At 62.9% G+C, this 41,278-nt stretch carries 34 protein-coding genes and 1 pseudogene; 18 read left to right on the top strand and 17 right to left on the bottom strand.

Going from position 1 to position 41,278, the window contains the following annotated elements:
- Positions 1-107: 107 nt before the first annotated feature.
- Positions 108-440: a cupin domain-containing protein gene (locus tag BN1127_RS00260; protein ID WP_042648086.1), complete on the bottom strand. Its 333-nt coding sequence runs from the start codon at positions 438-440 to the stop codon at positions 108-110.
- A 201-nt stretch (positions 441-641) separates the two neighbouring features.
- Here BN1127_RS00260 and BN1127_RS00255 point away from each other — a divergent pair, with 201 nt between their 5' ends.
- The 5 genes from BN1127_RS00255 (at position 642) to BN1127_RS00235 (ending at position 5,914) form a co-directional block, all read left to right on the top strand.
- Positions 642-2,000 (top strand): NCS2 family permease, encoded by a 1,359-nt coding sequence (locus tag BN1127_RS00255; RefSeq protein ID WP_042648085.1) that lies wholly within the window; start codon positions 642-644, stop codon positions 1,998-2,000.
- A 238-nt stretch (positions 2,001-2,238) separates the two neighbouring features.
- Positions 2,239-3,309: a dihydroxyacetone kinase subunit DhaK gene (dhaK, locus tag BN1127_RS00250; protein ID WP_005316680.1), complete on the top strand. Its 1,071-nt coding sequence runs from the start codon at positions 2,239-2,241 to the stop codon at positions 3,307-3,309.
- 15 nt (positions 3,310-3,324) lie between these two features.
- Positions 3,325-3,954 (top strand): dihydroxyacetone kinase subunit DhaL, encoded by a 630-nt coding sequence (gene dhaL, locus BN1127_RS00245; protein ID WP_005330055.1) that lies wholly within the window; start codon positions 3,325-3,327, stop codon positions 3,952-3,954.
- Between the two features lies 1 nt (position 3,955).
- The gene (dhaM, locus tag BN1127_RS00240) at positions 3,956-4,672 is read left to right on the top strand and encodes a dihydroxyacetone kinase phosphoryl donor subunit DhaM (protein WP_041206536.1); all 717 of its coding nucleotides are present in this window, start codon (positions 3,956-3,958) and stop codon (positions 4,670-4,672) included.
- Between the two features lie 159 nt (positions 4,673-4,831).
- Positions 4,832-5,914, top strand: coding sequence for a glycerol dehydrogenase (locus tag BN1127_RS00235; protein WP_042648084.1), 1,083 nt, complete (start codon positions 4,832-4,834; stop codon positions 5,912-5,914).
- A 95-nt stretch (positions 5,915-6,009) separates the two neighbouring features.
- Here BN1127_RS00235 and dhaR read toward each other — a convergent pair whose 3' ends face one another.
- The 4 genes from dhaR to BN1127_RS00215 form a co-directional block, all read right to left on the bottom strand.
- Positions 6,010-7,911 carry a dihydroxyacetone kinase operon transcriptional regulator DhaR gene (gene dhaR, locus BN1127_RS00230; protein ID WP_042648090.1) on the bottom strand — a complete coding sequence of 634 codons (1,902 nt, stop codon included), beginning with the start codon at positions 7,909-7,911 and terminating at the stop codon, positions 6,010-6,012.
- A 103-nt stretch (positions 7,912-8,014) separates the two neighbouring features.
- Positions 8,015-8,719 carry an SDR family oxidoreductase gene (locus BN1127_RS00225; protein ID WP_005330060.1) on the bottom strand — a complete coding sequence of 235 codons (705 nt, stop codon included), beginning with the start codon at positions 8,717-8,719 and terminating at the stop codon, positions 8,015-8,017.
- A 201-nt stretch (positions 8,720-8,920) separates the two neighbouring features.
- Positions 8,921-10,009, bottom strand: coding sequence for an AI-2E family transporter YdiK (gene ydiK, locus BN1127_RS00220; RefSeq protein WP_041206533.1), 1,089 nt, complete (start codon positions 10,007-10,009; stop codon positions 8,921-8,923).
- A 10-nt stretch (positions 10,010-10,019) separates the two neighbouring features.
- Positions 10,020-11,399: a bifunctional NUDIX hydrolase/phosphatase PAP2 family protein gene (locus BN1127_RS00215; RefSeq protein WP_042648089.1), complete on the bottom strand. Its 1,380-nt coding sequence runs from the start codon at positions 11,397-11,399 to the stop codon at positions 10,020-10,022.
- 195 nt (positions 11,400-11,594) lie between these two features.
- Between BN1127_RS00215 and BN1127_RS00210 the strand changes: the two genes are divergently transcribed.
- Positions 11,595-11,972 carry a hypothetical protein gene (locus BN1127_RS00210; protein ID WP_005330064.1) on the top strand — a complete coding sequence of 126 codons (378 nt, stop codon included), beginning with the start codon at positions 11,595-11,597 and terminating at the stop codon, positions 11,970-11,972.
- Positions 11,973-12,049: 77 nt separating this feature from the next.
- On the opposite strand, the gene BN1127_RS00205 is transcribed toward BN1127_RS00210, so the two are convergent.
- Positions 12,050-13,102, bottom strand: a complete 1,053-nt coding sequence (locus BN1127_RS00205; protein WP_042648083.1) for a hypothetical protein — start codon at positions 13,100-13,102, stop codon at positions 12,050-12,052.
- Between the two features lie 222 nt (positions 13,103-13,324).
- Between BN1127_RS00205 and BN1127_RS00200 the strand changes: the two genes are divergently transcribed.
- On the top strand, positions 13,325-13,642 hold the full coding sequence (locus BN1127_RS00200) for a YnjH family protein (protein ID WP_156139731.1): 318 nt from the start codon (positions 13,325-13,327) through the stop codon (positions 13,640-13,642).
- A gap of 475 nt (positions 13,643-14,117) precedes the next feature.
- On the opposite strand, the gene BN1127_RS00195 is transcribed toward BN1127_RS00200, so the two are convergent.
- A complete protein-coding gene (locus BN1127_RS00195) occupies positions 14,118-15,566 on the bottom strand; it encodes a catalase (RefSeq protein WP_042648082.1) in 1,449 nt (482 codons plus the stop codon).
- 159 nt (positions 15,567-15,725) lie between these two features.
- Here BN1127_RS00195 and BN1127_RS00190 point away from each other — a divergent pair, with 159 nt between their 5' ends.
- Together BN1127_RS00190 and BN1127_RS00185 are read left to right on the top strand one after the other, a co-directional pair.
- Entirely contained in the window at positions 15,726-16,211 is a 486-nt protein-coding gene (locus BN1127_RS00190; protein WP_042648081.1) for a GNAT family N-acetyltransferase, read from the top strand.
- Positions 16,208-17,055: pseudogene (locus BN1127_RS00185) on the top strand (AraC family transcriptional regulator). The gene BN1127_RS00190 and the pseudogene BN1127_RS00185 overlap by 4 nt, the downstream one beginning before the upstream one ends.
- 107 nt (positions 17,056-17,162) lie before the next feature.
- Here BN1127_RS00185 and BN1127_RS00180 read toward each other — a convergent pair.
- Both BN1127_RS00180 and BN1127_RS00175 read right to left on the bottom strand, forming a co-directional pair.
- On the bottom strand, positions 17,163-18,074 hold the full coding sequence (locus BN1127_RS00180) for a DMT family transporter (protein WP_042648080.1): 912 nt from the start codon (positions 18,072-18,074) through the stop codon (positions 17,163-17,165).
- Positions 18,075-18,207: 133 nt separating this feature from the next.
- Positions 18,208-18,648, bottom strand: a complete 441-nt coding sequence (locus BN1127_RS00175) for a DUF2214 family protein (protein WP_042648087.1) — start codon at positions 18,646-18,648, stop codon at positions 18,208-18,210.
- Between the two features lie 109 nt (positions 18,649-18,757).
- Here BN1127_RS00175 and BN1127_RS00170 point away from each other — a divergent pair, with 109 nt between their 5' ends.
- A complete protein-coding gene (locus tag BN1127_RS00170; protein WP_042648079.1) occupies positions 18,758-20,368 on the top strand; it encodes a sensor domain-containing diguanylate cyclase in 1,611 nt (536 codons plus the stop codon).
- A 23-nt stretch (positions 20,369-20,391) separates the two neighbouring features.
- Here BN1127_RS00170 and BN1127_RS00165 read toward each other — a convergent pair whose 3' ends face one another.
- The 6 genes from BN1127_RS00165 to BN1127_RS00140 are packed head-to-tail and all read right to left on the bottom strand — an operon-like array spanning position 20,392 to position 25,662.
- Positions 20,392-21,051 carry an HAD family hydrolase gene (locus tag BN1127_RS00165; RefSeq protein ID WP_042648078.1) on the bottom strand — a complete coding sequence of 220 codons (660 nt, stop codon included), beginning with the start codon at positions 21,049-21,051 and terminating at the stop codon, positions 20,392-20,394.
- Positions 21,052-21,090: 39 nt separating this feature from the next.
- Positions 21,091-22,098, bottom strand: coding sequence for an ABC transporter ATP-binding protein (locus tag BN1127_RS00160; RefSeq protein WP_042648077.1), 1,008 nt, complete (start codon positions 22,096-22,098; stop codon positions 21,091-21,093).
- Between the two features lie 6 nt (positions 22,099-22,104).
- Complete coding sequence (locus BN1127_RS00155; protein ID WP_042648076.1) at positions 22,105-22,881, bottom strand: ABC transporter permease; 777 nt, start codon at positions 22,879-22,881, stop codon at positions 22,105-22,107.
- Positions 22,874-23,773, bottom strand: a complete 900-nt coding sequence (locus tag BN1127_RS00150) for an ABC transporter permease (protein ID WP_042648075.1) — start codon at positions 23,771-23,773, stop codon at positions 22,874-22,876. The genes BN1127_RS00155 and BN1127_RS00150 overlap by 8 nt, the downstream gene beginning before the upstream one ends.
- Complete coding sequence (locus tag BN1127_RS00145; RefSeq protein ID WP_042648074.1) at positions 23,773-24,606, bottom strand: alkaline phosphatase family protein; 834 nt, start codon at positions 24,604-24,606, stop codon at positions 23,773-23,775. Before BN1127_RS00145 ends, BN1127_RS00150 begins: the two co-directional genes overlap by 1 nt.
- A gap of 9 nt (positions 24,607-24,615) precedes the next feature.
- Positions 24,616-25,662, bottom strand: coding sequence for an ABC transporter substrate-binding protein (locus BN1127_RS00140; protein WP_042648073.1), 1,047 nt, complete (start codon positions 25,660-25,662; stop codon positions 24,616-24,618).
- A 182-nt stretch (positions 25,663-25,844) separates the two neighbouring features.
- Here BN1127_RS00140 and BN1127_RS00135 point away from each other — a divergent pair, with 182 nt between their 5' ends.
- Positions 25,845-26,657: a UTRA domain-containing protein gene (locus BN1127_RS00135; RefSeq protein WP_042648072.1), complete on the top strand. Its 813-nt coding sequence runs from the start codon at positions 25,845-25,847 to the stop codon at positions 26,655-26,657.
- A 119-nt stretch (positions 26,658-26,776) separates the two neighbouring features.
- Here the strand turns inward: BN1127_RS00135 and BN1127_RS00130 are convergent, their stop codons facing one another.
- A complete protein-coding gene (locus BN1127_RS00130) occupies positions 26,777-27,541 on the bottom strand; it encodes a helix-turn-helix domain-containing protein (RefSeq protein WP_005330085.1) in 765 nt (254 codons plus the stop codon).
- Between the two features lie 436 nt (positions 27,542-27,977).
- Positions 27,978-28,892: a LysR family transcriptional regulator gene (locus BN1127_RS00125; RefSeq protein ID WP_042648071.1), complete on the bottom strand. Its 915-nt coding sequence runs from the start codon at positions 28,890-28,892 to the stop codon at positions 27,978-27,980.
- Positions 28,893-29,148: 256 nt separating this feature from the next.
- Here BN1127_RS00125 and BN1127_RS00120 point away from each other — a divergent pair, with 256 nt between their 5' ends.
- The 7 genes from BN1127_RS00120 to BN1127_RS20960 all read left to right on the top strand — a co-directional run bounded on the left by BN1127_RS00120 (position 29,149) and on the right by BN1127_RS20960 (position 40,998).
- Entirely contained in the window at positions 29,149-29,481 is a 333-nt protein-coding gene (locus tag BN1127_RS00120; protein WP_042648070.1) for a hypothetical protein, read from the top strand.
- A gap of 30 nt (positions 29,482-29,511) precedes the next feature.
- The gene (locus BN1127_RS00115) at positions 29,512-30,198 is read left to right on the top strand and encodes a pirin family protein (protein WP_042648069.1); all 687 of its coding nucleotides are present in this window, start codon (positions 29,512-29,514) and stop codon (positions 30,196-30,198) included.
- An 84-nt stretch (positions 30,199-30,282) separates the two neighbouring features.
- On the top strand, positions 30,283-30,675 hold the full coding sequence (locus tag BN1127_RS00110) for a DoxX family protein (RefSeq protein ID WP_005330093.1): 393 nt from the start codon (positions 30,283-30,285) through the stop codon (positions 30,673-30,675).
- A gap of 231 nt (positions 30,676-30,906) precedes the next feature.
- Positions 30,907-34,278, top strand: a complete 3,372-nt coding sequence (gene recC, locus BN1127_RS00105) for an exodeoxyribonuclease V subunit gamma (protein ID WP_042648068.1) — start codon at positions 30,907-30,909, stop codon at positions 34,276-34,278.
- Positions 34,278-37,886, top strand: a complete 3,609-nt coding sequence (gene recB / locus BN1127_RS00100) for an exodeoxyribonuclease V subunit beta (RefSeq protein ID WP_042648067.1) — start codon at positions 34,278-34,280, stop codon at positions 37,884-37,886. Before recC ends, recB begins: the two co-directional genes overlap by 1 nt.
- The gene (gene recD, locus BN1127_RS00095; protein WP_042648066.1) at positions 37,883-39,970 is read left to right on the top strand and encodes an exodeoxyribonuclease V subunit alpha; all 2,088 of its coding nucleotides are present in this window, start codon (positions 37,883-37,885) and stop codon (positions 39,968-39,970) included. Before recB ends, recD begins: the two co-directional genes overlap by 4 nt.
- 29 nt (positions 39,971-39,999) lie before the next feature.
- Positions 40,000-40,998 carry a 5'-nucleotidase gene (locus tag BN1127_RS20960; RefSeq protein WP_082029899.1) on the top strand — a complete coding sequence of 333 codons (999 nt, stop codon included), beginning with the start codon at positions 40,000-40,002 and terminating at the stop codon, positions 40,996-40,998.
- The last annotated feature ends 280 nt before the right edge of the window (positions 40,999-41,278 follow it).

Genomic DNA, 41,278 nt, shown 5'->3' with positions numbered 1-41,278 from the left:
CCTCACGGGAAGGCCTTTTTTCTATGTGCATTCAGCATCCCAAGAAGCCCAATCTGTCGATTGGGCTTCTCTCGTTGTGCCTTAACACGGCGAAAAGTGGACTACTCCTAGTAGTAGATGCAGAGCCAGACGGTCGTCTCGGTAGGGTGGGTCCACTCCACCCTGTGCTGAAGGTGCGCCGGAATGTTGATGTAATCCCCAGGCCCAAGGTGGACGCGCTCCTGGAGCCCGGTATCCGGTGTGATGAAGACCAGGATGGCTTCGCCTTGCATCAGCGCTACCCACTCGTGTTCGTCCTGATCGAACCATTCCCCCGTGGGGGTTTGTTGTCCCTGGGAGAGGATGCGCTCGATGCGAAAGTGATTGGTGCTGACCAGGTCGGTAAACACCTCATTGGGCAGGGGGGAGGGGATTTGGCCAAGCAGGTTGCCTGTGTGCATGGGCTTGTCTCCGGCTGATGGGGGCTAGCTAAGAGTGTAGAAGCTGATGAGGTGCTTCCCATGTGGAAGTTGAGGCTTCCAATGAGGCTTTAAATGGAAAAGTTCGGGAAAATGGTGCCTGATCCGCTGCAATCTCGCCAAATTCTTGCTATTTTGCGCGCCATTACGCAAACGATTTCCTTCACACATTCAGGATGAGTTATGGCAACGCAAGAAATGACGGCCCGCACCGGCAATAGCGGGTTTCTGGACTCCTATTTCTCCATCACCCAGCGTGGCAGCACTGTCCGCCAGGAGTTGCTGGCCGGTTTGACCACCTTCCTGGCCATGGTCTACAGCATCATAGTGGTGCCGAACATGCTGGGTGCCGCTGGTTTTGAGCAGGGCCCCGTCTTCGTGGCAACCTGCCTGATCGCCGCCTTCGGCTCCCTGTTGATGGGTCTATGGGCCAAGCTGCCGATGGCCATAGGTTGCGCCATCTCCCTCACCGCCTTTACCGCATTCAGTCTGGTACTGGGTCAGGGACTGAGCATTCCGGTCGCGCTGGGCGCCATCTTCCTGATGGGTGTGCTGTTTACCCTGATCAGCGTCACCGGCGTACGCCAGTGGATCTTGGATAACCTCCCCTCCGGCATCGCCCACGGCACCGGCATCGGTATCGGTCTGTTCCTGCTGCTGATCGCCACCAACGGCGTCGGTATGGTGATCAAGAACGAAGGTGCCGGTCTGCCGGTTCAACTGGGTGAAGTGACCTCCTTCCCGGTTATCATGACGGTGCTGGGTCTGGCCGCCATCTTCGGTCTGGAGCGTCGCAAGGTGCCGGGCGGCATCCTGATGGTGATCATCGCCATCTCCATCCTCGGTCTCATCTTCGATCCGAAAGTGACCTGGCAGGGCTTCTTCGCCATGCCGAGCCTGACCGGTGAAAAAGGCTCGCTGGTAGGCAGCATGGATCTGCTGGGCTCCCTCAATCCGGTGGTGATTCCCACCGTGCTGGCGCTGGTAATGACCGCCGTGTTTGACGCCACCGGCACCATCCGTGCCGTAGCCGGTCAGGCGGGCCTTATCAACGAACGTGGCCACATCATCAGCGGCGGCAAGGCACTGACTGCCGACTCCGTTAGCAGCATGGTCGCTGGCGTGGTGGGTGGTGCTCCGGCGGCCGTCTACATCGAGTCTGCCGCAGGTACCGCAGCAGGTGGCAAGACCGGCCTGACCGCTGCGCTGGTCGGCGTGCTGTTCCTGCTGATGATCTTCCTCTCCCCGCTGAGCTATCTGGTACCGGCTTACGCCACCGCACCGGCCCTGATGTACGTCGGTCTTCTGATGCTGGGCAACGTCACCAAGCTGGACTTCAGCGATTCGGTCGATGCCCTCGCCGGCATGCTGTGCGCCGTCTTCATCGTACTGACCTGCAATATAGTCACCGGTATCATGCTGGGCTTCGTGGCACTGGTCGTTGGCCGCATCTTCGCTGCCGAGTGGAAGAAGCTGAACATCGGCACCGTCATCATCGCCCTGGCGCTGGTGATCTTCTATGCCGGTGGCTGGGCCATCTAACTCGTCCGTTTATTCCGGTTATAGTGAAGGGCCCCGCGGGGCCCTTTTTCATGGCTGTGAGACCGCTAACAGTTTCCCGCCCGTTTGCCCCGCATCGTTTCAGATTGAAACGCTGATACCCCCTCTGCTGTTTCAAATCCGAACCAAACCGACCGTCATTTTTATCCTTCTTTCTGTCGTTAGACTGGCTCCATCAACCATTTGCCCACCCGTGCGGTGGCAAGCCAAGGAGTGAGCCATGAAGAAACTGATCAATGCCGTCGATGCCGTGGTCCGTGAACAACTGATGGGGATGGCCGCCGCCCATCCCGAGCTCAAGGTACGTATCGAACCCCACTACATCACCCGCGCCGACTCCCCCGTGATGGGCAAGGTCGCGCTGGTCTCCGGCGGTGGCAGCGGCCACGAGCCGATGCACGGCGGTCTGGTGGGCAAAGGGATGCTGGATGGCGCCTGCCCCGGCGAGATTTTTACCTCGCCGACTCCGGATCAGATGTACGAGTGCGGTCAGGCCGTTGATGGCGGCGCGGGCGTGCTGTTCCTGGTGAAGAACTACACAGGCGACGTGCTCAACTTCGAGACCGCGGTCGAGCTGCTGCACGGCGATGGAGTCAAGGTGGGCTTCTCGTTGATCGATGACGACGTGGCGGTCAAAGACAGCCTCTATACCGCCGGTCGCCGTGGCGTTGCCACTACCGTGCTGTGCGAAAAACTGGTGGGGGCCGCAGCCGAAGCGGGCTATGACCTGGCCCATTGCGAGGCACTGGCCCGTCGCATCAACAACCAGAGCCGCACCATAGGCGTCGCCATGCACGCCTGTACCGTGCCTGCCGCCGGCAAGCCCTCCTTCACTCTGGCGGACAACGAGATGGAGTTTGGCGTGGGCATCCACGGCGAACCCGGTATAGCGCGCCGCCCCTTCACCGACCTCAATACCCTGGTGGATGACATGTTCAGCGAGCTGGCGGACAACACCCCCTATGGTCGCACCCTGCGCCATTGGGACAGAGCCTCCGGCAGCTGGCAGGAAGAGCACACCTTCATCGAACCGCTCAACCGGGGCGATCGTGTCATAGCCCTGGTCAACAGCCTGGGCGGCACCCCGATTTCAGAGCTGTATGGCGTCTATGGTCGCCTCGCGGCTCTGTGCGAAGAGGCGGGCATCCATCTGGTGCGCAACCTGATAGGTCCCTACTGCACCGCCCTCGACATGACAGGTATCTCCATCACATTGCTCAAGGTGGACGACGAGCTGATGACCCTGTGGGATGCCCCCGTTCACACCCCCGCCCTGCGTCGCGGCTGCTAAGGAGCCCTTACTCTCATGCTAAGCAAACATCACATCGTCAATTGGCTGCTCGATTGCGAACACATCTTCACCGAGCAGCGTGACTACCTCACTGCGCTGGATACCGACATCGGCGATGGCGACCACGGTCTCAACATGCAGCGCGGCTTTACCAAGGTGGCCGAGAAGCTGCCTGCGGTGGCAGACAAGGATATCGGCCAGGTGCTGAAAACCACCGGCATGACCCTGCTCTCCTCGGTCGGCGGCGCCAGCGGCCCGCTCTACGGCACCTTCTTCATTCGAGCGGCGGCCAGTACGGACGCCTGCCAAAGCCTGAGCCTGAGCCAGCTTGGCAAAATGCTGAGCGACGGAGTCGAGGGCATTGTTTCTCGCGGCCGCGCCGAGCCGGGCGACAAGACAATGTGCGACGCCTGGTGGCCGGCACTGGCCGCCCTGCAACAGGCGCAGCAGCAAGAGCTACCGCTCAATGATGCGCTGGACAAGGCTGTGGCAGCCGCCGCGGCCGGCACCGAGGCCACCATACAGATGCAGGCCCGCAAGGGACGCGCCAGCTATCTCGGCGAGCGCAGCATAGGCCATCAGGATGCCGGGGCTACCTCGACCCTGCTGCTGCTGACCGCCCTGCGTGACAGAGCGAGGTTGTGACATGATCGGAATCGTAGTTGTCTCTCACAGCGCCATGCTGGCGGCCGGCTTGAAAGCACTGGCCGACCAGCTGGGCAGCCCGGCCAGATTGCTGCTGGCGGCCGGGGTCGATGACCCCGACCACCCCATAGGCACAGATGCCATCGCCGTGATGAGTGCGATTGAAGAAGCGGATGACGGCAGCGGTGTGCTGGTGCTGATGGACTTGGGCAGTGCCCTCTTGAGCGCCGAGACCGCCCTCGAGCTGTTGCCCCCTGATTTGAGTTCTCGGGTGCGGCTCTGTCCTGCCCCGCTGGTCGAGGGCTCCCTGGCCGCCGTGGTGGCGGCAGGTTCAGGTATGAGCCTCGACGAGGTGGCCGCCGAAGCACTCGGCGCACTGGGCCCGAAACAGGCGATGCTGCCTGCCAGCGCTACGCAGGCCGCCACTGAGGCGGCCCCCGTTACCGACGATGGCTGGCTGCGCTGCGAGGTGGTGGTGGATAACCCCCACGGCCTGCATGTGCGCCCCGCCGCCCGACTGGTGGCCGCCCTCAAGCCCTTTGCCGCTGAACTCAAGCTGCAAAAGGGGGATAAAGAGGCCAATCCCCGCAGCCTGACCCGGCTCACCATGCTCAACGTGCGTCAGGGTGACATGCTCACCCTGCTGGCGCGCGGGGAGGATGCCAGCGCTGCATTGACCTGCTTCCAGCAGCTGGCCGCCGAGCGTTTCGGCGACTGACGCCGCACGCCAACCCGTTTCCAAGTGCGGCACCGACCGAATGGGCCAGCTGCCGCGCCACTGTAATGCAAGTAAAGACGAAGGACTCCCCGGCACAGCCGCCCCTTCGCCCCTGTTAGTTTCAAAAGAAGTCTTATGAACTAGAGAGAGGGGTAGAATATGGACCGCATCATCATCAGCCCCAGCAAATACGTGCAAGGCAACGGGGCCCTCGCCAATATCGGCAACTACGTCAAGGCACTCGGTGCCAAGCCGCTCATTCTGGCCGATGCCTTCGTCACCAAGCTGGTTGGCGACACGGTTGCCACCAGCTTCCACGGCGTGGGCATCAAGCCCGAGTTCGACTGCTTCAATGGCGAATGCTCCCGCCCCGAGATCGACCGTCTGCTGGCCCGCTGCAACCAGACGCCGTTCGACGTCATCATCGGTATCGGTGGCGGCAAGACGCTGGATACCGCCAAGTCGGTCGCCTTCTACCAGAAGGTACCGGTCGTCATAGTGCCGACCATCGCCTCCACCGATGCGCCGACCAGTGCGCTGGCGGTCATCTACACCCCACAAGGGCAGTTCAGCGAATACCTGATGATCCCGACCAACCCCAATATGGTCATCATGGATACCGGCGTCGTCTCCCGTGCCCCGGTGCGACTGCTGGTCTCCGGCATGGGGGATGCGCTCTCCACCTACTTCGAGGCGCGGGCCAACAAGGTCTCCGGTTGCCAGACCATGGCCGGTGGTGCCTCTACCCTGGCGGCCCAGGCTATCGCCGAGCTCTGCTACAAGACACTGCTGGCCGACGGCTACAAGACCAAGCTGGCGGTGGAACAGGGGCTCTGCACCAAGGCGGTGGAGAACATCATAGAGGCCAACACCTATCTGAGCGGTATCGGCTTCGAGAGCAGCGGGCTTGCCGCCGCCCACGCCATCCACAACGGCCTGACCCAGCTGGCCGAGTGTCACCACCTCTATCACGGTGAGAAGGTGGCGTTCGGTACGCTAGTGCAGCTGGTGCTGGAGAATGCGCCCATGGCGGAGATCGAGACAGTGCTGGCCTTCTGCCGCTCAATTGGCCTGCCGACCAACCTGCATATGATGGGGGTCAAGGAGCTGGATATGGCGCGCCTGATGGAGGTGGCCAAGGCCTCCACCGCCAAGGGTGAGACCATCCACAACATGCCGTTCAAGGTCACCGCCGAGGATGTGCTGGCGGCCATCGTCACCGCCCACCAGCTGGGGCTGTAACATCAGCCACTGCTGACCTTGCCATATAAAACGGCCCCGCAACTGCGGGGCCTTTTTATTTTCTGCGGGCCGGTTGGTAACGGCTCGGGTCGCCGTCAGTCGTGATAGTCGGCGGGATCGATCTCAAGCAGCTTGAATCGCCGCCAGAGGGTGGTGCGGCTGATGCCCAGGTGCTGGGCCATCTGGCTCACCTGCCCCTTGCAGGCGTGGGCGCAGCGCAAGATGGCTTGCCGCTCTAGCTCCGCCAGTGTGAGCAGCGGTTGCCCCACCACCTCATCCGCTACCAGTTGATAGCCGTGACGGATTGCGGCTGGCAGTGCCTCCGGCGGGATCAGCCCCTGACCGGAATGAAGCAGCGCATACTCGACCGCGCTGCGCAGCTCCCCCAGATTGCCGGGCCAGGGATAGGCGAGCAGACAATCGAGTGCCGCCGGACTGAACTGGCGCACCGGCTCGCGCCCCTGCGCCGCCAACTGCTGGCTGATCAGGCCCGGCAGATCCGCCGCTCGCTCCCGCAGCCCCGGCAGCCACAGCTCGCACGCCTGCAAGGCATAGAGCAGCTGGCGGCCAAACAGCCCCTCCTGCACCAGCTGCTCCAGCGGGGCGCTGCTGGTGGCAATAATCCGCACTTTGAGCGGCAGGATACGGGCCGAATCGAAGCGCTGGATGCGGCCGGTCTTAAGCAGTTGCAGCAGCGCCGCCTGCATGGGAGCAGAGAGGCACTCCACCTGCTCCAGCACCAGGGTGCCGCCGTGGGCCAGCTCGAACTTGCCCGCCCGCTCCTGCCCCGCCTCGTCGGACCCCATCAGCTCCAGCGCCATCCGCTCGCTCGGCAGCGCCTGGCAGTTAAGGGTAATGAGCGGCCCGGCGGCCCGTTCGCTGCCAAAGTGGATCGCCTCCGCCAGCTGGGCTTTGCCCACCTCCTCCTCGCCGCGCAGCAGGATGGGGCCCGTGCTCTGGGCCGCCTGCCGGGCATAGCGCAGCAGCTTGCGCATGGCGCTCGACTCCCCCACCAGCGCCGACAGCTCGGGCACCGTCTGGCGCAGCTGGTGGATGGCCCGCAGCCGATCGACCGGGTGCAACAGGGCGATAAAGCTGACCCCCTCCGGCCCCGGCAGCGGCTTGAGGCTCACCAGCGCGTTGATAAACTCCCCCTCCTGCGCGCCGAGCCGCTCCAGCGTCACCTCCACATGACTCAGTGGCGTCTGCCCCTTGATGGCCAACTGCAACCGCTGGGGCAACAGCAGGTGCTGCTCCAGCGGCTGGCCGAGACAGAGCGCCGGATCGAGCCGCAGCCGGTGGGCCGCCAGCGCGTTGAGGTAGCGCAGCCGCCCCTGCGGGTCCCAGGCCAGCACGCCGTCATCCATGCCATCGAGCAGGGCGTAAAGCTCGCTCAGGTGGTGCTGGGACTCCTGCATCAGGGTCTCCATCTGCAGCAGATGGGCCAGCTCGCGCCCGGCGCTGACGGTGAGCGCCAGATCCCCGGCGCTCGCCTCCTCCACCTTGCAGATCAAGGCGATGATAGCGACCTGACGGCCGTTGCTGTTGTAGACCGGGCTGGCACAGCTGTGCCACGGGTGGAGGGTCTGGTTGAAGTGCTGGGGGCCGCTGACGCAGAGCGGCACTCCCTCCAGCGCCGCCAGATTGATGGCATTGGTGCCGATGCGCCCCTCGCTGAAGAAGGCGCCGGGGCCAAACCCCAGCGCCGCCAGCTCGCGCAGGGTGTCGGGATGACCGGTCTGAGCCAGCAGGCAGCCGCTCTCGTCGGTGAGCAGCAGGGCGCAGGGGCGCCCCTCCATAAATTCGTAGAGATCTTCGAGGGCCATCTCGCCGGTGGTGAGCAGGTCGCGCTTGCGCTGACGCAGGCTCTGCAAGGTCTGCCCCTTGGCGCTGTGAGGCGGATGCCAGAGGGTGGCACTGGTCTGGTGGGCGCAGCGCAGCCAGGAGGCCTGCAGATAGTCAGGCCAAGGCTGCAGTGGCTGAAGGTCAGATGGCATGGTCACAGCAATATCCGGCAAGATGTGAGCCGACCATTTAACCACGCCAGCGCCCCCGATTCAGTGACCTGTCTCAGAGGGCTGTGATGCCATTGGCCCCCTCTCAGATCCCCGTCATGCCGATCTCGTCGAGCTGGACGTGAGCGGGTTGGCGCAGGGTGTAGAGCACGGCCTCTGCCAGATCCTCCACCTGCAACCAGCCGGGCTTGCGCTCCCCGGGGCAGGCCGGGGGCGGCACCTGGACCAGACCGGGGCAGAGGGTATGAACCCGGATGCCCTGATGCTGCACCTCTTCCCGCAGCGCTTTGGCGAACCCCAGCACGGCAAACTTGGCGGCGCAATAGACGCTGGCCCTGGCATAGCCGTTCTTGGCGGCCTGGGAGGCGATGTTGATGATGGTGCCGTGACGATGGGCCAGCATGTCCGGCAGGCAGGCCTGGGTCAGCAGGAAGGTCCCCTTGGCGCAGGTGTCCATGACCCTGTCCCACTCCGACTCCGGCAAGTCCTGCACCAGGTAGTCGCTGCCGACCCCGCTGTTGTTGACCAGCAGATCGATGGGGCCGAGCCGCTCCCGAGTCTCGGTATACCGGGCGCGGACCTGGGCGCCGTCGCAGAGATCCAGCGTGAGCGGCAGTACCCTCACCCCGTATCTGCCCTGAAGCCGCGCCGCCTCCTGTTCCAGCAGCCCCAGGCGGCGCGAGACCAGGACCAGCTCCACCCCCTGGCTGGCCAGGGCCTCGGCGATGGCCAGCCCGATACCACTGGCGCCACCGCTGATCAGGGCGCGTGTTGCTCTCAGTTCGTTCATCTTGTCTCCTCCTTCAATAGAGCAACCATTGTGTCGGCAGGGGCTAGGGAAGCCTAGGGGAGGGAGGGGGTGGATTCGAACCCAGGTTCGTGTTTTGACGCGCTGATTCGAACTTTGGTTCTATGTTGGCGCAACCGGGCCCAAGCTGTGCGAAAAAAGACGCCGCCCAGTGGGCGGCGTCTTGCTTCTCTTGCGGGTGGGTCACTCCACCGGGGGGGATGCGGGCGCTTCTGCGGCGGGCGTTTGCTCCCCCTCTTTTATCCAGGCATCCAGCAGGGTGTAACCCACCGCCAGCACCACGGGGCCGATGAAGAGCCCGATAATCCCCAGCGCCAGCAGGCCGCCGATGACGCCCACCAGGATCAGGATCAGCGGCAGGTCGGCGCCGCGCTTGATGAGGAAGGGGCGCAGGAAGTTGTCCATGGTGCCCGCCAGCAGGGACCAGACCAGCAGGAAGGTGCCCCAGGTGGTATCCCCGCTCCAGTAGAGGTAGCCCACGCTGGCCAGCAGCACCGGGAAGGGGCCTATCTGGGCGACGATCAGCAGGAACATCAGCACCACCAGGATCATGACGTAGGGAATGCCCGCAATCAGCAGGCCGATTCCGGCCACCGAGGATTGCACCAGGGCGGTCACCACCACCCCCATGGCGACGGCGCGGATGGCCTGGGAGGCGAGCACCACGGCGTTGTCGCCGCGCTGGCCCGCCAGTCGGTGGGCGAAGCGGCGAATGCCGTCGGCGGCTTTTTCCCCGGAGTGGTAGAGCAGGCCGCAGATGGCCACCGTCAGCAGGAAGTGGACGAACAGCAGGCCGAGGTTGCCCGCCTGGGCCGCCAGCCAGCGGGCTGTCTGGCCGAAGTAGGGGGCCAGCTTGGCGAACAGCACCTGACCGCCGCTCGCGAGGATCTGCTGCCAGAACTCGAACAGCTTGTCGCCGACCAGAGGCACCTGTTGCAGCCAGAGCAGCTCGGGGGGCGGGGAGTGGCTCAGCTCGGTGCCGAGATCGATCAGCATGGGGGCCTTCTCCGCCACGTTTGCCAGGGCCATGAACAGCGGAATGACGAACATCAGCAGCAGGATGCAGCTCATCAGCAGCGCCGCGAGGGTGCGTTTGCCCCACAGCAGGCGCTGGGCCATCTGCATCAGCGGCCAGGTGGCGATGGTGATCATGGTGGCCCACACCAGAGCGGGCAGGAAGGGGCGCAGCACCATGAAGCACGAGATGATGAGCAGGCTGAGAAACAGCAAGCCCAGGGTGATCTTGGCCAAATCCACTTTTTTCATATGCATTGCGTTCCCTTTAGCGAGGGGGAGAGCTCCGTGGTCCGGAGCCCGTATTGATAAAAGACAGCAACCACCAGAGCGCGGCACTCAGCCAGAATCCCAGGCAGCCATAGAGTAACCCTTTTCCCACCAGGATCAGCACTGAGCTGTCGGTGAGCATCGGGAGCGCCAACAGCAGTCCCCCGATGAGCAGGCCGCCCGCCAGGGCCAGCAGGGCGGCGTGGAGGGCGGGGGCTGGGTGTCGTTCGAGTTGTAGCAGATTACCCGATACCAGTCCCAGGGTGAACATGGCGAGCCCCGCCAGGGCGGTGGATTGGGTCAGCCAGCCCGCCAGGGCACAGGCCAGCAGCAGTAGCAACCAGGGTGCTTGGCGCTGCGCCAGCGTCGCCAGAGGGGCGCGCAGCGCCAGCAGCAGGGCGCCGAGACCCAGGCCGGCCGCCACATCCGAGAGGAAGTGCACGCCGAGCCAGATGCGGGCCAGCCCGGCCAGGACTGCCAGCAGCAAGGCCAGCCCCATGCCCTGCCAGGCTCTGAGGGAGGTCAGGGCGCCGAGCAGCAGTCCCCAGAACAGCAGGGTCGATGCGGCGTGGCCGCTCGGCATGCCAAGGCCCTGGGCACTCCTTTGCCCCAGCGTGGGGTCGAGGTGGAAGGGCCTGGGCCAGGCGATCCCCTCCTTGAGCAGCTGCACCAGCAGGGTGAGCAGCACCATGGCAAACAGCAGGTTGCGCAGCCTTGGCCAGCCCAGCAGGGGGAGCAAGAAGGGGATCAAGGCTAGCTGGAAGGCCGCGGATCCAAGCAGATTGCCGACCTCAAGCCAGCGCGCGTCTGGCCCCAGCCACTGCTGCAGGCGCTGGATCAGCGGCAGCTCTGCCCTGTGCAGGACGTTGCCTTCGGTACTGAAGTCCGGCACCCACTGCACCTTGCTCTCGGGCACCTGGGCCAGCCGGGGGGCGAGCCAGTCGAGTTGCGTCGGGAAGCGGCGCTGATCATGGGGCAGGCTGGCGGCATCGATCAGCCTGGCGTTGAGGATCTCGCCGCCGAGGTTCGGGGCCTCAAGCAGGGAGACAAAACCCGAGCCGCGCTGGGCCCGGATGGGGGTCAGCGTCTGGCAGGCGAATACAGTGGCGCGCTGCCAGCGCCCCAGCTCCCCGGTGATCCGGCCATGGAGCCCCGTCTCCTCAAACAGCTCCCGCAGGGCCGCCTGGGTGGACGTCTCGCCCCCGTCTATGTAGCCGCCACTCAGGCTGTAGCGATCGGAGATCCTGTCTTGCACCAGCAACAGCGTCTGCTGGTGGCGGATCACGCAGGCGGCCGCAGAGGGGGGTGATTCGGCGGCAAACAGGGAAGATGAGAGGGTGCCGAACAGCAGAAGCAGGAAAAGAGCGGGTCTGAGCATGATGGCGCTAATAAGGGAATAGATGGGGACAAGGGTCACAGAAATCAGATACTTGGGCAATGACTTCCGGTGGATGGCCGGCGCCGGCAGGGCAAGCGACGATCCAATCTGGGGTGCAAGGATTGCCGTTGGCCCGGGCAGTCCCTAGTATTGGCGGCTATTGTTCTTCTCATTCAACACATCTTGGGGCCTTTCATGCGACAGTTCGGTTTCTTCCTGGGGATTGCCATCGGCGTCATCCTGATACTGTTTGGCAGCATCGTCATCTTCCAGGCGCTGCCTGCCGCACTGGACGTGCTGGAGATGCCGAGCCGCATCCCTTTCGTGCGCGAGGTCTACACCTGGCTGATGAGCAGCGCCAATGGCCTCACCGCCCAGCTGGAGCAGAACTTCCTGGAAGCCTTCCAGACAGTGCTCAAGCTGATCCTGCTCATCACCTTCATGTGGGTCTGCGTCAAGCTGGTCAACATGGGGGTGCTGATCATCCGGGCTGGCGTCGATCTTATCCGCACGGCCATCGAACACAGCGAAGACAAGGTGGCCAAGCCCACCGAGCAGGATCGCCACTTTTAAGGCTCCCCTGCCCATTCGCAGATAAACAACAGGCCATCCTCGGATGGCCTGTTTGCATGGTGAACGGGTTCGCCCTCTTAGTTGAGCAGCTTCTCCAGCTCGGCCTCGGCATCCGCCCTGGCCTGATCGCTCTGCTTGATCGCCTTGTCTGCTCCCGCGTCGGCCTGTTTGTGCACAGTGCTGACCGCATTGCTGACGACCTTGTCCGCCTGCGGCTGCACCGTGGCGGAGGCGTCGCTGACGGTCTTGTTCGCTTGCTGCTGTACCGTGGTGGTGGCGCTGCTGGCGGCCTGTTTGGCTGAGTCGCTGACGGCCTTGCTCGCTTGCTGCTGTACCGTGGTGGTGGCACTGCTGGCGGCCTGTTTGGCTGAGTCGCTGACGGCTTTGCTCACCTGCGGCTGCACCGTGGTGGCGCTGCTGGCAGCCTGTGTGGCTGAGTCGCTCACGGCCCGCTTGGCAGAATCCGTCACGGCTTGGTTGGCCTGCTGCAGGGTGCCGGTGACGCTCTTGTTCACCTGCTGGGTCGCTGCGCTGGTGGCGCCGTTGACCGCCTGGCTGGCGGAACTGGAGATCGCCTGGGTCGCGCTCTGTTGCAGGTTGCCCATCACATTGCCAAGCAGGGAGCCGCTTGTTCCCGTCATCACCTTGCCGGCGTCGGTGAGGGCGGTGGCGGTCGGGTTGCCGGCCTGCCACTCCTGCATGGCGCTCGGCCAGGTCGGGGTCGCCGCCGTCAGGTTTTCGCCAAATACCTGAGTCGCGCCGTCTCCCTTTTGCAACATGACGGAGAGCTGGTTGGTATCGGCGTTCCACACCATGCCGGCCTGTTTGGCTACATCCGGTACCGGGGCGTAGCGGGAGACCACGTAAAACAGCGGCCCCTCCTGCTGCAACTCGTTGGCCGTCTTGAGCAACTGCATGGTGCTGTCGTAGTTGGGTCCCAGCATGGCGGTCATTCTGTCCTTGATCAGCGGCTGTTCGAACAGGTTGGCTTCGTTCGGATCGAATCCGACCAGAGGTTTGAGCAGGGCCCACATCAGCTGGCTGGTGGGGCTCATCATCAGCAAGGGGGCCACACAGGCGGACAACATCAGGCTCAGGCAGGCGGCCTGGAGCAACGGCATGATACGCATCGACAACATATCCAAGTAATTATTTGATTAATGAGGTTATATGCTGTCTTTTCCCGACAGCATGACCCGAACTGGCCCGGTTTCTCACCCATGGGATCGGCGGGCGCTGGCAGGCTATCATATTGCTTCCGGAATGCCAGATGAGCCGACATTTATTGGTCAAGTCGGCGACACCTGTGGTCGCTTTAGTGGATCACTCTCTCGTTGTCACAGGTGTCACCCATGATCCGAACCGCGTTTTGTCTGTTTGCCCTCGGCGGTCTGTTCCCCGTGCTGGCGGCCCCGGCATCGAACCCCCTCAGCCATTCGGTGGGCACAGATCTGGTGCTGCCCCTGGGCTCATTGCCCGAGCGGGTCTGCTGGTATCAGGATCAGAAATATTCCCTCGGCGCCCGCATCCAGCAGGGGGATCTCTGGCTGGAGTGCGGCCCGCAAAACGAGCAGGAGAGCAACGGGCCCCTGGCCTGGCGCGAACCCGCCATGTATGGGCCGGTCGACGAGGGGGCGACCAGCAGGGAGACGATCAGGGTAGGTCAGTGAGCCTTTTCTTGATCCAGCTACAGACACGGGCGTGACCCCTGTCGCATAATGCAGCTCCTTTCTTCTCTTGGCTGGAACCTAAGAAATGGCTCGTCGCTCTTCCAATGCACAACGTCGTCGCAGTAGCTGGTGGTACAAACGCTTGTTGGCAAGGGAGCGGGAAGAGCGCGAAGCGCGTTCCGTCCGGGATTGATACAGCAGTGAAAACAGAGCCTTGGGCTCTGTTTTTTATTCATCACCGCAGACGATCACTGTGACTCTCTGCCTATGCACAACGTCGTTGCCGTCGTGAGCTGGTGGTACAAACGCTTGTTGGCAAGGGCGCGGGAAGCGCGCGAAGGCGCTGCGTCCGGGATGGATACGGCATTGAAAAACGGAGCTTCGGGCTCCGTTTTCTATTTATCACCGTCAACATCACGACAACGGGGGCCATCAGGCCCCCGTTTTGCGTTTGCAGATATTGCCTGCTTGCGGCTTAGCGCTGCAAGGCGGCCAGTGCCAGTTCGACCCGTTTGGCGTACTCGGGGTCGGCCTGCTCGAAGTGCTTGAGCTGGGCCGCGACTATGGCGTCATCCTCCACATTGATGAGGGAGCGGGCCAGGTTGGCGGCGAGCCGTGAACGCTGCCCCTCGTCCATCAGGCGGAAGAGATCCCCCGGCTGGCTGTAGTAATCGCTGTCATGGTCACGGAAGTCGTAGTGCAGGGCGGCCCCTTCCAGACTCAGCGCCGGTTCGTGCTGCTCGCTCGGTTGCTGGGTACCGAAGCGGTTCGGCTGGTAGTTGGGGCTGGCGCCGCCATTGCTGTCCGCCCGCATGGCGCCGTCGCGGTGGGCACCGTGGTGGAACGGGCAGCGCGGAGCGTTGACCGGCAGCAGGCCGTGGTTGACGCCGAGGCGATAGCGCTGGGTGTCACCGTAGGAGAAGAGCCGTCCCTGCAGCATGCGATCCGGCGAGAAGCCGATGCCGGGTACCACGTTGGCCGGGGTGAAGGCGGCCTGTTCCACGTGGGCGAAGTAGTTGTCCGGGTTCTGGTTGAGCTCCAGCACCCCCACCGGGATCAGCGGGTAGTCGCTGTGCGGCCACACCTTGGTGAGGTCGAACGGGTGAATTTTGTAAGTCTGGGCGTCGGCCTCCGGCATCACCTGCACATAGACCTTCCAGCGCGGGAAGTCGCCCCGCTCGATGGCATTGAACAGATCCGCCTGACTGGTCTCTCTATCCTGACCGACGGCATTGGCCGCCTCTTCATCTGTGTAGAAGCTGTGGCCCTGCTCGGTCTTGAAGTGGAACTTGACCCAGAAGCGCTCGTTGGCCGAGTTGATGAAGCTGAAGGTGTGGCTGCCGTAGCCGTTCATCTCCCGCAGGCTCTTGGGGATGCCGCGATCGCTGAACAGTATGGTGACCTGATGCAGGGATTCCGGATGGCGTGACCAGAAGTCCCAGGCGGCGGTGGCGCTGCGCAGGTTGGTGCGCGGATCCCGCTTCTGGGTGTGGATGAAGTCGGGGAATTTCAGCGGATCGCGGATGAAGAAGACGGGGGTGTTGTTGCCCACCAGATCCCAGTTGCCCTGCTCGGTGTAGAACTTGAGGGCGAAGCCGCGCACGTCGCGCTCGGCGTCGGCGGCCCCCTTCTCACCGGCCACGGTGGAGAAGCGCAGGAAGACCGGGGTCTGCTTGCCGACGGCGCTGAACAGGTCGGCCTTGCTGAATTGGCTGATGTCGTGGGTGACGGTGAAGGTGCCGTAGGCGCCCGAACCCTTGGCATGAACCACCCGCTCGGGAATGCGCTCGCGATCGAAGTGGGCGAGTTTCTCCATCAACCAGATGTCTTGCATCAGCACCGGGCCGCGGGGGCCGGCGGTGAGGCTGTTGTTGTTGTCGACGACGGGGGCACCGTTGGCGCTGTGCAGGGTCTTGTCGGTCATGAATGTCTCTCCTTGTTGATAGGGGGTCAGCCTACGGATCTGCACAGTGACGGGCCAATGGGCTTTTCCTAGCCCTTTGATAGGCAAGACAAATGGGTGCGGGGGGATGTGTAACCGCGCCGGATATTGCATGATGGGGGTTTCGAGAAGGAGCCTCATATGCAGACTACTATCCGTCATGCCGAACCCACCGATGCCCCCGCCTTGCGGGATCTCTACGCCCTGCCCAATGCTCAGGCGGGCACTCTGCACCTGCCCACGCCTCCCCTTAGCCAGTGGCAGAAGCGGTTGGAGAGCAGTGATGTAGTCGCCTTGGTGGCGGAGGTAGATGGGGGGCTGGTGGGCCAGATAGCATTGCATGTGGAGCCCAATCCCAGACGCAAGCATGTGGCAGGTATTGGCATGGGGGTGCGGGATGACTGGGCGGGCAAGGGGGTTGGCTCCGCACTGATGGCTGCGGCACTGGATCTGGCCGATAACTGGCTCAACCTGCACCGGATTGAACTGACGGTTTTCGTCGATAACGAAGCTGCGTTGGCGCTTTATCGCAAATTCGGCTTTGTGGAAGAGGGACGGGCCCGCGACTATGCCTTCCGGCAGGGGCGCTATGTGGATGTGTTCTATATGGCCAGGGTGCGCTCATGATCGACTATCGCGAGCGCCTGACTCCCGTGCTGCGGGCACTGGAGCAGGAGCCGGATCTCTCCATCGAGGAGCTGGCGAGCCGCGCCTGCCTCTCCCTCTATCACTTCCACCGGGTGTTCACCGCCGTGGCGGGTGAGGCGCCAGGGGAGATGTGCCGGCGGCTGCGGATGCAACGGGCGGCCTGGCAGCTCTGCTACACCGACGCCAGCGTCACCGCCATCGCGCTGGGGGCCGGCCTGGCCAGCTCCCAGGCCTTTGCCAAGGCGTTTCGTCGTCACTATGGCTGCACCCCGGGAGCGTTTCGCCGTGACAAGAGCAAGAATGGACACCTGATGAGCAAGGATGGACACGCACTTGCGCAGCCGGATCCTTATGCTGAGGGTCACTCATCAGCAAGGAGCAACACCATGAAAACCATCGAGATGGACGCCCGTACTCTGGCCTATGTCCGGGTCACCGGCCCCTATGGCGAAGGGTATGACGCCGTCTGCAACCGCCTGCACCAGTGGGCCGCTACCCGCGGGCTCGAGCAGGGGGAGTGGATCTTCATCTACCACGACAACCCCGAGGTGACGCCACCGGCCCAGTGCCGTACCGACATCGGTGTCACAGTGCCCTGGGAACGGGGGAGGTGGAGACCCAGCTCATCCCAGCCGGGCGTTACGCCCAGTCCCGCTACCTCATCACGGATCGCAACCAGTACGGGCCGCGCTGGCAGGAGCACATAGGCGACATCGTTTCCGCCGGGCTGGCGTTCGGCGACGGCCCCTGTTTCGAGCTCTATCACAGTATGAGCAATGATCCTCTGCAGGACGACGTGAGCTTCTGCTCCAGCGTGCGATAAGCGCGTGGCAATGAAACGAGGCGCCCAGAGGCGCCTCGTTTCATTGCGTGTTGGTGCCCCGGACCTGCACAGTCAGGCACATGGGCAGATCCCCATGCCGACGCCCATCAGGGCTGGCTGGACACCTTGTTCCGGCGGGACTTCCACCACCAGCGCAGCCGGATCTGGGAGATGAGCATGCCCGCCAGCATCAGGGTGCAACCAACGATGGCCCTCTCGTCCAGATGCTCTCCCAGCAGCAGCACACCGCCGATGGCGGCGAACACCGTCTCCAGACTCAGGATGATGGCGGCGTGGGCCGGGTGGGCACCGCGCTGGCCGACCACCTGCAGGGTGTAGCCGATGCCGACCGAGACCAGACCCGCGTAGAGCAGGGCCTGCCAGCCCGCCATGGCGCCGCCGAGGGTCGGAGTTTCGATGACAAAGGCCGTGCCAAGACTGAGCAGGCCGCACACCACGAATTGCACTCCCGCGAGGCGAATGGGGGCGACCCGGTTCGAGTAGTGATCGAGCACCAGCAGGTGAATGGCCCAGAACAGGGCGCCGATCACCTGCAACAGATCGCCGTAGCCTATGGTGAACTCTTCGGTGACGCTGAGGTAGTAGAGCCCGGCCATGGCGATGAGGGCGCCTACCCAGGTGTTGGCCCCGGTCTTGTGGCGCAGTGCCAGGCCGATGACGGGCACCAGTATGATGTAGAGACCCGTGATGAAGCCTGCCTTGGCGGCCGTGGTGTAGAGCAGCCCCACCTGTTGCAGGGAGGCGGCGCTGAACAATACGCCCCCGGCGATCAGGCCGCCGACCAGCAGCAGGCGGCGATCACCGGATGGTGAGCCTGGTTGCGGCTTGGGCTGACGCGATTTGAGCCACCACAGCAGCGGCAGCAGGGAGAGGGCGCCGAGCAGGAAGCGCAGGCCGTTGAAGGTGAAAGGCCCCATGTGATCCATCCCCAGGCGCTGGGCGACGAAGCCCAGTCCCCAGATGGCGGCGGCCATCAATAACATCATGTTTGAACGCATACGGATTCATCCCTGAGAGAGCAGTCAAGGGAGCACTCTGGCCCCTGTCAGTACGATACCCGCCTGCGGGGGGCTTTGTCGCCGGTGATTTGTGATCCGGCGTGGTCCCTGGATGAGGGAGGGGCGCCGGTGCTCAGTCGCTTGCCAGCCTGGCGAGCAGGGGCAGCAGGGCGAGCAGTAGCAGGTTGCCCCGAAGGATCCAGATCACCCAGAACTGTTGTTGAATGGAGACGATGGGGGCGCGCCCCTGACGCAGAGAGCGGCGCCAGTGATGAAACAGCCGGCTGGGGTAGCCGAAGCTGAGGGCCATGGCGAAGAACAGCAGCAGCTTGGTGCGATAGCCGGGATTGGCCAGCAGGGCCGCCGGTTGCAGCGGGTGGGCGAGCACCATGAGCACGCCGGTGATGAAGATGAGCAGCAGTGCCAGCGCCGCCAGGCTGTCCGCCAGCAGCAGCTTGCGCACCTGTTCGATGGACATGCCACGCCGGAACAGAAAGTACTCCGAGGTGATGGCGCCGGTCAGGGTGATCACGGCGCAATAATGGAGCGCGGTCAGCAGTTCCGGGTTCAACATCCGAGCCTGTTCCTTCTCGTTGGCCACATGGCAAGCTTCCTTTTGGACGCCATCGGGCGGGGCTGATATTCTGACACTACACGACCTCAGGGGATAGCAGGAGTCAGGGTTGGATAAGCGAGCAGTCTCCAAAAAAACCTGGTCCCTGGTTGCCAGGATGCGTCTGGGCCTGTTGCTGTTGTTCATCCCCGTGCTGATGCTGGGTGCCATCTACTACCTGCACATGGAGCGCAGCCTGCAACACGAGTTGCAACAGCGCCTGCTCGCCACCAACCACCAGTTGCGTCACGTCTTCATCGAACCCTATCTACACGAGATGGAGCGCGAGTTCACCCTCATCTACAACCAGGTGAAGGTGGAGGACATCAGCGGCCCCCGGCTGAACCATGCCGAAACCTACCTGAAGGAGTGGCAGCTCTACAAGGGGGTGATGGCAGACCTCATCTATATCTATGTCGGCACCGCCGAACGCCAGATGTTGATCTATCCCGAATGGCAGGCGGATGCCGGCTTCGATCCCCGGGAGCGCCCCTGGTATCAGCTGGCCAGCCAGCATGTGGGCAAGATGGTCTGGACCGAGCCCTATTACGACTACACCAACGGCAATCTGGTCATCGCTCTGGCGCGGGCACTGACCGACAAGGAGGGCAGAGTGCGCGGGGTGTTCGCGGTCGATGCCGTGCTGGCCCCCTTCTCCGCCCAGCTGAACCGGCAATTGAACAGTGGTTACCAGATGATCGTCAATCAGTCCGGCAAGGTGCTGGCCCACCCCGATCCTTCCCAACTGCTCAAGTCCATGACCCACCCGAGCTGGCTCTCCCGCTTCAGTCGGGAGGATGGCATCTTCCTGGATCAGGATTCCCGGCAGTTTGTGGCCTACAGCCGCTTGCCTGATCGGAACTGGGTGCTGATCAGCGTGCAGCCGGCGTCGAGCATCCAGGCCGTGGTGGCTCGGGCCTTGCTCAACGTGCTCGGGGTGGTGCTGCTGGCCAGCGTGCTCTACATGGTGTTGGCGCTGGTCTGGTCCCGTTACTTCAGGCGCATGCTGGACGAGATCTCCACCATGATCCGCGCCAGCCGAATGCAGCCTGACGAGGTGCCCCATGGGGGCATGCACGAACTCAGGCATGTCTATGCCGAGCTGGCGGAGGTGAGCAAGGATTACCACGAGGCGCGCCAGCAGGCGAACCTCGACAAGTTGACCGGCCTTTACAACCGTCGCTTTTTTGACGAGCGAGTCAATCGCCTGCTGCTTGAGCACCAGCCGTTCTGTCTGGCCATGATCGATCTGGATGATTTCAAGCGGGTCAACGATACCTATGGTCACCAGACCGGGGACGTAGTGCTCAAGCGGGTGGCCAACTTTGGCGCCAAGCTGCTGGAGGATCACGGCTGGGTCTGCCGCTATGGTGGCGAGGAGCTGGTGGTGCTGCTGGCCAACCCGGATATTCACTTCTGTCAGATGCTGCTGGAGCAGTACAGGATCGGGGTCGCGTCGCTGGACTGGCGCGAGCCCGGCCTCGGGATCACCTTCAGCGGTGGTCTGGTGGCGAGCGCCCCCGGCCTGGATGCCAAGGAATTGCTCGATATCGTCGATGCCGAGGTGTATCGCGCCAAACGGGATGGCAAGAACCGCATCTATCTGGGGGGAATCGCTCCCTCGGCACAGAACGAGGTACCGCCGGAAGACGATGGGGTACTGAGCAAAGAAGAGGCCTGAGGGCCTCTTCTTCATTCAGCAGTTCAAGGGAGCCGCTGCCATGCCCACAGGGGCCAGCCCAGCTCAGAGGCGCACTGGCGCAGCGCGGGGGCCGGATTGACCGCATGAGGATGGCTCACCGCCCGCAGCATGGGCAGATCATTGTGGGAGTCGCTGTAGCCAAAGCTCCCCTGCCAGAGCTGCTCCCGCCCGGCAAAGAGCTGGTTGATGCGGGCCACCTTGCCCTCGCGAAAACTCAGGGTGCCGCGGGTCTGGCCGGTCAGCATTCCTTCCTCCTCATCGAGCAGAATGGCGACGCAGTGATCCATCCCCAGCATCTTCGCCATGGGCGCCACCAGATGCTCGCCGGAGGCGGAGATCAGCACCAGATCGTCGCCCCGATCCCGATGCCACTCGATACGCGCCAACCCCTCGGGGTAGAGGCGCTCGCGCAGCACCTGCTCGGCAAAGTGGTGGCACTGCTGGCTGAGCCACTGGCGCGACTTGCCCGCCAGCGGTTGCAGAGTGAAAGCCATGTACTGGTGCATGTCCATCTTGCCCTGATGGTAGAGGGACATCATGGCCTGCTCTTCGGCCACCATGTCCTCCGGAGCCAGCTCCTCGGCCACCATGTACTCCAGCCAGAGGCTGGCGGAATCCCCCGCGATCAGGGTCTCGTCCAGATCAAACAGTGCCAGTGCCATGCGGGCTCCTTGCGGTAACAACGAAAATGAAACGAGGCGTCATGCTACCTCACAGAGTTGATCCCGGGCCACCGCCAGGGTCACGGCACTGCCGGTAGCCAGCAGATCGCTGGCAGAGCGGTTGAGGCAATCCACCGTCAACAGCCCCGCCTCGCACTCCACCTGATAGCGGATCACGTTGCCGAGCAGCTGCTGCTGGCGAATGACGCCGGGCAGGCTGGGTTCGCTGCTGGTCGCCCCGGCGGGCAGCAGGGTGATGGACTCCGGCCGCAGTGCCAGCTTGCCCTGAAAACGGGGGCCGAACAGCGACTTGCCCTGCTCGGCGCCGAGCAGGTTGTAGTTGCCGATAAAGCTCGCCACAAACTCGCTGGCGGGACGGGTGTAGATCTGCTCCGGCGTGCCGCTCTGGACGATGGATCCCTTGTTCATCAGGAAGATCCGATCCGACAGGGTGAGCGCCTCCTCCTGATCGTGGGTCACGAAGATGGTGGTGAGTTCAAGGCGCTGCTGGATCTCGCGGATCTGCTGGCGCAGGCTGCGACGGATGCGGGCATCCAGCGCCGAGAGCGGCTCGTCCAGCAGCAGGATCCGCGGCTGCACCACCAGGGCGCGGGCCAGTGCCACCCGCTGGCGCTGGCCGCCGGAGAGCTCGGCCGGATAGCGGCGCTCGAAGCCGGTCAGCTCCACCAGCGCCAGTGCCTCTTTCACGCTGGTCGATAGCTCGCGCCCCGGCTGGGGCTTCATCTTGAGGCCGAAGGCGACGTTGTCCCACACCGTCATGTTGGGAAACAGTGCATAACTCTGGAACACCATGCCGATGCCCCGCTTCTGGGGCGCCTGCCAGGTGATGTCTTCCCCGGCCACCCGCACCTGACCGCCATCCACCGGGGTGAGCCCGGCCAGCGCCCGTAGCAGGGTGGACTTGCCGCAGCCGGAGGGGCCGAGCAGGGTCACCAGCTCCCCCTTGCGAATGCCGAATTCGATCCCCTCGAACACAGGAGTATCGCCGTAGGATTTGTGCAACTGATTGACTTCTAAATGAAACATCTTGGATCACCGATGAAATCTGTTGGCCGCCCAGGTGAGCAGCAGGGTCAGCAGGAAATAGCTCATCACCAGCGCACTGGTGAAGTGGCCCGAAGTGGCGCGCATGTTGTAGAGGTAGACCTGCAGGGTCTCGTAACGGGTGCCCACCAGCATGTTGGCAAACACGAACTCACCGAGCAGGAAGGAGAGGGAGAGAAACAGCGCCGCCAAGAGCCCCTTGCGCAGGCAGGGGATCACCACCAGCAGGAAGGCGCGCCGACTGCTCGCCCCCAGCAGATGGGCGGCATCCATCAGATCTTTCAGCGGCACCCCTTGCAGGCTGTTGGCCAGCGCCCGGTACATAAAGGGGAGCACCACGGTGAACCAGGTGCCGATCAGGATCCATGGCGTGCCGATAATGGGCAGAACGCCGTCGGCGTAGATCTGCAGCAGCCCCACCGACGAGACCACTGGCGGCACCGCGAAGGGGAGCAGGATCAGCAGGTTCATCCAGGGATCCAGCTTGGGGAAGTAGTAGGCCACCACCAGCACGGTTGGCACCAGCACCAGAGTCCCCAGCAGCAAGGTGGCGAAACAGACCAGCAGGCTGCGGCCAAACGCCGCCAGAAAGCGCGGATCACCCCACAGTTTGAGATACCAGTCGAGGGTGAAGCCATCCGGCAGCAGGGTCGCCCCCCAGCGGGTGGAGATGGAGTAGAGAAACGTGGCCAGCAGCGGCAGTAGCAGGGTGGCGACCAGCCCCCCCAGCACCCACTTGGGCCAGCGCGGCGTCAAATCATGCATGGGATTGCCCCTTGTTCACATAGCTCTTTTTCAGCAGCCACTGGTTGGCGGCCGTCACTACCCCCAGTAGCACCATCAGGATCACCGCCAGCGCCGCCGCCAGGTTGGGCTCGAGGAAGATGTCGCCGGAGACCAGACTGGCCACCCTGATAGTCACCAGATTGAAGTTGCCTGTGGTGAGGGCATAGGCAGAGGCATAGGCCCCCACCGCGTTGGCAAACAGGATGATCAGGGTGCCGAGCAGTGCGGGAGTCAGCACCGGCAGCGCCACGTGCCACACATATTGCCCCTTGCTTGCCCCCAGCAGCGCGGCGGCCTGGGGCCACTCATCCTGCAGCGCATCGAACGCCGGGTAGAGCAACAGCAGGGCGAGCGGGATCTGGAAGTAGGTGTAGATGAGGATAAGGCCCGACCCCGAGTAGAGGTTGAAGCCATCGATGAGGCCCCAGGATTTCAACAGCAGGGTAACCGCGCCGTTGATGCCAAGAATGATGATGAAGGCGAATGCCAGCGGCACGCCGCTGAAGTTACCGGTCATGGTGACGAAGGCCAGCAGCAGCCGCTTGACCCGCTCACCGCTGTGGCGCAGCGCGGCGGCCCCGAGCGTGCCGATGGCGAGCCCCGCCAGACTGGCGATACCGGCGATGCGCAACGAGTTGCCGAACGATTGCAGGTAGAAGGGGGAGCTCAAAATCTCCCGATAGTAGTCGATGCCCCAGCCATCCGGGGTCTGAAAGCTGCCCACCAGCACCCACACCATGGGGGCGAGCTGGAACAGGATCATCAAGAGGACAAAGGGCAGCAGCACCAGGGCCGGCAGCCAGTGACGGTGTGCCCTGCGCCGGGTTGCCACGGGTTGATCCGCGAGGATCTCGGTGGTTGCAGGCATCATCAGTGCACCTCGCGCATAAAGGTCGCCTTGAGCAGCGGCGGGCCGCTCGGCTTGTCGTGGGGAACCCCCAGCAGGTCGGCCATCAGGGCGCAGAGCTGGGTCTGGGCAATCACCACCCCATCCGGCCAGCGATCAATAAAGGCATCACCAAACAGCCAGAGCGGCACTGTGCGCTCCTCGGGCAGGGTGCCACCGTGGCTCAGGTCGTTGTTCATGCCGTGATCCGAGGTGATCACCACCTGATACCCCTCTGCCAGCCACTGGGGCAGCAGATCGGCCAGCAGGCTGTCTATGCGGCGCGCCTGATTGCGGTACTGGCGGGAATCGAGGCCAAACTTGTGGCCCGCATCGTCCACCCCCATCGGGTGGATCAGCAGAAAGTCGGGGTCGTACTGGCTGCGCAGCCACTCGCCATCTATCAGCAGGTGGCTGTCGGGGTAGTTGTCATCCCAGTAGAAGCAGCCGTGCTGGATCGGCAGTTGCTCGTCATGGGTATAGCGATCCCGGGCCGCCAGCCAGGGGCTCTGGTTGTAGAGTTCGCTCACCCAGTAATAGGCCGCGGCCGCGGTGCGTTTACCCGCAGCACGGGCCAGATGGAAGATGGCGTCATGCTGGCTGAGGCGACTCACCCCGTTGTGGGTGATGCCGCTCACCACCGGCGGCACGCCGGTCAGGATGCACTCGTAGAGGGGTCGGGAGAGAGACGGCAGGGCAGCATTCAGGGTCGTATGCAGACCGCGCTCTGCCTCCACCATGCCGAATAGGTAGCCCATGCAATGGGCTACCTCGGCTGCCAGACCATCCACAAGTACCACTATCACCTTGTGTTGCACTGGATTCCCTTACTGCATGTTGATCATGACGGTTTCTTGCCACTGGCGCGGCAGGGCCTTGGAGCTCTGCTCCCAGGCAGCGTGATCCTGCACTGGTTTGGCATTGGCGTACTGCTCGGCCGGCAGCAGCTTGGCCTTGACGTCATCCGGCAGGGTCACATTGCTGCGGATGGGGCGGGCGTAGCCGCGGGCCAGGTTGATTTGACCGGCATCGGAGAGGATGTATTCTCGCGCCAGCTTGGCGGCGTTGGGGTTCTTGGCCCACTTGTTGATGATGGTGGTGTAACCGGCGATGACGGAGCCGTCGCTCGGGATCACTACCTCAAACTTCTTGGGGTCGATCTGGTCGCGGTAGTTCAGGGCGTTGAAGTCCCACAGCACCCCCACTTCCACTTCACCCTTCTCGATATTGGCGATGGTCGGGTCGTTCAGCGACAGACGGCCCTGCTTGGCCAGCTGGCCGAACAGATCCAGGGCGGGCTTGAGGTTCTTCTCGCTGCCGCCGGTGGCATAGGCCGCTGCCAGCACGCCGTTGTTGGCCTGGGAAGCGACGCCCACGTCACCCAGGGTCACCTTGTAGTCACCGCCCAGCAGGGATTGCCAGCTGGTGGGGGCAGCCTTGACCAGATCCTTGTTGATCAGGAAGGCGATGGTGCCGGTATAGGCCAGCATCCAGTGACCGTCCGCATCCTTGGCCCAGTTCGGAATGTCCGCCCAGGTGGAGGGTTTGTAGGGCTGGGTGACCCCCTGCTTGACCGCCACCGGACCGAAGGCGCCGCCCACGTCACCGATATCAGCGGTAGCGTTGGCCTTCTCGGCGGCGAACTTGGCGATCTCCTGCGCCGAGCTCATGTCGGTATCCTGATGCTTGATGCCGTAGATGCTGCCCAGCTGCTGCCAGGTATCCTTCCAGTTGGCCCAGCTGTCGGGCATGCCGATGCTGCTGAGTTGCCCTTCACCGCGGGCGGCCTTCTCGAGATCCGCGATGTTCTCGGCGGCAAACAGCGGTTGACTGATGGCCACCAGGGCCAGTGCACTTGCGATCACGCTTTTCATCATCCCATCCCTCTGGACTAGGTCAGTTAAGGTTCGAGAGGGATGCTAGAGGGGAAATATGACGGTGGCGGGGCGCTTTGATGGCGTTTTCGTGACAATAGTCCTGTCATGGCGCTGTCATCCGAAGCGGTTACAACTCGGGACCGACAGCCGCTGGTCTACTCCAGGGGGCGCACACCGGAATGACCGACAGGGACGTGACAGTGACAGAGCGATTGAGTGAACAGGGGCTGACCGATGGCCGCAGCCCCTCCAAGTGCGAACAGATTTGCCAGACCCTGCGCCGCTATATCGGCAGCGGCCAGCTGGGGGCCGGGCAGCAGTTGCCCGCCGAACGGGCGCTGAGCGAGCGCTTCGCCACTACCCGCATCACCATCAAGGAGGCGCTCTCCAGCCTCGAGGCGGATGGCCTTATCTACCGGGCCGAGCGACGCGGTTGGTTCGTGGCGCCGCCTCGCCTCACCTATGACCCCGCCATCCACACCCACTTTCATCAGTGGATCGGCGAGCAGCAGCGCACCGCCGAAACCCGGGTGCTGGCCCACGGCGGCGAGCTTGCCAGCAGCGAACTGTGCCGCTGGATGGGGTTGGTGCCCTTCACCCCGCTTTATGAAATCCGCCGCCAGCGACTGATCGACGGCCGCCCCGTGCTGCACGTCAGCCACCATCTGCTGGCGAGCCGCTTTCCCGATATCGCCATCGCCCCGCTGGCCAGTTCCCTCACCGAGCTCTATCAGCAGCGCTATGGCATAGGCCAGGGTGGAGCGAGCCTGGAGATCACCCCCTCGGCGGCTCGCGGAGAGATAGCCCGGGCCCTCAATCTGGCGGAGGGGAGTGCCGTGCTAAGACTGGTGCGGGTCAACTACGACGAGCGGGGGGCGCTGGTGGATTGCGATATCGAACACTGGCGGCAGGATGCGATCCGTATCTGTCTGGATACGCGCGTCTTGCAGCCGCTCTCAGGCACACTGCAGCAAACCCGGCTCGTTGACTAGGGAATATCCAGAGCACTGACGGGCACTGCATCCGAAGGCGGCAAGAGGGCCTGAATGGCCGATGTAAGGCTAACGACCGAGCCAGCGAAAACGGACGGATCCCGCAGGATCCGCCGGGATCAGTTGTCGATATTGGGGATAAGGTCGTCGAAGCTCTGGTAGCCGCAGTCCGCCAGTTGCAGCGACATGGTGTAGGTCTTGCTGCCCTCCCGCTGGCCGATGGCGGGGCGGTTGAGTTTGAGCTCCTGATGCCAGTACTCCTTCATGCGATCGATCAGGGCCATGGCTTCGCTCTCGTCCAGGTGGAGCTGGCACAGCGCCATGTAGTTGTTCGACTTGTGCATGTTCTCCACCAGATAGTCCCCCAGCACCGACATGGCCTGGCGTGCCTGCTGGCGGGCGAAGCGACTGTGCTGTTCGAAGCTGATGCGCTCGCTGATGAGGAAGTGGTAGCTGTTGTCGATGCCGAGCTGCAATATGCCGAGCTTCTCCAGCTTGCGCAGATAGAGGTAGCAGGATGCGTCGGTCAGGCCGTATTCGCGCTTGAGATCGATGAGGGTCTTGTCGCGCCAGAAGATGTTGGCGAGGAAGGCGTAGAGGCCGGGCTCCTTGTGAAACGCCTCGTCCTGCTCCTGGGTGAAGACGGCGCGGCGGCTCTGGGCATCCTGGGTGCGATCCAGCAGCTCCTCGAACGAGAGGCCCACCAGATGGCAGATCTCCAGCAGGGTGTCGAAGGGCAGGGAGGGTTTGTTCATCATCCGCTTCACGGTGGCGATGGAGACCCCCATGGCTTCCGCCAGGGTCTGATAGCGGATCCCCTTGTCGGTCAGGGTCTTCTTCAGGGTGTCGAGAATGTGGTTGGCCAGGGTCTGGCTGTAGGTCATGCAACTATTCCTTTATCTGCATTTTTAGTCGTGTCAAAAAGTGAGTGATTTATCTGTATTGGGCTCAGTTTTTGACACCTAGAAAAACCAGAGGAGAGTAACCCGGTTATAACGGCTGAAATGGCCTGACCAGTTGTGGTGCAAGGTGGCAGATAATGACACTCGGTGGTGCATATCCTTCAACCTTCCAACATTTTGCTGGTGATGCATATTACATCGCACATAATCCAACACGAATCGGATTCAATACCTTCCTGGTTGAGAAAACGATTGTTTGCTTCCAATTTAAGGGTTTTTTTAACCGCAAGGTTTTATTCTTTCCTGGCATTGAGCGGAACTCGCAAGAGGTCCGCTTTTTTTCTTTTCTCCGAATTTGAGCCCGCCGTCAAGGAAGGGGCGCATTTTTTGGCACCTCCTGCGCCGCCTTCCCTGGAAGCTATTCCCCCTTGCAGGGGAACAGCTTGGGGATCTCCCGCACCAGCCAGCTCTTGGCCTTGCCCATGGTATCTCGCCGCCACGCCAGCACGACCTGCACCTGATGGCGATACTCGGGGCCGATCACCTTGAGTCGCCCCGCCTTGATGTCCTCTTCTATCCAGCTCAGGGGCATGGTGCCGACCCCGATGCCCGCCAGCAGGGCATCGCGCTTCTCCCCCATGGTGCTGACGGTCAGGCGCGGCTGCTTGTCCAGCAGACGATAGGTGAGGGCGGGCTTGCGCCGCGCCGTGTCGGCGATGGCGATGGCGCGGTAGCGGCGCAGGGTCTCGTCCGCCAGGGGCTCGGGCTCCCCGTGCAGGGGGTGATCCGGGTGGGCGACGTAGAGCATCACCTCCTCCTGCAAGGACTGGTGCTTGATGCCGGTCAGGGTGATGTCGGGATTGAGGGAGGAGATAAGCAGGTCGGCGCGGCCATCTTCCAGACACTCCCAACTGCCCGCCAGCACCTCGGCCCGCAGCCGCAGCCGGGTATCCGTCAATTCGGCCAGCCGCTCCACCAGGGGGTAGAGCGCCTGCAGCGGCACCAGGGCATCGACGGCGATGGTGATGTCGGTCTCCCAGCCCCGGGCCAGCGCCCGGGTCTCCCCGACCAGATGCTCGGCGGCCTCCAGCAGCAGGCGGCCCTGCTCCAGCAGCATGCGCCCGGCGGGGGTGAATTTGGTTCTGTGGCCGCTGCGATCAAACAGCATGGCGTCCAGCTCGTCTTCCAGCTTCTGCACCGTGTAGCTCAGCGCCGAGGGCACCTTGCCCAGCTCGTCGGCCGCCGCCGCGAAGCTGCCACGACGGTCTATGGCGTCCAGCACCCGGATCGCCTCCAGGGTCAGCGCCCGCTCCTTGTTCGATTCCTTGGCCATATCTAACCTTCAATTTTTTTGAACATGTTTACCAGATTATCTCGCTAACAACTTAGGGCAAGTGACTTTAATATTCAATCAACGCTTAGGCAGGAAGGCCAAGCGGCCAAATAAAAGGTAGTTCCAGGCTGAGACATCACAAAAACGATGTCTGCTGTAGGTGAAAGAACAACACACTATTTGAATAACCTCTTGCATGGATGCATTGATTCGGGCCAGACCGGCCTTGGCAATGACATAAAAACCAAGAGAGTGAATGAACATGAAAAACGTAATCAAGATGCTGGCCGTTGCAGGCCTGATGACCGCAGGTTTCGCCCAGGCTGCCGTGCCGGCCGATCTCAATGCCGCCCCTGGCGTGCTGTTCGTGAACTGGAATGCCACCGCCGCCATGGCTGGCAAGGCGAACCCCATGCTGGAGGTGCGCGATGAGTCTGGCGATCTGCTGGCCTCCGTTCACGCCAACCTGATGGGCACCCAGCAGGTACAGATCCCGAGCCGCACCCAGGGCAACTTGACCGTGAGCCTGGGTGAGCAGAGCAGCGACTACCGCATTCCGTTCGGCATCGGTAGCGGCAAGCAGCGTTAATCAACCGTATCGGTACGTGAGGAGCACACCATGATGAAATTGAGAGCCGCAGAAGCGCGCGGCAAGGCCAACTTCGGCTGGCTGGATGCGCGCCACAGCTTTTCCTTCGGGCACTACTACGACCCGGACTGGATGGGGCATTCAGTGCTGCGGGTCATCAATCAGGATCTGGTGGCGCCGGGTGGCGGCTTCGCTACCCACCCTCATGCCAACATGGAGATCCTCACCTGCGTGCTGAGCGGCACCATAGAGCACAGGGACAGCCTCGGCCATGCCGAGCAGATCCCGGCGGGGGATTTCCAGCTGATGAGCGCAGGGTCCGGCATCCGGCACAGCGAGTACAACCCCTCGCAGACCGAGCCCCTCTCCCTGTTGCAGATCTGGATAGAGCCGAACGAAGTCGGCACTACCCCGGGTTATCAGCAGAAGAAGATAGCCACCCAGCCCGGGCTGACGCTGGTCGCGTCACCGGATGGGGAGGAAGGATCCTTCAGGATCCGCCAGCAGGCCCGCATCTGGCGACTGCAACTTGCCGCAGGGGAAACCCTCGAATGGGCATTGCAAGGGCGTCATGGTTACCTGCATATGATTTCAGGGGAGCTGACTGGCAACGGTCTGGCTGCCCGACCCGGCGACGGCCTGCTTAGTCGCGATGAAGCGTCCTGGACGCTCACCGCCGCCGAGGGGAGTGAAGCCCTGCTGTTTGACTTGCCCTGATAGATAAATCACGGCGAAATGAATGAGTTAACAATTAGCTCTTACACTGTTATTACCAAGATGGGTAATCAAAGGAATCTGACGATGGACAAGATGAAAGATGTGGCACTGCTGGCGGGTCGTGTTCTGCTGGCGCTGATGTTCGTGATGGCAGGCTGGGGCAAGATCGGCGGTTACGCCGGTACCCAGGGTTACATGGAAGCCATGGGCGTGCCCGGGTTCATGCTGCCCCTGGTGATCCTGCTGGAGCTGGGTGGCGGTCTCGCCATCGTGCTGGGTCTCTTTACCCGCAGCCTCTCGGTGCTGCTGGCCGGTTTCACCCTGATGGCCGCCTTCATCTTCCACTATCAGCCTGCCGAACAGATGCAGATGCTGATGTTCATGAAGAACCTCTCGGTGGCCGGTGGTTTCCTGGCCCTGGCGGCAGCCGGTCCTGGTGCCTTCAGCCTGGATGCCCGCCTCGGCAAGTGCTGGTAATACCCTGATAGTTCAAGTTTTCCAACGCCTTTTGGCCGGTGCAGCAGCACCGGCTTTTTTATGCCCGCCAGGGGGCGAATGCCGGTACTGTGACGAGGCCCGCCTGGCGGTGGCAAGCGCCTTTTGCATCTTATCCCCCGATCCCCGACAATCCCATTTCGTGTGAAGTGACGGAAATGGTTCGTCTTTTCCGGCGCACACCCCTCTTCATGAAATTGGCGGGAGTCGTCCATGTTTACCCTCTACCACTCCAATCAGCTGGATCTGCTCAAGGAGCTGCTGGTGAGCCGCATCCGGCAGGCGCCCCTCTCTCACCCCTTCGATCGGGAGCAGATCCTGGTGCAGAGTCCCGGCATGGCCCAGTGGCTCAAGCTGGAGCTGGCCAAGGCCTTCGGCATCGCCGCCAATATCGACTTCCCGCTGCCCGCCAGCTTTATCTGGGAGATGTTCACCCAGGTACTGGCGGACGTGCCCCGCCAGAGCCCCTACAACAAGGGATCCATGAGCTGGCAGCTGATGACCATTCTGCCCGCTCTGCTCGGCAGGCCCGCCTTCGCGCCGCTCGCCGCCTATCTGGGCGGGGATGAGCAGGATCCTGCCCAGGATCCCGAGCAGGTGCGGCTCTGGCAGCTCTGCCAGAAGGTGGCGGATCTGTTCGACCAGTATCTGGTCTATCGGCCGGACTGGATCGCCCGTTGGGAACAGGGGGAGGGATTGGGGTTGGAGCTGGCCGGGGTGAGCGGTCAGGATTGGCAGCCTGAGCTGTGGCGCGAGCTGGTGGCCCGCACCCTGGCGCTCTCTCCGAGTGGCTACCACAGAGCCAACCTCTACGAGGAGTTTATCCATGAGCTGCAACGCACCGCCGATCTGCCGGGCAAGCTGCCGCAGCGGGTCTTCGTGTTCGGCATCTCGGCGCTGCCGCCGCGCTATGTGGAGGCATTGCTGGCCCTTGGTAGCCGGCCGGAGGTGGAGGTGCACCTGTTTGTCACCAACCCCTGCCGCTACTACTGGGGTGACCTGCTCGATCGCAAGACGCTGGCACGCCTCGAAAATAAGCTCAAACCCGGTACCGATCTTGAGACCCTGCAGGGCCCTGCCAACCCGCTGCTCGCCTCCATGGGCAAGCTGGGGCGCGACTACCTGCACCAGCTGATGGAGCTGGAGGTGCCGCAAATCGAGGCCTTCGTCGATATCGACGAGGTGGATGAGCAGGGCAACGTCAGCCTGCTGCGCGCCATCCAGAAGGATGTGCTGGAACTGGCTGAACGGGGCGCGGGGCAATTTGATCTCGATAGCAGCCACCACAAGAGCCCGATCGATCCGGCGGATGGATCCTTGCAGATCCACGCATGCCACGGCCCGATGCGGGAGCTGGAAGTGCTGCATGATCGGCTGCTGGCGCTGTTCGAGCAGGACCCGTCCCTCACCCCGAAAGATGTGGTGGTGATGATGCCGGATGTGAACAGCTACGGCCCCTACATTCAGGCGGTGTTTGGCGCGCGGGGCCAGATCCCGTTTGCGGTCTCGGATCGGGCGGCGAGTCAGGAGAGCCCGCTGCTGCAAAGCTTCCTCGCCCTGCTCAGGCTGCCCAACGCTCGCTTGGGGGCGGGGGAACTGCTCGCCATTCTCGAGGTGCCTGCCGTGCTGCGCCGCTTCGAGCTCGATGACGACGAATTCAACCAGTTGCGGGTCTGGGTGCAGGAGACCGGTATCCGCTGGGGGCTGGACGACGGCTACCCCGAACGTTTCGATCTGCCGCGCCTCTCTGGCAACAGCTGGCTGTTCGGCCTGCGCCGCATGCTGCTCGGCTTTGCCATGGGGGATGGCGAGCCGGTGGCGGGCATTCTGCCCTACGCCGATATCGAGGGCCAGCAGGGGTTGGCGCTCGGCAAGCTCGCCTGGTTCGTCGACTCGCTGGCCGAATTCTTGCCCCGGCTGCAACAGGCGCAGCCGCTGGGGGAGTGGGTTGCCTGCCTCAACGCGCTGCTGGAGCGCTTCTATCTGGCCGACGAGGATGAAGAGCGCCAGCTGCAACTAATCCGCAGCCAGCTGGCCGACTGGCTCGCCCAGCTCGGCGAGGCCCGCTTCGAGCAGCCCATCAGTGCCGACCTGTTGCAGGACTACCTCGGCAGCGTGCTGGGGGAGTCCCGCTCCAGCCAGCGCTTCCTCGCCGGTCAGGTCAACTTCTGCACCCTGATGCCGATGCGCTCCATCCCCTTCAAGCAGGTCTGTCTGCTTGGCATGAACGATGGCGTCTACCCGCGCACCCTGGCTCCTATGGGGTTCGATCTGATGGCGGTGGCGTCGCGGCGCGGGGATCGCTCCCGTCGTGATGATGACCGCTACCTCTTCCTCGAGGCGCTGCTCAGTGCCCAGCAGGGGCTCTATATCAGCTATCAGGGGTTCAGCGCCCAGGACAACAGCGACAAGGTGCCCTCGGTGCTGCTGGCGGAGCTGATCGACTATGTGCGGCAGGGCTTTGTGCTGGCGGGGGATGAGGATCTCGATGACGAAACCTCCGGCAAGCGGCTGCTCAACCACCTGATGGTGGCGCATCCGCTCACCCCCTACAGCCGCAACTACTTCTACCCGGAGCCGGGTTCGCGGCTCTTCACCTATGCCGCCGACTGGCTGCCAGCGCTCAATCCGGTGCGCGGCGCGGCCAACTTCCAGAGCGGCGAGCTGCCTTTACCCCCCGAATGGGGCAAGGAGCAGGGGCTGGAGCTGGCGGAGCTGCTGCGCTTCTATCGCCAGCCCACCAAATATTTCCTCAACCGTCGCCTCAAGGTGTGGTTTGAACTGAACGAGGCCAACATCGAGGACAGCGAGCCGTTCGAGCTGGATGGTCTGCAACATTATCAGCTGAAAGATCTGCTGCTCGATGCCCATCTGGCCGAGGGCGACAGTCCAGAGCGGAGCGATAGTGTGAGCAAACGGCGCGAGCGGTTGCAGCTCACCGGCCTGCTGCCACAAGGGTGGTTCGGCAGCCTGCTGCTGGACGATCTGGATGCCGAGATGGGCAAGCTGGCGGATCGGCTAAGGCCCTGGGTTGCTGCCAATGAGTCAGAAAAGCAGGCGGTGGAGATCGATATCTCCCTCACTCAGGGCCAGCTGCAAGGGTGGATCGACACCCAGAAGGGGCGCTTGCTGGTGGTCAAACCCGGCAGCTTCAACGGCAAGGATCTGCTGCTGGGCTGGATCCAGCACCTCTGCCTCTCATTGAGCTGCGCCCCCGGCGACACCCTGCTGTTCGATGCCAAACAGAGTCTGCGCCTGCCTGTACTCGCTGCCGACGAGGCGCGTCCCAAGCTGGCGGCGCTGGTGGCGTGCTGGGCGCAGGGGATGAAGCGGCCACTGCCGTTTTTCCCCAACACCGCCTGGGATTGGCTCAGGGCGATCGAGAAGGATCCCGACAAGCCGGAGGCGGCCGACAAGGCGGCCCTCACCCGCTTCAACGGCGGTTACATGGTGACGGGGGAGGGGCAAGACCCTTATGTCGCCCGCTGCTTCCCCGAGCTGGATGACGCCGTGCTTGACCAGTTACAGGCCCTGGCCCGTGAACACCTGACCCCGCTGCTCAAGACCCTGGAGGAGCTGAAATAATGGCTAACCCGCTCAATACCCTGCGTTTTCCCCTCCATGGTGAACGACTGATCGAAGCCTCCGCCGGCACCGGCAAGACCTACACCATCGCCGGTCTCTACCTGCGCCTGCTGCTGGGTCACGGCCCGCTCATCGAAGAGGGCGCCGATGTGGGTCAGCCGAGCGCCCACGAGCGGCCGCTGTCGGTGACCGAGATCCTGGTGGTGACCTTTACCGAAGCGGCCACCGCCGAGCTGCGCGGGAGGATCCGCGGCCGCATCCACGAGGCGCGCCTCGCCTTTATGCGCGGTCACAGCAGTGACACCCTGCTGGCCCAACTGCTGGTCGAGGTGGAGGATCACGAGCTGGCGGCTCGTCGCCTGCTGGCTGCCGAGCGGCAGATGGACGAGGCGGCTGTCTTCACCATCCACGGTTTCTGCCAGCGGATGCTCAAGCAGAACGCCTTCGAGTCGGGCGCCCTCTTTGAAACCGAATTTTTGACCGACGACAGCCAGCTCAGGCTGCAGGCGGTGAGCGACTACTGGCGCGCCGAGTTCTATCCGGTGGGCAAGACCCTGGCCAGCTCGGTGCGCGCGCTCTGGCTGAGCCCCGCCGCCCTGCTTCGGGAGATGAACGGCTGGCTCGACAACAGCGAGCTGGAGATCCACCCCGCGTTGGGGGACGAGACCCTCGCCGCCCGCCATCAAGCGGCCATGAGTCGCATCGCTGCGGTGAAGAGCGAATGGCTGGCGCAGACGGACGAGATCCGCCGCCAGACCGAGGGGCAGATGAAGCTCTATACCGGCAAGAACTACGAAGGCTGGCTCGCCAAGATCAGCGACTGGGCGCAGGACGAGGGCAGCGGTTACGAGCTGCCCAAGGATCTCGAGCGCTTCGGCCAGGAGACACTGGAAGCCAAGCTGAACAAGGGGAAGTCGCCACCAACCCTGCCGCTGTTCAGCCAGATCGACGAACTGCTGGCGAGCCGCCCCGGTATTCGCGATCTGATCCTGCAACGGGCGGCCAAGGTGGTGCGCAGCCGGATGCAGGCCAGCAAGCGCCAAGCACATCAACTCTCGTTCGATGACCTGCTCAAAGACCTCGACGGCGCGCTCGGCTCCGGCCTGGGCGAGCGGCTCTGCGAGCGCATTCGAGCCACCTACCGGGTGGCGATGATCGATGAATTCCAGGATACCGACCCCCAGCAGTACCGCATCTTCCATCGCCTCTACGGCGGCCACAAAGACACTGCGCTGTTGATGATCGGTGACCCCAAGCAGGCCATCTACGGCTTTCGCGGCGCCGACATCTTTACCTACATTCAGGCGCGGCGAAATGTGAGCGCCCACTACACCCTCGGGCGCAACTGGCGCTCCAGCAGTGCCCTGGTGGGGGCGGTCAACGGCCTGTTCGAGCGGGCCAAGGATCCCTTTATCTACGAGGCGGATATCCCCTTCCTGCCGGTGGAGGCGCAGGGCAAGAGCAAGGCGCTGCTGCTGGAGGGCGCCACCGTGCCGGTACTGCACTGCTGGCAGCTGACCGGCCAGCCCACCTTCAATAGGGGGGATTACCAGAGCAAGATGGCCCGCGCCACCGCCGCCGAGATCCACCGCCTGCTGACCCTGGCCCGTGAGGGCAAGGCGCTGATTGGTGACAAGGCGGTGAAGGCCGGGGATATCGCCGTGCTGGTGCGAACCGGCGCCGAGGGCAAGCTGGTGCAGCAGGAGCTGGCGCGCCTCGCCATCGCCTCCGTCTATCTGTCGAACCGCGAGAGCGTGCTGGAGCAGGTGGAGGCGCGGGAGATTTTGCTGATTTTGCACGCCTGCCAGAACCCGAGCGAAGAGCGCAGCCTGCGGGCTGCGCTCGCCACCGGCCTGTTTGATCTCGATGCCAAGGCGCTCGATGGGCTGGCCAGCGACGAGCGGGCGTGGGAGAGCGCGGTACAGGAGTTTATGGAGTACCGCAAGATCTGGCATCGCCGTGGCGTGCTGGCGATGTTGCGGGCCCTGCTGCACCGGCGCAATCTTGCCTCCTCCCTGCTGGCGAGCCCCTATGGCGAGCGGCGGCTGACCAACTTCCTCCATCTCGGCGAGCTGCTGCAACAGGTGAGCAGCGAGCTGGACGGGGAGTACGCCCTGCTGCGTTGGCTGGGGGAGGCGGTGAGCCGCCCCAACGGGCAGGATGCGGAGCAGGTACTGCGGCTCGAATCCGAGCGGAAATTGGTGCAGATCGTCACCATCCACAAATCCAAGGGGCTGGAGTACCCGCTGGTATTCCTGCCCTTTATCTGCAGCCACAGAACCGCCGAGACCCCGCTCTATCACGAGGCGGACGAGGCGGGCAATCGTACCATTCTCGATCTGACCGGCGCCGAGGGCTCCCTGGCGGAGGCCGACCGCGAGCGCCTTGCCGAAGATCTGCGACTGCTCTATGTGGCGCTGACCCGGGGCGTCTACGCCACCTGGCTGGGACTGGCGCCGGTGCGCTCCGGCAATGGCAAGTCGGAGAAGACCGACCTGCACCACACCGCCATCGGCTACCTGCTGCAAAAGGGCGAAGAGGGGGATGCCGAAACCTTGGCGACCGCCCTCACCGAGCTGGCACAGGCGTTGCCCGGGGTGGCCGTCGGTGAGCCCTCGCTCACCCGTCCCGCCCCGCTGCCGCCAGAGGAGGAGCAGTTGGGCGAGCCGCAGGTGCGCCATTTTAGCGGCTCCCTTGAGCGGGACTGGTGGATCAGCTCCTACTCCGGGCTGGCGGCGCAGGGTCACGGTCACAGCAAGGGGGTTCTGGCCAATCCCGGCTTCGATGACGAGGTCGTCACCGAGGCGGCCGCGCTGGCGGCGGAACAACCCGAGGAGGCGCCCCAGCCCTCCATCTTCACCTTCCCGAAAGGGGCGCGCCCCGGCACCTTGCTGCACAGCCTGTTCGAGACCATCGATTTTCAGAGCGCCGCGGGCGAGCCGTTGGCAGAGCATATCGCCAGTCTGTTGCTGCAAGACGGCTTCGACGAGAGTTGGGCCCCTGTGTTGCAACAGCAGGTGGAGGCGGTGCTCGATACTCCGCTCGATACCGGCTTTGGTGATCCGGTGCTGCTGCGGGATCTGGCCCCCGAGCGCAAACAGGTGGAGCTGGAGTTCTTCCTGCCCATGGGACGGGTGACGGCACCGGCGCTGACTGCGCTCTGCCAGCAGCACGACCCGCTGTCGCGGGGCAACAAGCCGCTCAGCTTTGCCACCGTGCAGGGGATGCTCAAGGGCTTTATCGATCTGGTGTTCGAGTGGCAGGGGCGCTGGTATCTGCTCGACTACAAATCGAACCACCTCGGCATGAGCCCCACCGATTACAGCCGTCCGGCGCTGGAGCGGGCGATGGCGGAGCATCGCTACGACCTGCAATACCAGCTCTACTCGCTGGCGCTGCACCGGCTGCTCACCCTGCGCCTGCCGAGCTACGACTTCGAGCAGCACTTTGGCGGGGTTTTCTATCTGTTCCTGCGCGGCATGCCGCAGGGGGGCATTTTCCATACCCGCCCGAGCCGTGAACTGGTGCTGGAGCTGGATGAGTTGTTTAGAAATGGTGATCGCTCTGGCGATGTGTCATCAACAGAATTGAACGAGGTAGAGGCATGAGCGGCACCATGATCAGCACCGCAACCAGTGCAATGATGGTTGAACGGTTAAAAGCACTGGCGCTGGCTGGCCGTATCCGCCAGCTGGATCTGCAATTTGCCAGGCTGGTGGCCGATCTGGGCGGCAGCCCCGAGCTGGTGCTGGGGGCGGCGCTCACCTGCTTCGAGCTGGGGCGCGGTCATGTTTGCCTGCCGCTGGAGATGCTCGCTGCCGGATCATTGCGCCCGTTCGGGCTGGATCCCCAGCAGAGCCGGGATCTGTTGCTGGATCTGGCGGATCCTGCCCGCTGGCCCGCCCTGTTTGCGGCAAGTCCCTTGGTTGGCACCGAGCAGGATGACGGCCACGCCCCGCGCTGGCCGCTGCGGCTGTGGCACGGGCGGCTCTACCTCACCCGCTACCACGATCACGAGCAGGGGGTTGCACGCCATCTGCGCGCTTTGAGTGAAAGAGCCGAATGGCCAGAGATAGCCCCGGCCCTGTCGCGGCTGTTTGCCCGCGACTACGGGCTGGTGTTTGCGGCGCTGCTCAAAGCCCGCCTCGCCCCCGACTTCTCGGCCCGCCACTTTACCCTGAAGTATCTGGATCTGGTGTTCCCGAGCGAGGTGGATTGGCCTGCCATCGAAGGGCTGCTTGCCAGCGCCCAGGCGGCGAGCGACTTGAGCAAGCTGGATGCGCTGGTGCCCGAGGCGCTCTGCTGCAACGGCCAGAAGCTGGCGGCGGCTACCGCGGCGGCGCGCCCCTTTGCGGTGATCTCCGGCGGCCCCGGCACCGGCAAGACCACCACGGTCGCCAAACTGCTCGCCATTCTGGTGGAGACCGGCCTGCAGGCAGGCAAGGCCCCGGCGATCCGGCTGGTGGCCCCCACCGGCAAGGCGGCGGCGCGCCTCACCGAGAGTATCGGCTCTGCCCTGCAGGCCCTCGATCTGCCCCCCGAGTGGGTGGAAGCGATCCCCACCGAGGCGGGCACCCTGCACCGGCTGCTCGGGGTCATTCCGGGGCGCAGCCAGTTCCGCCACCACGCGGGCAACCCGCTGCACCTCGACTTGCTGGTGGTGGATGAGGCCTCTATGGTCGACTTGCCGATGATGGCGCGCCTGCTCGATGCGCTGCCGAGCCACGCCCGCCTGATCCTGCTCGGCGACAAGGATCAGCTCGCCTCGGTGGAGGCGGGGGCCGTGCTCGGCGATATCTGCAGCTTTATCGAACAGGGCATCAGCCCGGCGCAGGCGGATTGGCTCTCCCGCCAGACCGGCTACCGCTTGCAGGGCACGCCCACGGGGGCTCCGGTGCGCGACAGCCTCTGTTTGCTGGCCAAGAGCTGGCGCTTTGATCAACATTCGGGCATCGGCCAGCTGGCGCGCGCCTGCAACGGCGGAGATGCCACGGCGGTAGAGGCCGTCTGGGGCGCAGGATTCGCTGATATCAGCCTGCACCCCTGGGCCGGGGAGGCCTACGATGCCCTGATTACCCAGGGGGTGGCCGGTTACGGCAGCTATCTGAAGGCGGCCCGCGCGGGGGAAGATCCCGCCGCCGTATTCAAGGCATTCAACAGCTTCCAGATCCTCTGCGCCCTGCGTGACGGCCCGTTCGGGGTGCTGGGGCTTAACGAGCGGCTCGAACTGGCCCTGTCACGGGCCGGGCTGATTGCCCGGGATGGCGACTGGTATGCGGGTCGCCCGGTGATGGTGGTGCGCAACGACCACGGGGTCGGCCTCTACAACGGCGATATGGGGCTCTGTCTGCCCGATGAAACCGGGCGACTCAAGGTATGGTTTGAGCAGCCGGACGGCACCCTGCGGGCGCTGTTGCCCAGCCGGCTGCCACCCCACGAGACGGTCTACGCCATGACCATCCACAAATCCCAGGGCTCCGAGTTTGCCCATACCGTGCTGGTGCTGCCCGACAGCCCCAGCCCGCTCCTGACCCGTGAGCTGGTCTATACCGGCATCACCCGCGCCAAGGCCCGACTCGATCTCTACGGCGATCGCGCCCTGTTGGCACAAGCGGTCAGGAAAAAGACCGAGCGTTATTCCGGATTGGCTGAGAGGTTGGGGGAATTAACAACTATGAATGATGAACTGTAATTTTTATCTGACTGAAACAGGGAAATGTTATGGCATTGGATTTAAGTAAAACTCTAGTGGTTGGGATATCTGCTACCGCATTATTTGATATGAATGAGTCAGATCAAATATTTAGAGACATGTTTGATACTGATCGTGATGTCGCGATTGACCGCTATCGTGACTATATGTTGGCACATGAGGATCTGCCATTATCTCCGGGTACAGGGTTTCCTCTAGTTAAAGCATTGCTTGCTCTAAATTCTCACCTTGAAGCTGGGGAGAAGTCTCCTTTAGTTGAGGTTGTGGTTATGTCTAGGAATAGTCCAGAGACTGGCCTCAGAGTACTAAATACGATCCGGCATATGAAGTTAGATATAACTCGTTCAGCATTTACTGCGGGAGAGTCTGTAGTTGACTACTTAGATGCATTTGATGTCGATTTGTTTCTGACAACAAATGTTGGCGATGCTCAACAAGTTATTGATTCCAGGCAGTGCGCCGCTGCTGTGGTAAAGTTGCCTCCAAAAGAAGCTGCACAAATACCTGAGGGACAAGTAAGAATTGCATTTGATGGCGATGCTGTATTGTTTTCTGACGAGAGTGAATTGGTATATAAAACGGAAGGAATGGCCGCTTTTCATGCAAGAGAAGATGCTTTACAAGATGTACCTATGTCAGATGGGCCTTATGCTAACTTACTGAGAAAACTCGCGGTGTTACGTAATCGACTTCCGATGAAGATTGAATATTCCCCGCTGCGGGTTGCTATCGTTACGGCTCGTAATAGTCCCTCTGAAATGCGAGTTATTAAGACTTTGAGAAGCTGGGGGATTTATGTAGATGAAGCTTTTTTCCTCGGCGGAGTAGGAAAAGCGAAAGTGTTGAAAGCATTCAAACCACATATTTTCTTTGATGATCAAGATGTCCATCTTGAGGCCGCATCGAGTATTGTTCCATCAGGAAAAGTTCCATATATGAGTAGTTCACCACTAGTTGTTAAACCTGTAGCAACTGATTGCTCTTTAGATTCCAGTAGCGAGATATAATTTGATGTTTATGAAATAATTATATTATACCTCACAAGAATATCCCTGATTATGTATAACCCCTCTCCCTTTGGGAGAGGGCATCTCGTATGTTGGGCTTCGCAGGCTCAGCACCAACCTACCGATTGTGTAGGTTGTGGCTGAGCGTAACGAAGCCCAACGTTTACCGCGTAATCTCTTTTTTCCTCCCCCTCATCCCCAGCCCTTCTCCTCCTTTTTTAATAAACGGGAGAAGGGAGAAAATACGTCGTCCGATTACGCTTCGCTAATCGAACCTACG

Source organism: Aeromonas media (genome assembly GCF_000819985.1).
GTDB lineage: Bacteria > Pseudomonadota > Gammaproteobacteria > Enterobacterales > Aeromonadaceae > Aeromonas > Aeromonas media.
Note: the sequence above shows the minus strand (reverse complement) of the source record. Positions and strands in the feature narration are given on the sequence as shown.

What these genes read in the sequence shown, in the direction of transcription:
- BN1127_RS00155 (WP_042648076.1), bottom strand. Translation starts at nt 22,881, where the DNA reads ATGCATGATTTGACGCCGCGCTGGCCCAAGTGGGTGCTGGGGGGGCTG.
- dhaR (WP_042648090.1), bottom strand. Translation starts at nt 7,911, where the DNA reads ATGCCATCTGACCTTCAGCCACTGCAGCCTTGGCCTGACTATCTGCAG.
- BN1127_RS00190 (WP_042648081.1), top strand. Translation starts at nt 15,726, where the DNA reads ATGCAGACTACTATCCGTCATGCCGAACCCACCGATGCCCCCGCCTTG.
- recB (WP_042648067.1), top strand. Translation starts at nt 34,278, where the DNA reads ATGGCTAACCCGCTCAATACCCTGCGTTTTCCCCTCCATGGTGAACGA.
- recD (WP_042648066.1), top strand. Translation starts at nt 37,883, where the DNA reads ATGAGCGGCACCATGATCAGCACCGCAACCAGTGCAATGATGGTTGAA.
- BN1127_RS00215 (WP_042648089.1), bottom strand. Translation starts at nt 11,399, where the DNA reads ATGCTCAGACCCGCTCTTTTCCTGCTTCTGCTGTTCGGCACCCTCTCA.
- dhaK (WP_005316680.1), top strand. Translation starts at nt 2,239, where the DNA reads ATGAAGAAACTGATCAATGCCGTCGATGCCGTGGTCCGTGAACAACTG.
- BN1127_RS00120 (WP_042648070.1), top strand. Translation starts at nt 29,149, where the DNA reads ATGAACATGAAAAACGTAATCAAGATGCTGGCCGTTGCAGGCCTGATG.
- BN1127_RS00140 (WP_042648073.1), bottom strand. Translation starts at nt 25,662, where the DNA reads ATGAAAAGCGTGATCGCAAGTGCACTGGCCCTGGTGGCCATCAGTCAA.
- BN1127_RS00200 (WP_156139731.1), top strand. Translation starts at nt 13,325, where the DNA reads ATGATCCGAACCGCGTTTTGTCTGTTTGCCCTCGGCGGTCTGTTCCCC.
- BN1127_RS00130 (WP_005330085.1), bottom strand. Translation starts at nt 27,541, where the DNA reads ATGACCTACAGCCAGACCCTGGCCAACCACATTCTCGACACCCTGAAG.
- recC (WP_042648068.1), top strand. Translation starts at nt 30,907, where the DNA reads ATGTTTACCCTCTACCACTCCAATCAGCTGGATCTGCTCAAGGAGCTG.
- BN1127_RS00125 (WP_042648071.1), bottom strand. Translation starts at nt 28,892, where the DNA reads ATGGCCAAGGAATCGAACAAGGAGCGGGCGCTGACCCTGGAGGCGATC.
- BN1127_RS00210 (WP_005330064.1), top strand. Translation starts at nt 11,595, where the DNA reads ATGCGACAGTTCGGTTTCTTCCTGGGGATTGCCATCGGCGTCATCCTG.
- dhaL (WP_005330055.1), top strand. Translation starts at nt 3,325, where the DNA reads ATGCTAAGCAAACATCACATCGTCAATTGGCTGCTCGATTGCGAACAC.
- BN1127_RS00260 (WP_042648086.1), bottom strand. Translation starts at nt 440, where the DNA reads ATGCACACAGGCAACCTGCTTGGCCAAATCCCCTCCCCCCTGCCCAAT.
- BN1127_RS00235 (WP_042648084.1), top strand. Translation starts at nt 4,832, where the DNA reads ATGGACCGCATCATCATCAGCCCCAGCAAATACGTGCAAGGCAACGGG.
- BN1127_RS00175 (WP_042648087.1), bottom strand. Translation starts at nt 18,648, where the DNA reads ATGTTGAACCCGGAACTGCTGACCGCGCTCCATTATTGCGCCGTGATC.
- BN1127_RS00180 (WP_042648080.1), bottom strand. Translation starts at nt 18,074, where the DNA reads ATGCGTTCAAACATGATGTTATTGATGGCCGCCGCCATCTGGGGACTG.
- BN1127_RS00150 (WP_042648075.1), bottom strand. Translation starts at nt 23,773, where the DNA reads ATGATGCCTGCAACCACCGAGATCCTCGCGGATCAACCCGTGGCAACC.
- BN1127_RS00195 (WP_042648082.1), bottom strand. Translation starts at nt 15,566, where the DNA reads ATGACCGACAAGACCCTGCACAGCGCCAACGGTGCCCCCGTCGTCGAC.
- BN1127_RS00255 (WP_042648085.1), top strand. Translation starts at nt 642, where the DNA reads ATGGCAACGCAAGAAATGACGGCCCGCACCGGCAATAGCGGGTTTCTG.
- BN1127_RS00110 (WP_005330093.1), top strand. Translation starts at nt 30,283, where the DNA reads ATGGACAAGATGAAAGATGTGGCACTGCTGGCGGGTCGTGTTCTGCTG.
- BN1127_RS20960 (WP_082029899.1), top strand. Translation starts at nt 40,000, where the DNA reads ATGGCATTGGATTTAAGTAAAACTCTAGTGGTTGGGATATCTGCTACC.
- BN1127_RS00165 (WP_042648078.1), bottom strand. Translation starts at nt 21,051, where the DNA reads ATGGCACTGGCACTGTTTGATCTGGACGAGACCCTGATCGCGGGGGAT.
- dhaM (WP_041206536.1), top strand. Translation starts at nt 3,956, where the DNA reads ATGATCGGAATCGTAGTTGTCTCTCACAGCGCCATGCTGGCGGCCGGC.
- BN1127_RS00115 (WP_042648069.1), top strand. Translation starts at nt 29,512, where the DNA reads ATGATGAAATTGAGAGCCGCAGAAGCGCGCGGCAAGGCCAACTTCGGC.
- BN1127_RS00225 (WP_005330060.1), bottom strand. Translation starts at nt 8,719, where the DNA reads ATGAACGAACTGAGAGCAACACGCGCCCTGATCAGCGGTGGCGCCAGT.
- BN1127_RS00135 (WP_042648072.1), top strand. Translation starts at nt 25,845, where the DNA reads ATGACCGACAGGGACGTGACAGTGACAGAGCGATTGAGTGAACAGGGG.
- ydiK (WP_041206533.1), bottom strand. Translation starts at nt 10,009, where the DNA reads ATGCATATGAAAAAAGTGGATTTGGCCAAGATCACCCTGGGCTTGCTG.
- BN1127_RS00160 (WP_042648077.1), bottom strand. Translation starts at nt 22,098, where the DNA reads ATGTTTCATTTAGAAGTCAATCAGTTGCACAAATCCTACGGCGATACT.
- BN1127_RS00205 (WP_042648083.1), bottom strand. Translation starts at nt 13,102, where the DNA reads ATGCGTATCATGCCGTTGCTCCAGGCCGCCTGCCTGAGCCTGATGTTG.